The sequence below is a fragment of the Leptospira kirschneri serovar Cynopteri str. 3522 CT genome (genome assembly GCF_000243695.2).
Lineage (GTDB): Bacteria > Spirochaetota > Leptospiria > Leptospirales > Leptospiraceae > Leptospira > Leptospira kirschneri.
The window spans coordinates 1-57671 of record NZ_AHMN02000013.1 but is presented as its reverse complement, the minus strand read 5'-3'; the positions used below and the strand labels follow the sequence as shown (position 1 = coordinate 57671).

Genomic DNA, 57671 nt, shown 5'->3' with positions numbered 1-57671 from the left:
AAGATTCGGTTCAATATCTTTTTTATAAAGATCCGCTTGTATCGTGTCCGGTGCTAGAATTTGTATGATGTCCGCTTTCTGTGATGCTTCTGCAACGCTATACACTTCAAAACCAGCGTTCTTTGCGTCTTGAACGGATTTAGATCCTTCTTTTAAACCAATAATTACTTTCAGTCCGGAATCTTTCATATTTTGAGCCTGGGCATGTCCCTGGCTTCCATAACCGATTACTGCGATGGTTTTACCTTTTAGAGAGTTTAAATCACAATCGGCGTCGTAATAGATATTTGCCATTTTCTCTTTCCTCGAATGTTCCTTTTTACTAAACATTTGAAAAAGGATAGAATGACAACTGAAATAACCCTGGAAAAGTTCGCCAGGCACTTTGAATTTTGAACTCTGCAATTTTAATGATCTAACTCATAAGACAAACATAGACAATTTTTCATGGAAAACGATTACCGTTTTTAAATCTTTTATAAAATTTCTATTATTACTCGGTTTTATATAATCGCGCCCAAAAGTCTGTCAGGCGTCAATAAAAGTAGACAGCGTAGTTTCACAAAAATGTGGGAACTCATACAGAAATGATCAGAACAAAAGAATGTTAAAATTAACGTGAGTTCGACATAAGAAAATCGGGGCGAATCCGGCTTGCCGCAGGCAGCCGGACCGGGCTCTTTAGCTCTGGTCAATAAATTGCAACTAAAGACGATTATTGTATCATGTTTCCTGTATGCAATTTATTATAGAATGCGATTCATAAAAAGCGTTCTGCTGAGTTACTTTCGCATCGATCCCTTTCACGTTAAAATTATAAATCATACAATACGTGGAACTCCACGAAGTTATCCTACTGAGAGCTACATTAATCGGTTACTTTGTATTTGCGCACAAATCGCTACTTGGAAGTAAAATTTCGATAACCTATGATTCAATTCTCAGTTAATGTGAGAAATCAGTATTCACTTGCATTGATCCAGTTCGAAGATCTGGGAATTTCTAAATTTGATGGCAATCACCAAACAATGATTTTATGTTGAAAATCATTCTAGGTCTAAGGCGTAAAAATAAGATTCTGGTTCACAGTGTAGTTTTCGGATGACTCGATTGTTTAGCAGATCTAAGTGTAGGATATAACTGTAAGACCAGTGAAACGTGGGAACTCCCGCCCGAACCGTATTCAAAATAGAATCACCGACCCCGAGGGCTTCCAACTTCAAAAGATAATTAAAAAGATAACACCTAGACACACCATGAGCTTGAGCCAACGTTCCCAAAAGAGTCCAACTTGCAGAAGGAACACGAACGCTTATTCGTTTCATTTTTGATTTACCCGGACTGGATTGATACAAAGTTCTGTCCGCTTTTTTGCCAAGACGTTCCGAAGAAGAAATATATTTCCCATAAATTTTTAAAAGTGCAGGAATTTTTTTAGTAAGCAGCTTTACATCTTTTTCGGAAAAAAGAAGCCAAGTATTTTCCGGAATCAAAAGAGTAACCGTTTCGGAAGGATTTTTTTGAAGTGTAGAACTAATTTCATGATCAGAGTTTAGTAATAAAGCGCCCATACCTACTACGGTTCTCGCAAAGAGTGGAACGGATCAAATTTGAATCAAAAAATCATTCATCTTAAAAAAATTTTTGAGAGTAAGACTGAATTTTTCCAAAGGAGCTTTTATAAAATAACGTGAGTTAGGTGTTTGTTTCCGCAAGAATAAGTGTATCTGATTGTGTTTCCAATTCTCTGACGACCACACTTAAATTTTCACTTTTCGTAACTAAAGATTCCATAGAATTTTGGAGTAAAGAAATCGCTTCTACGATTCCTTGTAAACCTGTCTTTTGTTCGGAAGAAGCAAGTTCGATCTCCGAAGACAAAGAACGCAAATGATCTAAAGTAGAAAAGAATTCGGAATTGATTTTCCTCTGTTCATAGAATAAATTCGAGAATTCATCAAATCGAACAAACAAATCTTGAATTAAAGTATCCTGCTCTTTTACATGCCCTGCAGTAGTTTCAGCAGACTCTCGACCCATTTGCACATGATTGGAAGAGTCTCGAATGATTTTTGAAATTAAATCTGCATTTCCAGCACTACTTTCCGCCAATTTAGAAACTTCTTGTGCAACAACCGCAAAACCCCTACCAGCCTCTCCGGCTCTAGCAGCTTCAATAGACGCATTCAAAGAAAGTAAATTGGTTCTATCTGCGACCTCGGACATGATTCGATTCACTTCTCCCACACTTCTAAAAGAATCACCCAAAGAAGAAAGAGAACCAGACAACTCTTCTACAAACTTAGTGACCATCGTCCCAGACTTACGAACCTTATCCATACTTTGGTCTAAGGTTTGGTTGAAGTTAGAAATTTTTTCTATAATCGATTTCAAATTATTGCTATGAAGGATTAAACTTTCAATATTTTTAAACTGATTTTTTACGTTATACGAAGAATTTTCAGTTTGAGATTGGAATTGTTCCACTGTGGAGCTAATCTCTTCAAAAGAAGAAGCTTGTGTAGAAACTAAAACAGAAAAATCATCCATAAAATTCTTTAAATTCTTGGAAGAATCCTTTAGATATTGCGCGGATTCCTTCATTTTAGAACTTCTTTGAGCAATTAGTTTATGAGATTTTTCTAATGCTTCCTGTCTATACTTAGAATTTTCTCTCAATCGCATAAACAGTTTTACAAGGATTCTAACGATTAGAGCACAGGCAAATACGAATAAAATTTTTGTAATTTGTTCTGAAACAGAAGCATAACCCAACGAATTGGCAAGTTTCTTTTGTTCCGTCAAAATCAAACCGTATCGTGTCGCGGTAAAAATCGCCAAAGCCTGTGCTCCTCCCGACAAAAATCCGATCCAAAGTACGAAGTTAGGAGTCAACAAAAGCCCGGAGGAAACTATATATAAATAACTGATCCCGTATAAGATAGGACTTTTCACCACACCAGTGGTAAAATCGGGATGGTCCATAGTAGCACCCACCATAACTAACAACTGAACGAAAACATCCATCATAAGAAACGCTTTGCTGAGAGTATGAGATATACTACCTGTTTTTCGAATTTTATAAAAACTATAGATAAAATTAAAAAACATAGCGGTCGTACCGCTCAAATATAAAATATTTTGAATTGAGTTGGTCCGTTTCCAATTAATTAAAATTGAAATATAAAAAAGCAAAATCAATCCAAATCGAATCCAGTTAATATAGGCGGGACCCGAAGCGATGATTTCTTCATCAGTTTTCTTTTGTTCTTTTTTTAAGGGCATAGACTAATAGTGTTACGTACTTTGAAAAATCAATGGTTTTTCTAAAAACCTGGATTATGAAGTACATTAAATATTCATTTTATCAAAATTTCTGAAACAACTATCAATTATCTCAGAAACATACTTTAGATTATTAACAATTCATACACAAAATTAAAAATCATCTTTAAGATAATCTCTACACAAAACGCAAACATCTCTTAAAACAGAACCAATTTCCAAACCGTTTAATAAAAAAATTAAAAACGACAATCAAATTTATTTTTTGTAGTAAACAACAAAGATCTCTTTCTGTACAAACAGTATATTTTTTGAATCTTCATTCCATATCTTTACAATCATAACCTTTATCAGTGTATGAATTTTTCAGTATTTTTTATTTTTTCTAAAAACTTTCGAAAGTGTATTTCGAAAAAATGAATATGATATTCAATTGCAAAAAATTCCGACGGTTGAATATAAACTTTGATCGTTTTAGAGAACCTCTATAAAGAGAGTTTTTAATAAAGGATGGTGGGAAAATAACGATTTTATACGGAAATAGATTTTACAAACGTTGCAGAATCTGGTTTTGAATCGCCAAAAATTCCACGCTTTATTTTTTCATAAAAACGAACTTTTATGAAAAAATTTCTGAGTATCGAATTTATATCAATACTTATAGATTTTAAAAATATTCAAAAATAAAAAGTGTTTCTTGAGATTTTTTACCAACTCTATATGATAAAGTACCGTAAATTTGAATCAAATCTTAGTTTAGAGGTTAAATTTACTACTCGGATGTATAAATAGAATACTTGAGTTAGATTGTTTCAAAAATTTGAATGTTTTGATCCTGCTCTAAAATGCCGTAAATCTCGAATTTGTGACATTTCTTAAGTACCACTGTTTTCCCGCAAATACAGCCGTTAATACTTGGTACTATTTTTCATGCGTTCGAGTAGTAGATATTTTATTATAAAATTCTGAATTAGAATCCTACTTGAGAAGTTTTAAGATTGATATTAAAATCTTAAATTCAAACTTAAAATTACGCCATGAGGAAAACAAAATGTCCAAACATAAAATCAGTTTGTCTTGGAAAAAAGGACCCGAAGATTTTAAATACGATTCCTACGATAGAACTCATTCAATTAGGTACGAAGGAGGTCAAAAATTACATGGTTCATCCACACCGGAAACTTACGGAAAAGCAGAACATACAAACCCGGAAGAATTATTAGCTTCTTCTGTATGTAGTTGTCATTTTTTGACCTTCCTTGCAATCGCTTCAAAAAGTAGGTTCATTGTTTCCGATTACGAAGATAATACAATTGCAACTTTAGAAAAAAACGAAGAAGGAAAAATGGTAGTCACTAAAATAGAACTTCACCCTAAAGTAACTTTCGAAGGTGATAAAATTCCGGACTTAGATACGTTAATTGGTCTTCGCGAAAAAGCTCATAAAAATTGTTTTATCGCAAATTCAATCAAATCTGAAGTAACAATCAATCCTAGTTAAAAATATATTTATATTTTTATAATATTTTGTTTTGAAAATGTTTTTCAATTCTAGTTTTTTAATTTGGTTTTGTATTCCAAAACAAAGAAGATGAAATTTTCAATCTTCTCTATAACATTTCTAAAATTTAAGAAATTCTTATTTATCTCAATCTAAATTTTTTACCATTTAAAACTATATAATAAAATACATCCGCATTTTGCGTTTAAATAGGGCTGTAGAATAAAAATTAACTGCACTCAGTTTTATAGAGAGTAGTATTAGAGTTTTTGAAAAATTCTATGGTGGTGATTAACAAAACTACGCCCATCAACCGTTTTCATAAAACAAAAATAGATGGAGAATTCATTTTTCAACAACTCTAATCATCTTCATAAGGTTGCAAAATTTAATCTTTCTCAAAATAAATTTTATTTGTGTCAAAATTCATAACATATTATTATACAGGAATAGAAACTCACAGGTGTTTATAAATATTATAATTTACGCAAATATTACCCAAGGAACAATCCATAATAATCTTATCTTAATTCCACAAGTATTAAGTAATCATAAATGGTCATATATTTTACTCGAAACTTTTTCATTGACTATATTATAATTTCAAAACATTTATCATATATCTTAACTACTTATCATTTATAGAATTAGGGGAGAAATGTCTTTATTACCTACCGTATGCGTCATAGGTGCAGGTCCCAGTGGAATCGCTGTATGTAAAGCGCTTAAAGATAAAGGAATTCCGTTTGAATGTTACGAAGCGGGAAGTGAGGTCGGTGGAAACTGGAAATTCAAGAATGATAATAAAATGAGTAGCATCTATAAGTCTTTGCATACCAACACTCATAAAGACAAAATGCAATATAAAGACTATCCGATGCCGAATTCTTACGCCGCTTATCCCGATCACCAAAAAATCTCAGAATACTTCATAAATTACGTTAATCATTTCGGATTTCGAGATCATATTTTTTTTAAAACTCCAGTAACTCACGTAAAACATGAAGAAGACGGAACATGGTCAATATTAACTGAAGATGGAAAACAAAAATATTATGATGTACTCATAGTATCCAATGGGCATCACTGGTCTCAAAGATGGCCCAAGCCGGATTTTCCGGGAAAATTTACGGGAGATATCATTCATTCTCATTCATATATAGATCCAAATAAGCCAATAGAATTAACTGGAAAACGTGTTGTGATTCTCGGAATGGGAAACAGCGCTATGGATATTGCAGTCGAACTCTGCCGGCCAGGAGTTTCATCCAAAGTTTTTCTAGCCGCAAGAAGAGGAGCTTATATTATTCCCAACTATCTCTTTGGAAAACCCCTAGATAAAATTGCTACGCTCTTTCCTGTTCATACTCCATTTTGGTTAAAAAGTTTTATCATAAAATTTGCATTAAAACTAGGAGTAGGAAATGTTGAAGATTTCGGTTCTTCAAAAGCCAGATCATAAGCCAGGAGCTGCTCACTTTACAATTTCGCAGGATATTCTCGTTCGATTAGGCAGGGGGGATATAATTCCAAAACCAAACATAGAGTCGTATAACGGCAATAAGGTGAAATTTGTAGACGGCAGTGAAGAAGAAATAGACGTAGTCATCTATTGCACCGGTTATGACGTAAAATTTCCGTTTTTTGACGAAAACTTCCTTTCAGCAAAAGACAATCATCTGCCTCTATTTCATAGAATGGTGAAACCAGAATTTAAAAATCTTTTTTTTGTAGGGTTATTTCAACCTCTTGGACCAATTGCTCCTTTATCTGAGTTTCAAGGAAAATGGATTTCTGAATATCTGGTCGGAAACTATGAATTTCCATCTGAAGAAAAAATGAATCAATCAATTGAAAAATATGAATCCAAAATGAAAAGACGTTATGTAACATCTGCAAGACATACGATGCAAGTGGATTTTGAAGTTTTCTTGTATGATATGAAATCCGAATTGAAAAAAGGGATCAAAAGAGCGGCTAAAAATGGAAATAAACTTCCAGTTCCCGCCCTTGCTCGAAACAAATCCATTTTGTCTGATGACATCTCTGCAAAACGATTTAAAAACAAAACTGAGTTACTTTCAAAAATTTAAATTCGTTTTCTATGGAAAATATTCTAAAGAAAACCCAAGGCACTTTTAATGTACGTCCTTAGGTTTTTACGAATTTTACGATCTAACGAGCAAAAAGGAGATTCACTTATGAAATTTCGAATTTCAAAATACGAAACGATCTTTTATTTTCTCTTTTTATTTTTCAGTCATATACTCAACGCAGAATCGGCAAAAATCGTTTCGGGACCAATTTTAGGATATTCCACTTTAAAAGAAGCACTAGTTTGGGTTCAAACAGATCGAAAGTCTATCGTTAAATTAGAATATTCTGAAATTGGAAATTCCAAAAATAAACTTTTTTCCGAAGAAATTCAAACAAAACCAGAGAAAGGTTTTATCGCAAAGTTGATTGCAAACCAAGTTGAACCAGGTAAGAAATATAATTATAATATACTTATAGATGGAAAAAAGATTCCGGCAGAACATCCACAGGTATTTCAAACTCAACCTTTCTTCGCCTATGCCTCCAACGAAAACCCGCCTTCTTTCTCCTTTGCTCTTGGAAGTTGTTCTTATATAAACGAACCGGAATTTGAAGTTTCAGGAAAAACTTATGGAGGGGAATATTTTATCTTTAATTCGATTCTTTCTAAAAAACCCAATTTCATGCTTTGGTTAGGGGACAATATTTATTTGAGAGAACCGGATTGGGATTCAAGAACTGGATTTTTTCATCGTTATAGACATCAAAGGAGAATTCCAGAACTTGCCCCTCTTTTTGCATCGGTTCATCACTACGCAATTTGGGACGACCACGATTTTGGTCCAAACGATGCAGACGCTTCTTTTTGGATGAGAGAAACTTCTGAAGAAATGTTCAAACTCCACTGGGGAAATCCAAATTATGCAGAAGAAGGTATTTACGGCTCGTTTACATGGGGTGACGTTCAATTCTTCCTTCTAGATAACAGAACATTTAGAACAGCTAACAATAATAAGGTGATAAATCCGAGACAAATTTTAGGTGAAAAACAATTTCAGTGGCTCGCCAATTCGCTGGCTTATTCAAAAGCTACTTTTAAATTTATCGTTATGGGAGGGCAGTTTTTAAATCCGAATCCGATCTTTGAAAACTACGCCACCTATATAGAAGAAAAAAATAAAATTCTTTCTGCGATTCGAGATTTAAAAATTAAAAACATAATTTTTCTAACGGGTGACCGCCATTTTACAGAACTAAACTTTTTAAAAGAAAAAGATATATCGATTTACGAACTCACAGTTTCTCCCCTAACGTCCAAACCTCATTCTCCTGGTTTGGAAAAAAATCCTTTACGTGTGGAAGGAACTCTCGTTGATAAAAGAAATTTCGGAACCATTTCCATAAGTGGAAAACGAAATGAAAGAAAACTAGTCCTACAAATTTTCGATGTTTATGGAAAAGAACTTTGGAAAAAAGAAATCCTTTCAAATTTTTGATTTAGTATGAAACGATCCATGAGCTTTATTATTACATTTTTATTATCTTTTATTTTTTTAATTTTGTTTCTAATTTGGTGGAATCAAGAAAGATTGATTTTCTTTCCGGAAAAACTTTCTGAAAATTTTATATTCCGTTTTCCGAATGAGTTTCAAGAAATCAAACTCACTACTTCCGATGGGGAAACGAGTTACGGACTTTTTTTTCCGTCTAAGAATAACCTTTCTAAAAAAACGATACTATTTTTTCATGGAAACGCGGGAAGTTTGAGAACATGGGGAAGAATTTACGAAGATTTTCTTCCAATTGGATGGAACCTTTTAATTACGGATTATAGAGGGTATGGAAAAAATTCCGGAAGTATTTCCGAAGAATCGATGAATTCGGATGCGGAATTATGGCTAAGTTATTTACTCGGTGAACTCAAAATTCCCAGAAATGAAATTGTGATTTATGGCCGGTCGATAGGAACAGGAGTAGCGATCGATTTAGTTTCTAAAAATCCAGATTTAAATTTATTTTTAGAAACTCCGTTTACGGATTTATTTACACTGGTACGAAATTATTATCCTTTTATACAAACTTGGATGTTAAAATTTCAATTTCAGAACCTGGCTAAACTAAAAAAAATTCGTTCCAAGATCAGGATTTTTCACGGAACACAAGATCAAATCATTCCCTATTCCAACTCGGAAATCATATTCAGAAAATTGAAAGAACAAAACCAAGACGTAATTCTTTTTACAATTTCAAACGGTTCTCACAACGACCTTACTATTTATCCGGAATACCATCGCGCTTTAAAAAATAGCCTGAATGAATTATAATCTATATAAATGTTAATTAATATTTCTTTTAAAATTTATATCAAAACCTAAAGATTAACAAAGATTTTATGATAAAACACTTTTTTTCTAGTTTGTAAACGTCCAGATATGAGGGTTTGTATGAAACTTCCAGTATTTATTAGAAATTTCTAAAGGATTACTATTTAGCGTGAGCTTGGCATACAAAACCTAAATTCTGAAAAAAGTTGAAATCTGAACTTTACAGATCGATTCCTTAAATGTAGGAACTACACCAATTTATAAAATAGAAGTTTATAATAATTGAATATGTCGTATTCAGGTGTGGGAACTACTACAAAACTTATATTTATCTACAGAATAATGTGGGAACTACTGCAAACCAAAATTTTACAAACAAATCTTAAAATTGTAGGAACTCATACTTTTATAAAAAGTATTTCTCAGCCGAACTCATGCTAAAATGGGATTTAAATTTTGATGATGGTCGTAAAACAGCGGTTTTGTGCAAAAATCGATTGGACGAAGAACTCTTTTTGTATTTCATAGTAGTTCCCACAACTTTCAAAGTTTAACTGATAAACCCACGATTTGCAGTAGTTCCCACGGATTAAGTCGCATTACGAATTTTTAAATATTTATTTTTTGTGATTCGAGTCGGGGAGTTCCCACAGATTTATATTTTAACGTGAGTTCGTAAAGAAATCCATGATTCATTTTTCTGAAAAAAATTGGAATCTGAACCTGCAGATTTTTTCTAAACCGTAGGAACTACTACTTTTAGAAAATTCTTTCTTATTTTCTTACCCCCTGCTCACGTTAATTAAGTCTTTTGAAGCCACTTTTAATTTTTCCGAGGTTCAATATTCAAATTTGAATCTACTTTCATAAAAAACATTTTCCGAAAACTTTTATAAAATCTAAAAAGAATTGTCATTTTTCGACTATTAGTAAATTAGGAATTCATTGTATAGAATTCACGATGAATTAACTCGTTTTTTAAATTTTAAACTTGAATTAAAAATATTCCGGAAAAAGTACTCTCAGTTTTTTTACCGTTTCCGGGTTTCTTTTTTCAGGAGCCGTAATGATAGAATAACGTGTACTATTTTTCAGACTAAGATCATCTCCGTTTCCAAGAACATGAATCAATTCAGAAAGAAGTTTTTTAGCCGTCTCTGCATTCTTAGTCAAATTTGCAATCACCATTTCAACGGTAACTGATTCTTCTCCTTCTCTCCAACAATCATAATCAGTGGACATACAAATCATCTGATATACAATTTCGGCTTCACGAGCAAGTTTTGCTTCCGGAAGAACCGTCATATTGATGATGTCAGCGCCCCAAGAACGATAAAGATGGGACTCCGCCTTAGTAGAAAACAAAGGGCCTTCCATACAAACTAAGGTTTTATCCAAATGAATTTCCAAACCGATTTTTTTAGCAGTTTGTGCGATTCTTTCACTTAAATTGCGCGAGAAAGGTTCGGCAAAAGGAGCGTGTGCCACGACTCCGTTTCCGAAATAAGTAGAATTTCTAAAACGAGTACGATCAATAATTTGAGAAGGTAAAACAAAATCGAGAGGTTTGATTTCTTCTCTCAAACTTCCAACCGAACTAAATGCAACAATTTCCTCAACGCCAAGTTGTTTAAGAGCACATATATTCGCATGATTCGGGACTTCAGGTGGAGAAAGAAAATGTCCGATTCCGTGTCTAGGTAAGAACGCGATCAATTTTCCTTTGTAGTTACCGATCTTAATTTTATCGGAAGGTTTGCCCCAAGGAGTGTCAGGAAAAATTTCTTCGATCAGCTCCATTCCTTCTAAACTATAAAGTCCAGTTCCACCAATGATAGCCGCTCTAACGTTATACGACATGATTCCACTTCCTAAAGAAAAAGTTTTCAAATTTCATTCAGGGACAGTTTTAAAAAACGAACTCAAAATGTAAATCGGAACTGTTTTTACAAAAACGATTCAAATAATTTCGAATCCGAAAAAAGATTTGGGCGTTCCTGCTTTCGAATTGATTGTAAAACAAAAACTTATTGTAAAATAAAGCAGGCCGGGCTCTCAGCTTCAGTCAACAAATTGAAAACCAAGATAAAACAAAATTTTGCCGTTGAAACAATTTGTTGACTCCGCATCGATCCCTAACGCTGCGATCCATAGAGAGCAGCGTTGCTGAGTTACCCACGCGTGATCCATAGAGAGCAGCGTTGCTGAGTTACCCACGCGTGATCCATAGAGAGCAGCGTTGTTTTAGTTGTTAAAAAGTATATTATACTATTTTAAAATATAAACTTGGTTTCATAAGGTGAATCACTAAATAAAAGTTACTAAATTTAAGCCCAATTCCAAAAATTCGTTTCACTCGTCTTATTTCTGAGTATAGTTCAAAATCTTAAAAGAAACCTCAATCATAACTTCGTGGTTGATTCTTATCTTGTGAAAATACAAAAACTCTTAAAAAGAGTACCCTTCCAGGATCAATTGCTTTTTGAAATAGATTTTATATTCTAATTTTGAAACAAATTCATGGTGTTATCTGCCCATTTTGGCAGAAAATATTGAATCCGTAAAAAAGGATTAAACTACACTCAAAGCTTTTAAATCTCTAGATTGGGTTTTAATCTGTAAAACCCCGTCTTGAATTTTTCCGGATTCCTGAGTAATTTCATTAACTTCCTTTTCAAGTTCGAACATAGCTTTCATCATTTCTTTTTGAGCAGTCATCTGTTCTTCTGTAGAATGAAATAAATCGTCCGATAACTTTTTAACTCTTTCTAAATTTTTAACAAAATCGTTAACGATCATAGTTCCGCGTTCATACAAACGACTCATCTCTTCTATTTTTGAAACGGTAAGATTAACTTTAATACTTTGATTCTCCGTCAAATGTCCCGTACCTTGAGACGCGGCATTCGCTTCTTCAATAAATTCTAGAGATTCCTGAACCACTTTCGCAATCATCTTTGCATTTGTAGCCGTAAATTCCGCGAGTTTACTAACCTCTTGAGCAACCACAGCAAACCCACGACCTGCAGAGCCAGCACGAGCCGCCTCTATAGAAGCGTTCAAAGAAAGAAGATTGGTTTTATCTGCAATTTCTCCTAGAATACGATTGATCTCATCCACACGTTGAAATGAATTTGAAATGTTTTTTAAGAACTCGCCAGTTTTTTCCACGGATTCCTTTACGATCTTCATTTCAGTTTTACTCTCTTTCGCGTTAACATCCAGACCTTTAGAATGATTTGATATTTCACCGATTACTTCCAAAAGAGTTTGGGCTTTTTGATTGAGTTCGATTAAATTCTCGTTTTGAATTCGAATCGAATCTGCATTTTTTTCGGATGATTTAGATAAAGAAGTTATCACTGCGTTGACCTCTTCCAAAGAAGCTGCCTGCGATTCCATCTTTTCACTGGTTAAACTAGTAAACTCCGAAAAATTCGTTACCGAAAGTTCCAAGGTCTCCGCCGAAGAATGAATTATCTTTCTGTTATTTTCCAACTTGTTTAGAAAATTCTTATTCTCTTGAAAATAAGTAGAGGCTTCCTGATACAATTCGTCGAATAAATTCATCAATCGATAAAGAATTAAACTTACACCTGCCATAAAGAAGATTTTCGTGATCTCTGCGCTAAGTTTAACATAACCGGGTTTCATATTAATCGCGTTGTCTTCCGAAAATCGAAGACCGTGAAAGGTTGCATTAGTCAATGCAATCGAATAACCAAAATAACAAAACATACCTGTAATTAGTACAAATTTCGGCCTGCCTAAAAGACCCGAGTAAGCAATAATAAAATAATATACTGAATAAAGAATCGCATTTTTAAGAACGGGAGAAATCAGTTCCGCGGAAACCATACTATCCAAAAAAATCGTCACACTCAATATAAGAGAATCAAATATAATAAATAGATTATGAACCCATTGTTTAATTTCATATTTTTTATAGAGAATAAAACCGAAAAGTGTATAAACAAACATAAAAAATGCAGCGGAAGAATGAATGATTTTAATCTGAGTTTGAAGAGTTTTGAAACTCGCGGCTAAAGAAATCAACACCATAACCATAATTGTCATTCTAGAATAATATGTAAGCGCTTCTCCCTTCTTGCGAATGGATTCTATAGATTGTTTGGACATAAGCCAAACGTTTTTATAATTTAATTTCAGTAAATGAAAAGTGAAAACCTATTTGGAAATACAGTATCCGTATTATAAAACGACAGATTGTAATTTTAGAATGAAGTATTTTAACCAAGATCTTCGTTTAAAATCCGGGATTTGAACTTGAAAACGATAAACGGAAAAAACTTTTAAGCGATTGTTGAATTCAGACGTTAAGAAAACATGAATTCGGTTAACGCAAAACAGAAACTCTAATGTTAAAAAACTATAAATCACACGATGTAAGGTTGAACTGAAAGTTAAATTTTGACTTTACTCGCCTCCCAACCGATCATAGCCATCTTTCTTTCGGAGCCCCATCGATATTCTCCAATTCCACCTGTACTTTTAATCACTCTATGACAAGGAATCAAATATCCGATTGGGTTTTTACCGATAGCAGTTCCAACTGCTCTAGAAGCACTTTCTTGTCCGATCCAATTTGCAATATCCGAATAAGAAGACAATTGTCCTTCCGGAATTTTGAGAAGAGCTTCCCAAACTTTGATTTGAAATTCGGTTCCTTTCAGATGGAGTTTGATTTTTTCATTTCCATTTAACGTCTTATCGAAAAAACGAATAACTCGATTTTGATTTTCGTCCGTTTGCTCAATTATATCCGCTCTATCCCATTGTTCTTTCAACTCGGAAACGATTTGTTTTTCCGGAATATCATAAAAGAATAAATTACAAATTCCTTTTTCTGTAGAAGCAATCAAATAACTACCAAAGACACTTTTTTGAAAACTGTATCGAATTCTAAGATTTTCACCTCCGTTTTTAAATTCTCCCGGAGTCATTCCTTCAATCTTTACAAACAAATCGTGTAATCTACTCGTTCCGGACAATCCGGTTTCAAAAGCAGCGTCAAACAAAGTGTTTTGAGGTTTAGAAAGAATCGATTTAGCATTTTGTAAAGTAACATACTGTAGAAACTGTTTCGGACTCACTCCTGCCCATTCCGTAAACAGCCTTTGAAAGTGAAACGGACTTAAGTTCACAGACTTTGCAACTTCGTCCAACTCGGGTTGAGACGTCGCATTTTTTTGTATGAATTGAATCGCTTCCGCAATTTTTTGATAGTGGTTCATATTTAAATCTTATTCTAAGTTCGGATTTTTAGAAACCCGATCCTTGCTATTTTTATAATATTTTGTAAGTTCTAAATCCCTTTTTCTGCAATAAAAGTAAGTCATTTTAACAATTCTCATCAAACTGTATTTTGCCTAAATTTAACTTGAATTCGACGTAAAAAAATCTGGACGAATTTACGCCCATCAGTTTGAAAATCAAATTTTCACATAAAATCACCGTTATACGGCATCAGAATAAATCTTGAAACAAACTAGGAGTGAATCAACTTTACAAGTTGATCGATTCCTTCTTCAAACAATGCTGGGCCGGGCTGAAGAATAATAGAAGGATCTAACTCGTAAACTTTATGATTTAGAATTGCACTTACGTTTTGCCAATCTGGATGTTTTTGCACCCATTCAAAGTTCATAGGTTTTCCGCACCAAGAACCGACATAAACTTCTAGATTTGCCTTTGCAACGTCTATTGCAGAAATGATTCTATCTTTTGCCAAAGATCTCGTTTTGAGATATTCAAAACAATCTTTTCCACCGGCAAGTGTGATGAGTTCCGAAACCCAAGAGATTCCGGTTATGATCGGTTCATCCCATTCTTGAAAAAAGACAGATGGTTGATTTTTTGAAGAATACGCTCTTTCAATTTCGTCTAACTTTCTTTTCCAACTTTCGATCAATTTTTGAGTTTCATTTCCTTTTCCTACAATGGATCCTAAAAGAGACAAAGTATCGAAAATTTCTAAAATCGTTCTTTGATTTGTGACAAGTACATTCAATCCTTCTGCAATCAGATTTTTTGCAAGATCCGATTGTATATCCGAAAATCCAATTACTAGATCCGGTTTTAGTTCCTTAATTTTTTTCACATTTCCGTTGATAAACGCAGAAACCTTAGGTTTCTCTTTTTTAGCTCTGAGTGGTCTAACTGTATAAGCGGAGATTCCTACAATTCGTTCCTCAACTCCAAGTAAATAAAATAACTCGGTTGTTTCTTCAGTAAGACAGATGATTCTTTTCGGCCCGATCAAATTTTTACCACCTTTTCTAAAATAAGTTTGGAAAAATCGGTTTTGTTTGGAATAGATTGTAATATAATATTTATATTATTTAAGTAAATTGAATATATAAAAAGTATAACTCAGTAAAAATTCAGCTTCCATTAAATAGGAAATTGCCGAGTAGAAAAAGTTGTTTAGATCTTTCTAACTGAACATTCCATTTTCTGCGGTTTGGCTTGATTTATTCAAAACCGAATCTACATTAACTGTGAAATTTCTTTTTGTCTTCGATCAACTTTTGAACCACAGATGGATCTGCAAGAGTAGAAGTATCTCCTAGACCTTCAAATTCTCCAGAAGCGATTTTTCTTAAAATCCTTCTCATAATTTTTCCGGAACGTGTTTTTGGAAGACCTGGAGCCCAATGGATCACGTCGGGTCTTGCAATTTTACCGATCATCTTTTCTACTGTTGAGATGAGTTCTTTTTTCAAAATATCGTTAGTCGTAACACCTTCTTTAACCGTAACGTAAGCGTAAATTCCCTGACCTTTGATGTCGTGTGGAAAACCAACTACGGCCGCTTCAGCAACAGATTTATTTTCAACAAGTGCACTTTCCACTTCTGCGCTTCCGATCCTATGGCCGGAAACGTTAATCACATCGTCCACTCTTCCAGTGATCCAAAAATATCCGTCTTTATCTCTACGCGCCCCGTCTCCCGTAAAATAATATCCTTCAAACTGAGAAAAGTAAGTTTCAAAAAATCGTTTTGGATCTCCGTAAACCCCACGCATCATTGAAGGCCAAGGACCTTTAATACATAAATTTCCAGAAACTTCTCCCTTATCGGTAATCTCCTTACCTTCGTTATCCACTAAGACAGGTTGTACTCCAAAAAATGGTAACGTCGCAGAGCCCGGCTTTTGAGGAATAGCCCCCGGAAGAGCGGTTATCATAATCGATCCTGTTTCTGTCTGCCACCAAGTATCTACGATCGGACATTCTCCTTTTCCTATATTTTTAAAATACCATTCCCAGGCTTCAGGGTTGATCGGTTCTCCAACGGAACCTAAAAGACGAAGAGAACTCAAATCTCTTTTTTGAATATGATTTAATCCTTCTCTCATCAAAGCTCGAATTGCCGTCGGCGCGGTATAAAATATATTTACCCCATACTTATCAATGACGTCCCAAAATCTACCAGCGTCCGGATAAGAAGGAACTCCTTCAAACATTACGGAAGAAGCTCCATTGGATAACGGACCGTAAACTAAATAAGAATGACCGGTTACCCAACCTATATCAGCGGTACACCAATACGTATCTTCTGGTTTAATATCAAATACATAATGAAATGTTAAATTAGCTCCTAAAAGATAACCACCAGTAGTATGTAGGACTCCTTTCGGTTTTCCGGTCGAACCGGAAGTATAAAGAATAAAAAGAGGATCTTCCGCATCCATCTCTTCCGGTTTGCAATAAGAAGGAAGTTCCGGATCGTTCATCAAAAAGTGATACCAGTAGTCTTGACCGTCTTTCCAAGTAAGACCAGATTCGTTTCCGGTACGACGAACTACGATTACGGTTTTTACTTTTTCTTTGGATTTTTCGAGAGCAAGATCCACATTTTTTTTCAGCTCGATTGGTTTCCCACCTCTAAAATCTCCGTCTGCGGTGACAACTAACTTTGGCTTACAATCGTCAATTCTACTTTGAAGTGCTTCCGGTGAAAATCCTCCGAACACCACTGAATGAATTGCACCAATCCGAGTACATGCAAGAATTGTAATGGCTAATTCTGGAATCATGGGAAGATAAACCAGAACCCGATCCCCTTTTTTTACTCCAAATTTTTTAAGAACGTTCGCAAAACGATTTACTTCTCTGTAAACATCGTAGTAGGTAAGCACTCTGGATTCTGTGGGATTGTCCCCTTCCCAGATTAAAGCGGCTTTGTTTTTTAACGAAGTGCTGATATGACGATCTAAACAGTTATAAGAAACATTAAGTTTGCCACCTTTAAACCATTCTACTTTTGCGTTTTTAAAATCGTGGCTCAAAACCTTAGTCCATTTTTTAAACCAAGTCAGACGGTTGGCTTCTCTTGCCCAGAACTTGTTCGGGTTTTCTATGGATTCCTTATAAAGAGATTTATAGTCCTTAAGATTGATGTTCGCATTCTTTTTAAATTCTGCGGACGGCGAAACGACTCGTTCTTTTGCCATAACTTCCTCCGAATTCGGCAAAGAATGTTTCTTTTTTTCTCTCTGTCTACCAAATTGTGAAAGAAGTTTTTTAGAAAATTTACGATTAAGAATTATCCTTTAAGTGGATCCAGTACGAATCAGATCCAAAAATTCAGAACGAGTGACCATGTTTTCTTTAAAAGCGCCTAACATACACGAGGTGAAAAGTTCAGAATTTTGTTTTTCCACTCCTCTCATCATCATACAAAGATGTTTTGCCTTAATTACTACGGCAACACCTTGAGGATCTAGAACTTCTTGAATGGCATAGGCGATCTGTTCTGTGAGACGTTCTTGAACTTGTAACCTTCTGGCAAAAACATCCACAATTCTAGGAATTTTACTGATTCCTATGATCTTTTTATTTGGGAGATAAGCCACGTGCGCCTTTCCATAAAAAGGAAGAAGATGATGTTCACAAAGAGAATACATTTCTATATCTCTCACAAGAACCATTCCTTCTGTAGGTTCTTCAAAAATGGCTCCATTGACAATTTTTGTAATGTCTGCACGGTAACCGGATGTCAGAAATTCGTACGCTTTTTTTACTCGTTTTGGAGTATTAAGAAGACCTTCTCTAGTTGGATCTTCTCCAATCGATTTTAAAATATTGATTATATCCTCTTCCAATTTAAACTCTCTTGTTCAATTTTCCTTTAAAAATCAGTAAGTTTTCCTAAAAACTTTGTAGAAACTCAATACTTCAATGAATCGATAGAATCCAAAGTCTAAAATTGTTTACAAGCTCTTAAGTATCTCTATCAAGAATAAGACTGAGGCGTGATAAAATCCGTCCGAATTTTATAATAAGTGGCTCCGATCTGTTTTGAAGTCTCCGCTACAATGTTTTCGCATTGTCACGCTCGTTCATCTTTAAAAACAAAATATATTCATCATTTATTTGATTTTTCTTCGATAATTTTCAGATAGCCTTTTTCAAGAATTCCCATTTTGAAAAGTATCTTCCGAATCTTCCATCGTATTTTCATTTTCTTGCAGATTTCCAGCAAAGAGAAGTAATGTCCGATCATGGGAATACAAAAGCAGGAAGAAAAAACAAACCGCGATTTTGCGATCGGATTAGACGCTCGTATGATTTCTCACTCCGGCATCGGGATGAGAATTAGAGGGCTTTTGAAATATCTAGGCCCCATTTCTAAAAAAGAAAAAATTCAAATCTATCTTTTTGGTGATTTAAAAACGATTCAAAACGAAGGAATTTCATGTCATGAATTTTCTGGTTTTGAACAAAATCAAAATCCAATCACAACCAAACATAAATCTATTCGAAACATAAAAGATTTCTCATATCCTGTAATTTCGTACCATACTCAGATCTATTCCTTTTCCGAGTTTTTAGGTCATCCTTGGATGAATCAAATGGACATCTTAGACATTCCTCATTTCAACGCGCCTCTTACTCATCTACATAAATCAATCGTAACGATTCATGATATTATTCCGTTTCGAATGAAAGAGTTTCATTCAAGTTTCGTAAAACGATTTTATATGCAGGTTGTGTTTCGTTTGATTCGATCTTTTTCCAAGAAGATCGTGTCCGTTTCTAAATACACTGCGATGGATTTAGAATCTGTATTCGGTTTTTCTAAAGATAAGATAAAACTGATCTACAACGGTATAGACCATACTATTTTTTATCCGGCAACCTCCATGGAAAAAAAGAATTTTTTAAAAAAATACAATCTCAAAGAAGGATATTTATTGAGTGTCGGGATCGGCAAAGGTCACAAAAATTTAAACTTAGTTTTAGACGTTTTAAAATCTCTTTGGGATTCCAAGGTCTTAAAAACTAAATGGGTGTTAGGTGGTACATCTGGAAAAATCCCAGACTATTTACAATCATACATAGTCGGTTATGAGGATCAAATAGTTCCCATGAAAAGACTAACACTGGAAGAACTTCGTTGTCTTTATTCTTGTGCGGGTCTTTTTATCTTTCCTTCAAAATACGAAGGTTTTGGATTTCCTCCTCTCGAAGCGCAAGCCTGCGGTTGTCCCGTGATCTCTTCTAATTCGACCGTGATGCCTGAAATTTTACAAAACAGCGTATTTTACTTTTCTCCTGAAAATCCATCTGAATTGGAAAATCTTCTAAAAAATTTCTTAAAAAACCATAACTCTGTAAAAAAACTGATTCCCCAAGGTAAAAAAAACTCGGGAAAATTTTCGTGGAAAAAAGCTGCTTCTGAAACTTTAGAAGTTTATAAAAATCTTTTATAAAGAATTTCTGTATGAGTTTTCATATTTAAAAATTTTGACAGACTTTAAGCGATTCAAAACCAAACTCACGTTAGTTCAAAACGGATCGAATCCCTTTTTCAAAATCCGTTTTGAACCGGAATCCCAGTTCTTTCTGAATTCGATTTGAATCTATAATCGAAGACTCCTGGATGTATTCTAAATTGATCTTCTTTTTAGTCAATTTAGATAACAATATGTTTAATATATTCAATAAAAATAATGTTATGCCCTTCAGCTTCAACCTAAGAAAGAACTTGCTCGGAATTAATTTTGAAAAAAGAATTTCTATGTCTTCGCAACTCAAAGGTATAGGATAAGCTATGTTGAATATTTTTCCAGAAACTAAATTCCATTTTTTTAATATAACTAAAATAGAATCCACAACATCCAGAGAATAAACGACAGATTTTTTAAAATTAGGATTTCCGGAATAAAGCAAGATTCCGTATTGAAACAATTTTAGAAGTTTATTTATAAAACTTCTATTAGTAGGACCGTAAACCGAAGCGATTCTTAAAATTACAAAAGGATTTTTAGACTTCTTCACAAGAGATTCACATTCTATTTTTGAAATCGCATAAAAAGTATTTCCGTTTAACGCAGAAGTTTCGGTAACGGGTCGATCCAAAAAACCATAAACCGAAGAAGAGCTAGAAAACAAAATTTTAGTCGTACGATTTTTAGAAGCAAATTGAAGTATCTTTCGGGTTGAAAGTTCGTTTCCTTTTTTATATTCTTCCAAGGTGGAAGCCTGGCCGCTCACCTTTCCCGCAAGATGAATGATAAATTCCGGTTTTTCTCGGATCGAAAAATCAGAATCGTCCTCAAGATCCACTTCGTAAAAAATAAAATTAGAATGAAACCGAATCGTATTTGGAAAAGAAGAAAGTTTTCTTCCGATACAAATCACTCTATAACTTTTAAGTAATTCAGGAACGAGCACCAAACCCAAGGAACCACTACCACCGGTCACCAAAATTGTTTTTTTAAAATTCATTTTCTCGTTCATGAGACCATCATCATGCTTTCACAAGTATAAAGAAGAATTTTTTAAGAGTCGTCTCGATTTTTACTCTCGACAGAGTAAAAACAAAAACGATAGTTGTGCTTCAAAATCCAAACTTAGAGAAAACAATGATGAAAAATATTTTTTCAACGATTTTAATTTTAACTTGTATCTTAGCAGTTTTCTTTTGCAGTTCCGAAGAAAAAAAACAACCTCCTAGACAGGAATATCAACCCAATTCAGACATCAGAACTTTTGAAGTAGGAATGATTAAAGAAGGAGATAAACGAATCAAAGCGGAAGCGGTTTTGGGAACACCTTCGGTAGAACTCAACACACAAGATGGAGCGGTTTTAGAATGGTATTTAGTTTCCACCGATTATCAAAAAAATTCTTACAAAACGTTAGCCGAAAGACCAGCAACCATCACCGAAGACACTAAGTTCATTAAACTGACGATCGATAAAAAAGGCGTGATTAAAAAAATGGAATATAAACTCTAACCTAAGAGTTTATATTCAGAGTCTGTTCCAAAACGTAAAATAATCCGGAAAAGACCTTAGTTTTCCGAACATTAATAAAAGAGAAACGCTTAGTCTCATAAAAGTGTGAAATTTATATAGAAACCTTAATATTAAAGAATTGTAAATCATTCGATGTGACTGTTTCTATGGGAACTAACACTTTTGATTGGGAATTCAAAGATTGATTATAAGGTTTTGGAACAGACTTTTAGAATGCATTAACGATTCAAAAAGTTTCGCAAATGAATGTTCCTGTCAATTTCTATGAAATTAAGCACCGTAAAGCCCTGTTTCAGCGCAAAATATTGGTACTCAATTATAGTTCTAAGTTAGAACGAATTTATCTGAGAGTTTTTGAGGCAATTTTTTTAATTCGCAACGTCATCTTCTAATAAATCCAATCCAGTAAATCCTATTAAAAAATCTAAAAGTTCCATAGGATTAAAACCGATTCTGAGTCCCGCATAAACACCTAAATAAACTTCGATTTGATAAAGAAAACTTTTAGGATAACCGTCTTTTCTTTTATTAAAATTTTGTAATGCATTTTGTACGGCGGGATCGTTTTTATCTAAATTTTGTTTTTCTATAAATCTTTTGTAAAATTCTTCCTTCTTTTTTCTTCTTCTTTCCGCAACTGGAATATTGTAAAAAGAAAGATAACGTAACTTCTGACTTTTGATATTATACCTTTCGTTTAAAAATTCAGGAACCTGATCACCAGGGGTTTTAGAGTCCTCCAAATTTTTTAATTCTTCCGTAGTTTCGGAAGAAATTGTTTCTGGCGGTTCAGTTTCAGAAGTTTGTGTCTCCACTTCTAAAGGAAAAAAAGTATCTCCTCCTAAAATTCCAAAGATCAACTGTTGAGATCGATACGAACCAAAATAACCTCCTCGAAGTCCATAACCTTTTCCTAAATCTCTTTTGCCAGGAGCAGATTCTCCACCTTGAAAAACAAAACCCGCAGCGAGAGGACCAATTCTAACTCCCGCTCCATAACCGGGAGTTTCCACTCCTATAGTAAATACGTCTTTCAAATCGTTTTTTCTATTTTGAAAATACGTGGCACAATTGGTAAAACTGATCAGAAAGTAATTTAAGATTAAGAAAAAAAACAAAAATCCGTTATATTTTTTTGTGGAATTCAATAAAGTCACAGACCTACTCTCTTGTGATTTATCGGTTAGGCAACCCGGAAAAACAAAATGAAAGATTCGTTTTCTGATTGTTTCTCAAATTCTTAAGGTCTCAATAGAAAATAGAATGGAAGAATTAAAGTCATCCGTAGTTGTCCCTGAAAATATCGCCGTTCTGGGAGGCGGTCCGATGGGGATTTATCTTTCTACGTATCTTTCTCCCAAGGCAAAAGAAATTTATCTTTGGTATGACGATCGTAAAAAAGCCGCAAAAATAGAAAAAGAAAGAATCGCTTCCGTACTTGAAGATTCAATTTCAGTTCCCGAAAACGTTCGTATTCAAAGTGAATTCGATTTTTTAAAGAACGGTTCTTGGGTACTAATCATAGCGGTGCCTTCCAGGCTGATGGAAGGAATCTTGGACGAATTATCCAAAGTTTTAGATAAGAATTCTTCACATTTTATCTTTACGTTTACAAAAGGACTTTTATCCGCATCTACAAGAAAAAAAACGAACTGCATTACATATTCTGAATATTTACAAAAGTTATGCGTTGCTGGAAAGTTTAAAAATATAGAATATACCGCAGTTAATGGACCAAACTTATTGGGAGAACTCAAACGAGGACATCATAGTTTTTATTGTTTGGCTTCTTCCGGAACTCAATCCATAGAAATTTTTGAAACTTTATTTTGTGGTTCTCGGAATCATACAAAAACATACAAAGATCTAATTGGTTTGGAAGTGTCCGGAGCGATGAAAAATCCGATTGCGATCGCTTGTGGAATCGCCTCTGGAATTCCTGAATGTGGAAGTAACTTCGAAGGAGAATTGATCAGTTTGGGTTATTCCGAAATTATCACTCTTTTGAAAGCGCTCGAAATTTCAACTCAACCGGTTCAAGAATACGGACTTGCGGATCTGATCGCTTCGTGTACTTCTCGTTATAGTCGAAATAAAGCATACGGCCATCGATTCGTACATAAATTGATTTCGGGAGAAGACCGTCCCAATTTGATAGAAAGGATCGAATTATTTTTTAATCCCGCTGAATTTATTCAAAAAGAAGTAAGCCAGAGCGAAAGTCACGTAGAAGGAGCCTTTGCACTTGCTTCAATCATTTCTTTAGCAGAAGAAAAGAAAGTGGAAATCCCACTCTATGATACACTTTTTCAAATACTCACTCGAAGAGTTTCTCCAACCGAACTCATTCGTTTTGTATCTAAGTCCACATCGGACGAAGTTCGTCATATTTCTAAAATCGCCACAAAACGTTCCGGTTTGGGGATGGCTTCGGGAAAAAAATTTCAAGAAGCTTTGAGTAAAAATGTACTGAGACGTATCAACGGACAACCTGGAATGACGGATCGTGTTCTCAAACAATCTTCTCTTCTCATAAAATCTTTAGAAAAAAGATACCAAGAAGCAAAAGAATCCAACGACGTCACCGACTTATTACAAATTCCTAAAGAAATACAACTTTGGGACGAAGTGGAAAAAAAATTTCAGGAAACCGGGAACAAAGATCTAACGAAAATATTAGATTTTTATGTTACTGAAATCGCGGACGATTATAAACCTTTTTTAAGGGATGCGTTAATTCATCTGATCGCCCCAACTCGTTACGTTTTAAGCGGTTTTAAATCCGGAGCGGGATTACCCAAAATAGGAGGTTGTGTCAAAGAAGTAAAGGCACTCGCTTCTAGATATGATATACTCTATACTCCTACACATAGATCTCATTTAGATTCTATCGAAGTAGCTTTTGGATTAAAATGGTTGGGATTGCCAGTTCCTAGATACGCCGCGGATAAAAAAGTGATGGCCACTCCAGGACTTGCTAGCGTGTTAAAATCCTTAGGCGCATACATGGTAGATAGAAAACGAAATCGGAATATTTTATATTTAGAATGTTTGACTCAATATTCAACAATGATGTTAGAGGCAGGAATTCCCACATTGGTATATCCGGAAGGAACTCGTTCTAGAACCGGAGGAATTTTACCGATAAAAACCGGGATCTTATCCACGTCCGTAGAAGCATACAAACACACCGGTTCCGAAGTGATCGTGGTTCCGATCGTGTTGTCTTATGAAAACGTTCCCGAAGACGAAGAATTTTGCGGCAAAGATAAAAAACCTGGTTTTAAGGATTTTTTCTATAAAAGAAAAGAAGTGTATATGGATCTTTGTGAACCGATACCGGTTTCAAGATATATACACGAAGAAGATCCCACAGGATCGATAGGATTTGAGATCACTCAAGGTTGGAAAAAATATAGACGAATTTTACCGAATCAACTTGTAGCGCGTATGATCGTAGAAAGCGGAGGAGAAGTAAACACAAACGAACTTAAAAACTTAATCAAAGAAACTTTACTAACTAAAAAAGGAAACTATCTCATTCAGGATTCAAATGAAATCTTAAAACGAGGACTTAAAATATTAAAGCAGAAAAAGATAATATCTTTAGAGAATGAAAACGTAAAAATATCGGACAAAGATTTAATTCAGTACTATGCGAATATGTGTTCGGACGAATCCTCTTACTCATAAGAACACCATAAAACACTAAAACTATTAGTTTACACTTTTATAACGTGAATTCAGAAAAAGAAATTGGGGCAATCCAGATTCGCCCGAACGGACTCTCGGCCATAGTCAATAAATTGCATGAAAGAAACGTAATGCAATGTTTAGTCTTTAGTTACAATTCAGAACGCGATCTAAAATGCGATCCTTTTCGCGTTATGCCGAACTCATATTTGTTAATCAATTCGATAGGGATGAGTAAAACTGAAGACATTAGAATTGTTGAAAGATGAATTCTCCATTTGTTTCCGTTGTATTGAAATGAACAATTGAAGTAGTTTTTCTAATCTCCACTATAGAATTTTTCAAAAACTCTATTCATAATTGAACTTAGAGACGTTTTCCTTTTTACGGATTTTTAATTTCAAAAATAAATTTTCTCTTTCCGTCTCGGAATAACTGGACCAGTTGCAGATTTCTTCTAAAGTTCTAAAACATCCTTTACAAAAGCCAGATTCAAAATCCATAGAACAAATCTTATTACAAGGAGAACGGACCAATTTGTTTATTTAGCCTTAACTTTAGAATTAGGAGAGACTCTTTTTCTAATTGGTTTTTTCTTCTTAATATTTTCCATCGCTCCTTTAGAATGATCCACGATCGTTTTCATTTCTTTAAAAAGTGACATACCGCTGATTCTACCTGGAACGATTACGTGCGCAGCCCCGCTTTTTACAAGAATTTCAGCTTCTTGAACGTCATCCGTGGTGAGAATGATGGAAGGTTGGGTTCGATGACAAATAACTTTAAGAGATTCTAATAATCTACGGCTGGTGGTTCCTTTAAGAATCATATCAGAAATTGTACAGATCACATATTTTGCTTCTTCGATTCCGAGATGATGTAAGGTTTCCGGATTCGCCAAATCACCATAAGCCCAACGAATCCCTTTCGCTTCTAAAGATTGGCGGAAAACCGGATTAAAATCCACGATTAAAATTCGATTGAGCCATTCCGGTTTTTCACGCTCGATTCCCTCTAAAAGACCTTGCGCAATTCTAAAATAACCTAAAATTACGATGTCTCTTTTAGATTGACCCGTAATATGAGATTCGGTCTGGTCTTCTTCATCTTCTTTTTCTTTTAGACCGACCATATTCAATATTTTTAAAATGAATCTTGAAATCGGATCGTTAAATAAAATGATATAAGTCGAAACTACGGATGCAAGAATCATAGAAGTCAAAACGGTGGATTCTAACTCTTTACTAATATGGCCGTAACCCATTCCCAAAGATAAAATCACTAGAGAAAATTCGCTGATCTGAGCTAAGTTTAAGCCAGCGACGATTCCGGCCCTTAAACCTTTTCCGGAAAGATAAACCGGTGTCGCAACCGTGATCACTCTGCTAAAGATGACGAATACAACAGCGATCAAAGAAACACTGAGGATTTGAATGGAAGGAATCGGAATTTTCATTCCGAGAGCGACAAAAAAAAGAGTAATGAAAAAATCCCTAATTCCTGAAAGTTTTGCAATGACATCCGCACCATACGGAAAAGCTGCGATGCTGACTCCGGCGATCAAAGCCCCCATTTCTTTGGAAAGCCCCGCTTTTTCTGCAAAACCACAAAGTAAAAAACACCAAGCGATGGAAGTGATTAAAATCAATTCAGGTTTAGAAGCAGCGGCGTGAAACAATTTAGATAAAAAGAATCTACTAATCAAAAAAGAAACACATATCAAAACTAAACCGATTCCTAATGAACCTGCAATTTTTAAAATCTGGGGATTTTGTAAATTGGGTTGGACTCCCATAAAAATGATCGCCCATATATCTTGAAGAACTAAAACCCCAATTGTAAGACGACCAGCGATTGTACTCACTTCGAATTTATCGTGCAGAAGTTTGACTACGATCATGGTGGAGCTAATAGCGAGTGCAACGGCGAAGTATAAAAGATCAAACCTACCTGTCGAACCGGCAAGAATCCATTGAAAAAAGAAAAGTCCAAATAATACACAAAATTCGAACTGAACAATTCCTAAAACGAACATGGACTTTCCCATACGCGCCAGTTCTTTTAAATCGATTTCAAGACCAATGATGAATAGAAGAAGAATCAATCCGATTTCAGAAATCAGTTCGATACTTTCTTCGTTGATTACAAGACTCAAACCTAAATTTGGTCCGAGTAAAAGTCCGCCCGCCACATAACCCAGAATTAATGGTTGTTTTGTAATTCTGGCGATATGCGAAAAGAACGTAGCAAAGATGATACTTAACGCAATATCATTTAGAAGGGAGAGTGAATGATGCTCCATTTATGATCGTCCTAAAACGATTACAACTTTTGGTTTTTAACAAGAAAAAACCTGAGTTTGTGGCGGACCGTAATCGTTTTGCATACTAAAGTATGAAAGATTATTAAAGTAAAAAACATTTTTTTTATTGATCCTCTAAAAACTTAGATCGTAAAGATTTAGAATATGAAAACGTGTCAAAATTTTGAAATAGTAATCTAAGGAAAAAAGTAGAAATCAATATTTTCAGATTTCCGTTTAATATAAAGATCAGAAATCTATTTTGGATTATGACAAATTATAGTCCTTACTACACTTTATGATAAAAAGTTAAACTGTAAGCTGAGATTCACCAGGTTCTAGAATGTGTATATCCGGTAAATTTCTATATCTTCCATTAAAATCCAAGCCGTAACCCACCACAAATTCGTCTGGAATTCTCCAACCTATATATTTTACAGGAAATTCTAAGATGTCTTTTCTTTCTTTTAAAAGGAGAGCTACGATTTCCAAACTTGCGGGATTACGAGTAAAAATGTGTCTTACTAGATATTGAAGAGTGAGTCCAGTATCTAAAATGTCTTCTACTATAATTACATGACGATCCGAAAGATCGATGTCTATATCTTTTAACAGTTCGATTTTTCCAGTAGACACGGTTCCGGAGTAAGATCTTGCTTGAATGAAATCAATTTCTATCGAAAAAGGAATCTCTCTGGTTAAATCCGTAAAAAAATAGGCACCTCCTTTTAATACGCAAATAAAAATAGGATTTAGTTTTTTATAATCTTCTGATATTTCTAAGGCGAGAGATTTTACTTTTTGAGAAATATCTTCTCTACTAAAACGAGGATGTAAAATATCCGAGCCAATTTTGTTCATTTATGGTATCCAGAATCTAATTATTTTTCCGGGAAGTTTTCCAACTTCTTCCCAAGACTCGGCTTTCACTTGTATACTAAGAAAACCGGATGTTGGAAATTTAAGGAACATAGACTCTGAAAATGAAGAATCTTCGTTTCCTCGAATGAGTTTATTTGCAATCTCTTCTATGCTCGGGTTATGACCCAATAAAGCCACATCTTCAAATTTTAGATTCAAATTTCTGATGGCTGTTAGAATGTCTTCACTGTCCGATTCGTATAGATCTTCTGTAGTCGTCGTTTCGAGAGATAAATTTCGGTTTTTCGTTATGATCTTAAAAGTATCAATGGTCCTCTTGGAATCCGAAACTAAAAATAAATCTGTTTTAAATTCGATCTTTTCCAAATACTTTCGAAGAGACCGAGCATTTTTTTACCTCTTTCGGAGAGGGGTCTTTCGTGGTCGGATTTAAATTCCGTTTCCCAGTCCGATTTGGAATGTCTGATGAGGTGAATTCGTTTCAATGAACTTTGTCTCTCGTTTTCCGGTTCTCCGGTCAACTTTAAATTCATTGACAAGATGTAAAAGAAGACGTTAATAATGGGCTATGAAAAATGTTTTTGCGTTAGCAGGAACTGCTCTGCTTTTTTTAATCCCAGGTCTGTTAAGCGGACAACTGGCGGGTCCACCTGACGGAGAAAAGGCGAAAAAGGACATTCAAACCTACTGGCTAAAGAAAAATATCGGAGATAAAATTCAATCGATAGAAAGTAATGGGGAACCAGTTCTGATAGAAAATTCAAAATCTAATTCGGATATTTTATATAAATTCCCTTTTTTAGTCACGGTAAAACGTAAAGATGGTAGTATAACGCGTACAGAAGTAGGAGTAAACTACGTTTTCATTCGTACAAAAGGTTGGTCGTTTTCAGAATTGGGTTTCGGTAAAAATATAGTACTTTCTGATCCTGGAAAGGAATCTCCCGATAAAGAAGTTGTTCTTAAATTGATCGAAGAAAGTTTACTGCAAGATCGGTGGAAAGGGAAAACGATCGAAAATCTAAAAATAAGCGAATCTACCTCAGGAATCGATTTGGAAACACATTGGTATCTTTATTTAGGGGAATACGTAGTAGTAGACTTTAATGCCCGTTATACGTGTTCGAATTTGGCAGTAAGGTTGTTTAAAGAAGATTCTTCTTCGACGGATTGGAAATTGGATTGGAAGGAAAAAGGAATCTGCAGACAAATTTATGGAAATTCCAATGAAACCTCACCTTGAAAAATTCCATAGTGAAAATTCGTAAAATTGCTTCAATTGTCCATTCAATCCAAACAGATCAAGAATTAATTTTTCAACAACTCTTTTGAGCTTGTCTCAAAATACTTAAACAAAAATTCTTTAGGAATTTCTAATAAAATCCTCACAGATTATTTCATTTGAACGTTGGTTAAATTTTACTGATCTTAGAACCAAACAAAAATTCTCCAGAGTCAGATACAAATTCCATATTTAAATTACGAGCGACAACTCGTTTGTTTTCAAGTCATCGATCGTTTTTTAAGTTAAGTCGGTTTTAGTTGGATGAATCTGTTTTTTTTAAATTTTTATTTTGAATTCGATTTAAATTTTCCTTTTTCAATCTTTCCGAAAATCGGATTGAATTTATTTTTCCGGCGCGTAGCCCTTTCAAAGTATTTCGAATAGAAACACCGATTTGATCGTTTGCAGAATATCGATTTAAAAAATTTTCAGTACGAATTCTATCAGAGAAATAGAATGTTTTTCCATAAGAAAAAGCGGCGGAACTTCGGATTGAAGGATGTACATTCTCGTTAGCGATGGTCGATTCTAAATAATTCATAGCCGAGTTTCCTCCAAAATCGGCGATCAATTCGTTAATCTGAGATAAGGCATACACTCTCAAATCCGGATCTTTGGAGATTGCAATCAGATATTCCTGGGGATTAGAGTTGATCGCGTAAATTTCTCGAACTAAAGTTTCTTTTTCAATGTGACCCGTTTGTGTGACCACCGCTTTGATCTTTTGATATTGGTTCTGATCCAAAGTTTGAGCTTGAATTACTGAAAAAATTCCAAACAAAAATACGGCGATTACTCCGTAATAACTGATTCTTAAATTTATCATAAATTTCTTAAATTCCATTTACTTAATATACAAGAGGATGCGAACGAAGCACCCAACCCTGTTCTCCCGTCAATTGAGTTTGATCGATTTTAGGATTTCCCGCCCAAAACATTAGATTCAATCCTCCGCTGTTGTAAAATCCTTCTCCTAAACATTCCGTTAAACCTACAATATTGTTTCCGTTTTGATCCTTACATTCCGGAGTTTCCGGTAGAGGGTCCAAGGAATAACGTCCTTTAATTACGTCTTTTTCTACTAGATGGTAAAGACCTAAATAGTGACCACCTTCATGAGCGATTGTTTTTGCGAGAAAAATCTGATCCGATGCGCAGATCAAATCTTGTCCTTGCGCCCCACATCCGGAAGCTGTTCTATGATTTTCTATGAATACGATCATACCGGATCTAGGTGTACCTGTAACCGGAATTCCGGGGATACCGGAGGAAATTCCTAAAATTCCAACCGGTGCGTCACTCGAAATCGTATAATCTCTCGTGATGTATATATTCAAAGAATTTGAATCTTGTGCGCTATTTGGATTTGTTTTATAAAGATTTCCTAATGAATTGGCAACGTCTCCATAGTCGTCTGTAATATTTTGAATTGTTAAATAAGGAGCACCTGCCGCCGCAACGGAAGCCGTCACGGTCACGTCGATTTTTACTGTATTTTGAGCATAAATATCTTTTAATGTTTGAATCATCGTGGCCATACCTGCAACCGTAGGAGTGGCCACCGCCCCTGGAATAAAGATTAAGTTGATATTCAGTTTTTTTCTGGATTGCCAAACTTTGTTCAAACCAGAAGAGGAACTTCCCAATAGGCCGTTTTGTTCGGCGCGAAATTTATATTCTTCGCAAGTTTGAGGTGTGTTGTTCGTAACTTTTTTAGTTATAACTGGTGTACTTAAATTAGCCGGAACAGCAAAGGTTGTTCCCAATAAATTACTGTTAAAGTTATTATAATTGGCGCTAGGTGCATAGTATCCAGGTGTTGCGCCTATAGGAAAAGCAGTCGTGACAGATCTGTATCCGGGTGATTCGCTCTTTTGATTGTCTTGAATTAAATCTCCAGATTTATTTATCCATAAAGGATACATAAAACGATTTGAGTTGGATGCAAATTGATGATTTTGTTCGGCATAAACAATTCCTAATGGATTGTTTCTACCAATTCCGGGAAATTCCACCGTTCCTACTAGATACGCAGTTCCACCATCCGCGTATGCTCCGTTTTCTGTCAAAAGAACTTGACTGAGATTGGAAGTAGATATGCTAAAATTTGGCGTGCTTCCACTCGTTCGGACGTTTTCTTCGGGAGCACAGTAATAATTTACTTCATTGAGCAAATACAATCCTAAAAGAAGTTCTAAGTTTTTAGAATTGTCATCTTTTCCTTTATTAAAAAGACAACCCCATATAAAAAAACAAAAAATTAAAATCAAAGCCGAAGATTTTTTTAACATAACCTTGAATTCCTAACCCATATTTAATAAAATTTTAATATTCTAAAGTAACTTATTTCACTTATCGCTTATTCGTAAAATCAATATTTTTGAAAAACAATCTTAAACTACTTTGGATCCAATCTAATTTCTTTTTCTTTTCCTACTAAATCCGCTACGGTTTTTAGATCTTGTTTTTCTAAGAACCGATCCAAAAACTCTAAAATTCTCATAGGTAAAAAAGGGCCCTGATAGATATAACCGGTATAAATTTGGATTAAATCAGCTCCTGCAAGAATTTTTTCCAAAGCGGTTTTTTCAGAATCGATTCCGCCCACTCCTATGATGGGAATCCTTCGCTTTAAAATTCGATAGGCAACCCGAACGAATTCTGTGGAACGGTTTTTTAAAGGAGTTCCGGAAAGTCCTCCTTCTTTTTCTACGTTAGGATATTCTTTTAAATAGGATTTATCAATAGTCGTATTGGTTAAAATGACTCCGTCGATTTTTAGACTCAAAGAAGTTTCCAGTAAGGCTTCGAGTTCTTTTATTTGCATATCGGGGGCAAATTTTACGAATAAAGGAGTTTTAAAATTTTTGCCCAAACCTTTTCTGATTCCTTGAATCAAAGATACAAAGTTTTCCTGTTTTTGAAAATTCCTCAATCCTGGAGTATTGGGAGAACTGATGTTTATAACCGCATAATCTGCGTAAGGTGAAAGTTTTTTGAGAGTGTAAACGTAATCCTCCACCGCTTTTTCTTCGGGAACGATTTTCGTTTTTCCTGCGTTGATACCTCGGATTTTTGTTTTTTTTTGGGAGGAAATGATTTTCTCTGCGGAGTCTGCTCCTGGATTGTTAAACCCCATTCGATTGACCAAGGCTTGATCTTGTGGATAACGAAATACTCTAGGTTTTGGATTTCCGGATTGTTTTTGTCCTGTGATGGTTCCTACCTCGATATGACCGAAACCCATTCTCGAAAGAAAAGGGTAAAGTTCTCCCGTTTTATCGAAACCCGCTCCCATTCCCAAGGGATTTTCAAACTCGATTCCGGCAATTTTTGTTTTTAAACGATCGCTTTGATAAGACGTCATCGATTCCATTAATGTTAAAAACCCAGGAAATTTTTGACCGATTCCGAGAAAATTTTTTGCAAGTTCATGTGCCGTTTCGGGATCTAAGGAAAGAAAAAATGGCTTTAGAAAAATTGAATATACACTTTGTCTCAAATGAGGGAAAAACATCTCTAAAACTATTTTATTCCTATTGATCAAGACCAGCGAAAAATTTTATTTCCTATAAAAAGAAAGACAATTCCGTATAAAAACAAAGAAACCAAAGTAGGAATTACCGAATTTAACTCCGCGCCTTCGATAAAAACAGTCCTTAAGGAATCTGCCATCAGGGTCAGAGGAAGATTTCGAATGATTGGAAGTAGTATTTCCGGAAAATTTTGATAGGAGAAAAAAATTCCCGAAAGTATCATCATCGGAAACGTCATTGCGTTAATCAGTCCATTCCCAACTTGAGAACTGGCTGCTCTTGATCCGATAAAAATTCCGATACAAACGAACGCAAAATTTCCAGAAAGATAAACCGCAAGTGCAGCTTCAATGGAACCTTCCATCGAGTTTTCAAACGTATATTGAGTAAAACCAAGTAAGATTGTCGATTCTAGCGCGGTTACGATCAATCTGGTAAAAAAGAACGATAGAAGAAAATGCAACCGATTCATCGGTGTTGCGGACATTCTTCGTAAAAGTTTTTTCATCCTCATTTCAATCAGATTCCAACCAACTCCCCAAAGACAGGAATTCATCACTCCCATTGCGAGCATTCCGGGAATTAAATAATCTATATATCTAGTTCCCTTCGAATCCAAACGATCCACTCTCGATTCAAAATCAGTTTTATGGGAATACATTTTTGCCAAGATCAAAAGATAATCTCTTTGGCCGTTTGGATTGTCTGAATCAAAAGAGAAATGAATTTTTCGATCTTTTGTTCTTTCTACGATTACGTTGAGTTTTCCTCGTTTGAGATTTCGAATCGCTTCTTCTTTGGAAAGAATCAAAAAATTAAGAGATGGAAACGAAAAGGATTTAGAATTTACTTTTTCTTCCTGATTGATCACGTTTTCCAATGGATCAGAATTCAAAATTTTTTTGAGTTCATCGAGTTGATAAGAATTTTCTAATATTGCAATTTTTACTTCTTCCGAACCTCGGTTTTTAAACGCTATCCCTAGAATTCCCGCCATTGCAATCGGAAATACGAAGGCCCAAAAAAGAATTGCTGGTTCTCTATAAAATTCTTTGAGCTGAATGTTTACGAGTTGGAATATCTGTTTCATTCTTCCAGTCCTCTTCCTGTCATACTTAGAAAAATGTCGTCTAACGTTTTTCTATGACATTCTAAAGTGTTTAATTTTTTTCCGGATATAGAAATTGTCTGCATCAATTCGGGCAAATATTCTGTAATTGAAGAAACGTGAATCCTCGCTTCCAGTTTTGAAGAATCCCAAAAAAATTTACAAGGTGGAATCCAACTTTCGGGATTAGAACCGTCCTTCATAGAAAGTCGGATGATCTCATCCCCTTCCGTTTTTCCTAGGAGTTCCATTAAAGATCCCTGATCTAGAATTTTTCCATGATCCATAATGATGATTCTTTCGCAAAGTGTTTCCGCTTCTTCCATATAATGGGTAGTGAGAATCATCGTAGTTTTATTTTGTCTAAGACCGTCTAAAATTTTCCAAATATCTCTTCTTGCTCCCGGATCCAGTCCGGTTGTAGGTTCATCTAAAAAAAGAATTTCAGGATTATTTAATATAGAAATCCCAAGAGCCAATCTTTGCCTTTGGCCACCGGAAAGATTACCTACGTATGTTTTTTGTTTTTCTTCCAGATTGATCAATCCTAGAATCTCGCTTAATCTTTCTTTTTTACTTTTATAAAAAGTTCCGAAAAGATTCAGAGTTTCTTGAACCGTAATCCGATCCATAAACCTGGTTTCCTGAAGAGCTAAACCCACTTTGGATCGGAGAAAGGTTTCGTTTTTTTTCCAAGTGGTTCCAAGAATCGATATGGATCCGGAGTCCGGTTTTTGTATTCCTTCCAACATTTCAATTAAAGTCGTTTTTCCGGCTCCGTTTGGTCCGAGCAATGCAACAAATTCTCCTTTGCGGATTTGGAGACTTAGATTATTGACTGCGATTGTATTTTTAAAACGTTTAGTTACGTTTTGAACTTCTATCAAATTTTCTTCCGATTCGGATGACTTTATATTTAGATTCAACGTGAGTCCTTCTATATTTTATTTTAGTTATATTATGGTATTTTTATATATGAAATCATTTCCAAAACTTCAAAAAAATCTAATTACAGTTACCCTGCAAATTCTTAGTAAAATGCAATAATTTCACGAAAACCGCACGACTGGATATTTGTGAACTTATAGTAGTCTTTAATATCAAATTTTCATAATCTTTGAATTTTAAGACAATTATAAATAGAGTTTTTGAAAAATTAATTCTTCATCTGTTTTTGTTTCATAGGAACGGTCGATTGAAAAAGTTTTGTTAATCGTCATTATGGAATTTTTCAACAATTCTAATTAACTTTTACCGTAATAACGTAGGATTTGTCGAAGAGAAGATAAGTAGGAAGGACCAAAAAGATTGATATGAACTAAAACCGGATACATTTGCCAAAACGGAATTCTATCCTTAAAATGTTCCGGGTTTTCGATTCCACAATAAGAAAGTATTCTTTGCATTTCTTCTAAATTTAAAGAACTACCAAATAAATTAAGCATAGCTAGATCTTGTTCCGGATGTGAAAAAGAAATGGAAGGGTCGATCAAATAAGAATGTCCATTTTTACCGGTAAGTATGTTGCCCGACCAAAGGTCTCCGTGTATCAATCTAGGGTTACTTTGATTGAGAGACCATTCTTCCGTAAATTTTTGAAAAACTTCTTTTACGTTTTCTGCATCCTTGGTCGTAATCAATTTACGAGAAAGAGCCAAGTTCAATTGAGTTGATAAACGACTTTCCCAAAAGAACTTTTCAAAACTAGAATACCATTGATTTTTTTGGGAGAGAGTTCCAATAAAATTATTCCGTTTCCATCCCCAAGAATTAGAATCTTTGCGATAGAGTAATTTTAAACTACGAATTAAATCTTCTCTTGCAGTCGAGACCGATCCGGATTCAATATAGTCCATCACTAAAAGCCAAAGACTTCCGGTTTGTACAATTCCATAACATTCAGGAACACGTACTCCAATTCTAAAAAGTTGTTCTAAAGATTCTTTTTCGGTTTCTGCCATTTCTTTGTTAGAAATGACTTTTACTCCAAAGGAATGATGAGGAAGTTTAGCAAGATAAATTTCATTGAGGCTAGAAGAATGAAAGGTTACCTTGGGTTTGTGACCGGAATTTAAAATTCCGAGTTTGTCCAAACCTTCGCAGATTGCCTCTTCTAAATCCGCATGGATAACCACTATTTCGCTTCCTCCCGGTTGATTCCGGTTCTTTTCGTTTAAATAAAAAATCGGTCTGAAAGGTTCCCAGATTGATTGAAAATTTATAAATCGATTTTTATAATCCGTAAGACGTGAACATCTTAAAAATTCTTACCGCATTGTCGTTGTTTGTTGGAAACCCTCTCTGGGGAATCGATTTACCTTTTCATTGGAATTACGTTTTAATTACATCCATTAAGAAACAATCAACCTCTTATTGGTCTAATGTTTTTTCAAAATCGCATACGATCTGTTACACAGGGGCCGTCATTTTATCAAATGGTTATTTTAAGTTTTCATTACTTCCTAAGAGTTTTATCAAATTAAGTAAAAATTATAAAATCAGACTAATTCCTTTGATTACCACCGTTTCTAAAAATGATTCTAGCTTTTTAGGTTCGGATATTACGATGAAAATCGCGATTGAAAACATAATCGATTTTTTAAAACAAAACCCCGAAATCGCGGGATTACATTTTGATATAGAATTTCTTCCTAAGTCTGAGATTGGGAATTATAAAAAATTTTTAAGAAAGTTAAAACAAGAACTTCCTAAAGAAAAAGTTCTTACTGTTGCTATATTTCCTCAATTAGAATTTCCTAATCAAAACTTGATCGTTCATTCTGATCTTTTTGAAGAGAAATCCATTGATGAATTTGTTTTGATGAGTTATGATTTTCATTCTCCGAAGACCAATCCTGGACCTGTTACTTCTATTCCACTGACAAAAAAGAACTTAGAGTTTTTATTAAAACGAATTTCTAATTCAAAACTTTGGCTTGGGCTTCCTCTTTACGGATATTTTTGGAATCGAAATGGTAAAGTTCAAATTTTGACACAAAAGAATCTGGAAAAATTTAGGGAAAATTCGGAAATCATCTTAAATGAAGACGGTTTTTCCTTTGTCAAAAACAGTAAAGGGGAAGGTTATATTTTGGATTCAAATACTTTGGAAAAGTATGATGTTCTTATTAATACGTTTCAACTCAAAGGAGCCGCTTTTTGGAGAATAGGATTTTAGTTTGAAATAAAATTGGCTTTATTGTTTTAGATTTTATTTCAATCCAATTTTGAAATAAATGAGTTTGTCGGAACAATTGGTTTCGTTTTCAAAGTTTTATCGTGAAATCTGAAATTGTGGTAGTTCCTACAAATTACGTCGTATTTCGAGTTTAAAGTCTTCTTTTTATTTCAACTTTTGTGCGAGTTCCCACAGTTTCAAAAGAATATCAGAATAACTTTGATTAGAACAATTGGTTTCGTTTACAGAGTTTTATCGTAAAATCTGAAATTGTGGTAGTTCCTACAAATTACGTCGTATTTCGAGTTTAAAGTCTTCTTTTTATTTCAACTTTTGTGTGAGTTCCCACAGTTTCAAAAGAATATCAGAATAACTTTGATTAGAACAATTGGTTTCGTTTTCAAAGTTTTATCGTAAAATCTAAAATTGTGGTAGTTCCTACAAATTACGTCTCTTTAAAAGTGATCCGTTGAACGTGCCTCAAAAAATTCTAAGATAAACTTCCCGCAACTCGTTCGGAAACAATTTGATTTATTCTCTTTTTATAAAAGTTAGCTCAGAAATGGTTTAGAGAAAGTTTATAAATTTCAAAGATAACGATCAAATTTCAGTTTCATGTCTTTATGATAGGACATCATAAATATTAAACGAATATACCCGCTTACATTTTGGATAATTGCTTATAAAGTGTTTAGTGGTAATTATAATCAAATTAAAAATATATTTTATAAAGGATTCTTTGTAAGATTGGATGTTGAAAAATTTTTACAATTGGATCTATGTTTTGGAAATTTTTTACAAAACTACTCATTGATAGATTATAATAAAACGGAAAAGTTTATTATGAAATTTGAAATCGATGTAAAATAAATTTTACAATTATCTTTTAATCGTTATGATTGGACGCTAAATTCCGGTTCGATTAGAAAACGTTCTCCATTTACAATCAAAGTTTTTTCAACTTACCAGAAAAAAGAGGTAATCGTGCAAGAAGTTCATCAGTACCTAGATCGATATTTAGAAGAAAATATTCTTCAATCCGAAACCATTCATAGGATGAAACATGTTATCCACGAATTCAGCATTCGTGCCCCCAAGGTTCTTGTTACCAAATGTATCGATGGTAGAGTACATGGAAGTAAATTGAAAGGTTATCCGGTCACTACGATTCGTTTTGGCAGGACCGACGGAAATATCGTTTCGACAAACCTAAACAATTTCTGGTTTTGGAACCGAATCGATCGATTGATCAACGACGCGACTTGTAATACTCCTAATACTCCCGCTTTGTTTATTGCATATATGCATAGATCTGATTTACCCGGCTTAGGTTGTGCCGCTCACAATCACGACGAATTAGCTGCAAGAAAAGCAATTCAAGAACAGACACAAGTGGTTCGTAAAATTTTTAAAAAAGACAGACTTTACGTTATGGAAGGAATCACTAACACCGATTCAATGGCGGAAACTTTGATTTTTGAAAACGGAACCGTTTTGGACACGACCGAATTTATTCAAGATTTCGATTTTAAACGTTGTTCCGATATTTTTCATCGTTCCTTTTTAAAATATCCCCTTAAAGATTCTTCCACGGCGAGATATGTAGGATTTAAAACACCGGAAGAATTACTTTCGGAACCGGAACTTCTTTTTTTTAACGATTTTCAAACTTCTCTTTGTATGAAAACATATTTGATTCGAGAAGTAACTGGAATTATCGTTTCAGACGATTTCGCTTCACAAAAATTGATTCAACCGGACTTGTTTAACGCTTTGACTCAAAAACTTTTTTCTGTCAAAGATCTTCCTCCACTTTTGATTCCCGCATTATTGTATCAATCGGTTTGGAATATTACCTATTCTCTTTATCATAAACGAAAGTTATCTGACTTAAACGAAGTCGAAAGGTGGAAAATTTTAGATCACGCAGAAGAGTTGATTTGTTATGGAGATGGTTTCGAACTACTCCAAAGAAACAAGGCCATTCTTGTCAAAACGGGAAGAGGAAACGATATAGACGCTCTAAATGTAGCTCGAAAAGTTTTAGAAAAAAATCGAACCAAACAATCCGATCAAAGTCCTATTTTAATACATCTTAATATTGAAATTTCCGGGGAACTTTCCGCTTGGGAAGATATTAATGAAAACATTTCTTCTAAAATGAATACATTACTTAGGAACTTGGAACAGGTTTTTCAGAATGTAGAAACGGTAGTTTTGACTACGTATTCGTATCGGGATCAAAAACGTTTTTATCCGATTCATACCAAAAGGGATAATCGAATTACTTATCCAGTAGATATTTTAAGTGGAATCAATTCGGAAATCTTGTTTTCAAGTATGAGTTTGAAATCGAGAGAGGCTCTTTATTCAACGGAAAGAATGGGCAAATTTATTTAAATATTCAAAAAATGGATTGTACTTATATGATTATACATTAGAGTTGTTGAAAAATTCCATAGTGAAGATTCGTAAAATTGCTTCAATTGTCCATTCAATCCAATACAAACAGATCAAGAATTAATTTTTCAACAACTCTATTCACTATATAATTAGATACTCAATATTTTGCTCTGGAATAGGAGCCAGTAGTAAGAAATTTTAAAGTAGTTAGAATTTATGAAAAATAAGAAACCAAATTTGATTCTAATATCTTCAAACCAGAAAATTATCATCGTAGACGATAACCAGAAATATGCGCAACAACTAAGTTCTTTATTGCTTTCACAAAAAGAAACAATACAAATAACATATGCTGAAAATATTCGTAGTGGATATAAAAAAATTTTAAAAGAAAACTTTGAGGTTTTTTTCTGTGATATTACAATAGGAAAAAGATTGGTTGGTTTTTATTTGGTTCATAGATTAAGAAAACGAAACGATAGAATTAAAATTATATTGATGTCTACTATCTTTGATCATCCTATTTTTTTTATCTTATTTTACCGTATTATAAAATTCAGCTTTGGTTTAAATGGCATTTGTAGAAAATCAGACGTTATAAATAGAAAGCTGGTAATTTATTAAACGAACTACTTCATCGGGTAATAAATTTGAATTTTTTATTTCAATATATTTAATATTTTTTTCTTTTAGTTTTTTTGTAAGAATATTTTTATTTAATGAAAAAAGTATATAAGTAACAAATAAAAGTATAAACTTTTCAAATTTAGTCTTCCGATACGAAGACCTATTTTTCATTCTTATCCATAGATCGAAAAAAGAAAAATCAAATAAAATAAACACTAAACTTTCACTTTTTATAGTTTCTATAATTGTGTTAAATAAATCAGGAAGGATTAAATGTGATCCTTCGTAGACACAAAGATTGGTTTCATTTTTTATAATTTTATCTAATACGGATTGATGGATTGTTATAAATTTCTTTTTTCCGATAAATTTAGTACCGAGTTTGTTTTTATATTCTTGATCAAAATTAAAAATTCTCGATTTTGCACTATGATATTTGTAAGAAGTTGTAGTTTTTCCCGAATTCGTCGGGCCGACCATGATTAATTTAGAATATTTTAATTTCACAATGTTTCTAATTTGAATTTTTGAAGTTTATTTTTCTTTTGAAAAAACATACTTTTTAGAAATATTCCAAAAACAGAAAAGTATGAATAATTTCTTAATATGTTTTCGCATTTAGAAGATTCTAATAGCAGAGTTACTTTCAATTTTTCTAAATAATCGCGCACTTCCGGGTCGGAAAAACAAAACTCTTCGTATGTTTTAAACGAATAAATTTCCAAGGGGATATTAATATAACCGATCTTATGGTCTTTTTTATAATCGATTAAATTATCCACTTGGATATAAAATTTAGCTAATGTTTCTAATTGTATTTTGTCATTTAAGATTTTTTTGTCTTTAAAGATGGAAGCGCAGATTTTTAATGATATGATTCCAAGTTTTATATTCCTATTTTCAAGGAAAACTCGATTCAATAGTTTAAACTTTCTCTTAAAATCATTTTTTTGAATTTCTAAAAACGATTCATATAGAGGTTTATAGCTCTCGCTATGTTTTGATAGGAATATTAGTCTTCCTAAATATTCAAATTCGCTATTTGGTTCTCGGTTAAAAAATATTAATTCTTTTTGATTTTGTAAAAATTTTTCTACTTCTTCTATATCCGATAAATTATTATCCACGTTATTATCAATCCATTCTAAATAACTGTAGATTGTGTAATAAAGAGCGATTCTTTTTATTTTAAAAAAAGAAATAAGTATAATAATAAAGTAAGGAATTTTGTTTTTTGTATTTGAACTTATAAATCTTAAGATTTTGTAGATATTTTTTCGTTTGTACATCGACTGGAAATTCTTAAACTAATACGGGTTAGGCGTAAGAAATCCGCTGAATCCAATTTAATTTTCTGCAAGAAATAAAATCAATGAAAATCTCCTATTATAAAACTGGCGCAATTTCACAGAAATTTCCATTAAATTATTTGAAAGAAGGTTTTCCCTGGCTTTTTACGCCAAATTGTTGTTAGACTATTTATCATTCTTTAAATTTTGGACATATTTTGAAAGTTCTGCTCTAAAAGAAAACTCCCAAGTTCCCATTAGATAACGAAACGCTGAAACGATTACATCGGGACGAGGAGGATCTCCTCCAATAAATAAATCTGGTTGTTTTGGAAGTTTACCTAGTTTAAAAAGTCCCCCAGAAATTGCTTCTGATCCACAGGCTACTAAAGCTTTTGGAGAAGGCATCGTTTCCCAAGCCGTATCCAATGGGCCTTCCATATTCGGTCCTACCGGTCCTGAATACACCAGCGCGTCGGCGTGTTTTGGAGAAGCTACTACTCGAATCTTACTTGCCTCACTGTCAAAAAGAGCGTTGAAACTTGCATTTATTTCCGCTTCGGTCGTATTGTTTCCGCTAGCCGCTACTTCTCTAAATTGAAAGCCGGTTTTTTTAGTAACCTTTCTGAATTGTTTTACTTCTTCCGTTTCCATTTCCGGTTTTTCATCCAGCATTCCATTTGTATATACTACTTGTAACGCTTCACGATCGGTTGAATATACATGAACAAAACCGGAATCTATAATCTTTCCGTTGGAACATACTTCGGAACATCTTCCACATTGAAGACAAGCGCCATAATCAAAACTCATCTTATCCTTAGATATAATCTTAAGGGAATGAGTCGGACAGACCTGTTCGCAAGATTTGCAAGTTAAACAGGATTCGTTCGAAGATAAAACCGGAACTGGAATTCCTCTCGCGTTTGGATTTAGAGGAGATACTTTTTTATAGTTCATCGTCTTTGCTGGGCGAAAAATATTCAATATTTCGAATACAATTTTCATAAATCGACTCCTACATAACTCAGATTGAAGGATTTGTTGTTTAGTGGAAAGTCTCCTATATATTCCCCTCTTACCGCTAATTCCAGCGCATGCCAATTGGGAACGGAAACTTCTCGGATATAAGCGTTTTCGATCATGCCACTTGAATCCAAATCCAAGGATACAAGTACAGGCCCTCTCCAACCTTCTACTGCGGAATAATACGTTCCCTTTTTGACTGGGTTTGATTTTCCAAACTTAAGATCAAGCGCCGCTTCCAGTTTAGGAATCGCTTCCACGAGCCACTTGCTGCTATTTTTTAATTCTTCATAACGTAAATAAAATCTGGCCCACGCGTCTCCTCTCATTTGATCTCTGTTCAATTCGAGTGAAAGCGGAGAACTAAACGCATAAGATTTTTCTAAATTACGTAAATCTCTATTTAGGCCGGTACATTTCTCCACCATACCTATAAATCCAAGATGTCTAACTTGTTTTTGTCGAATGACTCCACAGGATTGAAGTCTTTCACGGTTTGTAGACCTTCCAGCGGCACGTTCAAAATGTCCTACAACTTCTTCTGTCACAGAACGAATTCTTTCTGCTAGTTCTTTTAATTTATCTCGATTGAGTCCTTTTCTAAAAAAGATTTTTCCCGGAGACAAAGCCCCTCGTCCGAAACGATTTCCGGTTAACGCCTCCATCACCCCGAGAGGAATTCCTCTTTGTAAAGAACATACACCTTGTAAAGGATAATAACCGATGTCCCCCGCAATGGCCCCCATGTCTCCTATATGAGTCGCGACTCTTTCCAGTTCTAAAAGTACTAATCTAGCAAAATCCAACTCTTGAGGAACGGCGATGTTTTGAGCCTCTTCAAAAATTCTGGAAAATGCTATCGCGTAAGAAATCGTGCTGTCCCCTGAAATCGCTTCCGCGTATGACATAGAATCCTTGGGGCCTTTTCCTTTGATTAAATCGATCAAACCTCTTTTTTGAAATCCGAGTCTGATATCCAAATTTCGAATTTCTTCACCTTTTACAATAAACCTAAAATGCCCCGGTTCAATTACACCCGCGTGTATAGGTCCGACCGCGTGAGAATAATGACTGGCAGGAATCGGTACCTTTAATCCCTTATATACTAAATCTTTAATACCTTTTTTAGTTACGAATTTTTCCAGATCCATTTTGCGATCAGCGGTAACATATCTTTCAAAATCATAAGAAGAATAATCCTCTTCTCCCTGATCTACTCCTAAGGAATGTCTAAGAATCCAAATCGGATTTGCTGTATCTTCAAAAGCTTCCTTTTCGGAATATTCTACAATTTCATGTTCTATTCCTTCGTTTGAAAGCCAGAAACGGTTGTAACCTTTTTTTCCTTTTCTAGGATAGAAACCAGTTACGCTGCGCATTCAAAATTCTCCTTGCAGTAGGTGATAAAAACCCCATATACCTAGACCCAACACCATTATAAAAAGTAAAAGAGAGTTAGTCATACGAATCTGTAAAGTACTCGCAAACTCTTTTGCAAAAGGTCTGTCTTCTAAGTTAAAAAGTGGAACCGTTTTGTAGAGTAACACACCGAAGAAGATCAATCCTAAAAACGGAACCGTGATCACAAACCATTGGCCTTGAGCCCAACCTACTTTCAAAAGTAAAAGATCATTTACGAAAATCGGAGAACCTGGAAGTACAAACGCGACAAATAAAGACGCGGTATAAAGCGAAAGTGCTTTTTTGTTAATTTTTTCGGAAAGGAAAATCTTACTCAATTCTCTTTTACCTGCATCCATTCTTACGATTCCCATCGTTAAGAATAATACCGATTTCAAAACTATGTTTCCGGCCATTACGAAATTAAAAACTGGATCCGGTAAATCCATCCAAAGAAAAATTCCGATCGCACCGCTATGAAACAAAGCGACTTTCGCGGTCATCATTCTGAGGTCGTTTCTTTGATAGAGTGCAACGATACTTTGTAACATCGTTATAACTCCTAAAATCAACAATCCGTCTGAGGCGCTGAAAGTTGTCGGATACAATTGATGATCCATGTGGATGAACGGGCGTAACGCATAACTTACCGCAACCGGAACAAATGCTGCAATCAACGCGGAGATTTGACTCGGGCTTTCTCCATAAGTATCCACGACCCAGACGTGATTTGGAAAAAGACCTAGTTTTGCGGAATAACCAAAGATAGCCAACCAAAGCCCGATCTCAAGCCATAGGTTTTCTGGATGTTCGGATAATTTGCCCGCAAGAACTTCTACGGGATGATCGATTCCGTGTAACGTTGCCGTTAAAATGATGATCCCTAAAAATGCGATTCCGAGACCGAATGAGTTGATCAAGAGAAATTTCCATGCGATCGGAAACAACTTCGAAGTTCTACTGGAAGATACTAATAAGGCTCCCGTAAAAGTAGTCGCTTCGATTAAAACCCATTGAAGAGCAAATCCTTCTAAGTTCCAAGCCGCAAACGTAAGTCCAGTACAAAGGATCATTAGAAAAGACCACATTGCTATTTTTTTTTGGCCCTTAGTAGGTGCTAAAACATACGCTAGTAAAATTAGAAATAGAACGACTACTCCGATTCCGTTTAGTATAAAAAGATTCATACGGACACCTCGTCTTTTTCGTTTTCGGAGGAAACTTCCATACTGATTCTAAGAGTTGCTGCTGCTCCGATGATAAATACCGCATCCAAGAAAGAACCGAATTCGATTCCTAAAGGCAATTCCGTTCTTAAAATTTGAGTCAAAAGAAAAGTTCCGTTTTCAAAAACAGCAAACGAAGCGATCACCCCAACCCAATGACGACGAACTACGAATCCCACCATACCTACATACAATATAAGAAACGTATATAAAAAGGACATTTGATTTACTTGGCCGAATCGAAATTTAGTAAAACCTAATATAAGAAAACCAACAATTGCTCCTATCAAAAGAAGGGCGAAGGTGGGAATATAATCCACTTTTGGAAAAGTAGATTCTACTGAGTTTGTTCTCCTGGCGGTCAAAAAAAGAATCCAAGGAGTTAGGATCACTTTGAAGAGTAAAATCATTCCCGCTAGAAATAAACTGTGAGTGCCGTATCCACCATCTTCGAAAAGAGGGACTAAAAGAAATACACTTTGAAACGCAAGAAGAAGGACTAGTCTTTTCAAACGATTTTCAAGAAGAATCACAACTCCGATTAAAAGTAAAATTAGATAACTGAATTCTGTTCCCATATAACTGATCAACCTAATTTAAGAAGAATGCCCAAAAAGAGCATGAAGATGAAGTTTAAACCGAGTAACTCTGGAACCCAGAGCCACTTTCTTCGAGTACTATTCGCTTCTATATAACCCACACAAATTGAAACGAAAATGGCTCCTAAAACCGCGACTATGTCGAGCCAAAAAGTAGGTACGGAACGACTTAAAAAAAATTCTCCGTGATAAACTCCCATCTTAGCTACAAATAGAAATAACGCGCACGTTTTAAATTGTTGCGCTAATTCAAAAAGGGCCCTTCTGCTTCCGGATGCTTCGAGCAACATAGCCTCATGAACCATAGTAAGTTCCAAATGAGTTCTAGGATCGTCAAACGGCGGTTTGGCGAGTTCCGCTAAAATTATCAAAGAAGTTCCTAAGAGGAATAAACCTCCGAACGCGAGGCTTGCAAAGTTTGCATTAAATACCAGATGTGATTCAAATACCACGAGAACCAAAATCATAATTGGTTCACAGAACACGTAGAGTATAACTTCTCTCGCTGCGCCCATTCCCGCGAAAGACGTACCGTTTTCTACGGAATAAGCGAGTAACGCAAATCTCATGATCCCAATTAAAAACGGAATCAAAAGAAAAGATCCCCATTCGAAACTAGTCAAACTCCAAACCGCAATTCCAGATAAACAGGCTATAAGAGGAGAAGCTTCCGTAAAAAATCCTGAAAACGGTCCGTCTACAGGTTTTTTACGGATCATTCTCCAAGTATCATAAAGAATTTGAAAAACGGGGGAGCCCACTCTTCCTTGAGAATAAGACCTTATTTTTTGAACCAGTCCTCCGCATAAAAACGGAAGAACGATAAATGATAAAACCCGAATTATCGGGTCAAGGTATTTAAGAATAATTTCCATAAGTCTCCCTCGGTCAACTTCAGGCCAATAATTACGAATAGAAGAATCACCACCGTCACAGAAGAAAAAGCAAGATTAATCGAGATCGATTCTTCGTTTGTCTCGTTCGGTTTGGTTTTGAATACATTTAAGAATTTTATAATTCCCTGAAGTATTCCTTCATCCAAACGAGAATTCCCTTCTACGTTGGTGAAGTATCTTCCCAAAGAAGGAAAGAGAGGATCTGAAATTCCGTCGGAAGGAATTGCAACGTCAGCACCTCCGTAATTTCCGCCGCAGTCCCAAAGTTTTCTTTTGGAAATTTTGGTTCTCAAACCCATGATTCCAACCAGTACAATCATTCCGAGCCCGATAAAGTTCACGATCGCAAGACCTTTATACCACTCTTCGTCTAACCATTCTTTGGTGGGTGAATGATAAAGAGCGTAAGCCGAAATTCCAAACGAAACGATTAAGATCAAAATACCGCTTGAAAAAATAGAATAAAATACTGAACGAGAAGGTTTATGTTCCGGCCAATTTGTTCTTGGTCTGGATAAAACCATTCCTAAGAAAATTCTCAAATGTCCCGCCGCACCTAAGACCAAACCGGAGGAAACCAGAATCAAAAGTGGTAAAATAAGAATTGCACTTTGTCCTGGAATTTCCAAAACACCTGCGACTAACTTTACAAAGGTGGCTTCGGAAAGAAACCCAGTTGTTCCTGGAATTGCAAGAAAACTAATTGTTCCCAAACTCAGCAAAGAAGTTGGAAGTCCTGAAATTCTACCTACTCCTGTATTCTGATCTACATTCGAAAAACCTGATATTTTAGTGAGGTATCCAATCGAAAGGAATTGAAACGTTTTGCTGATACTATGATGGATCAAAGACAAGATGAACAGAAACGAAAAAGATCTGCTCAACACTTTTAAACTTTCTATTTCGCTGTCTTTCCACAAAGCGGAAAGAAGGATGCAGAGAAATAGAAAATTCATATTCTCCACAGTACTATAAGCGATCGCTTTTTTTGCATCTCTTGAAAATAAGGAAGAAAGACCCGCCCAGAGAACTCCAAAACCCGCGAGAGGAATTAAGATTTTAATATAGATCGTATTTCCAAACCAAGGTGCTACTAGTTGATGAAAAAGAATCAAAGGAAGATTTACCAGAATTCCGGAATAAGCGGCTGATGCGTGAGCAGGAGAACCGGAGTGTGCCTCCGGAAGCCAAAAATGAAAACCAAAAAAAGCTGCTTTGACCAAAAGGCCGGCTACCAAAAACATATTTCCAAATTCGCTTTTAGGTGAATAGATCCAATACGTAAAACAAAATGCTCCTACTCCACCCGCGACGACTAACGCGATAAAACTTTTTATGGAGTTTGGAGTCCATTTGCCTCCTTGATAAAGAAGAAAAGCACTAACAGTTGATAATTCCCAAAATAGAATCAGCCATAATGTCTTTCCGACTAAATAACAAAGACCCGTACTAAGAAAGAATACGGAATATCCTAAAAGTACGGTAGTTCTTTTGCGATGTTCATATCCATAAACATAAATGGAAGAAATGAACCCCAAAACGGCTTGAAGAGTAAGACCGATGAATAAAACCGAATCTTGTTCTAAAAAATTTTTACCGAGCACCTTTGCCGCTAAAAAAGGTGCAACAAGCGACATTAAGACTATCAGATAAGATAAAACGGTCATCGGCCTTAAGCCTCCTCTTTAAAGTGCGGCGTTCAATTGAAAGAAAAATACGCTCGCATTGTTTGCTGAGGTATGTTGTTTCATAAACGCGGCGGAATTTAATTCAAATTCGTTCGTTGTTGTGTTGTATATCAAAGGACTGTTTCTATAGTTTCGAATTGAATTACCGGCAATTAAGAAACCTGCACCCGTCCAAATAGATACATTATCATTGATTTGAAACATCCAAGTTAGATCCAATTCGTTATAAATATTTCTACCTGTTGAATAAGGTTGTGTAAAAGAATTTCCAGTATAATTTTCGGTCGAACCAGCAGCAGAAGTTCCACCAGATACGTTAGTCGACGTTGCTACGGGAGAAGAGAGCGCAGAACCTGCGATAGAATTTGCACCGCCGTTGATCGCGTACCAAGCGTCGTTTTTCTGAACCTTATCGTTGATAATATAAGCGATTTGGAACATACCCCATTTTTCGTTTTTGTAAGTAATGTTCGCGTTCCAAGAACTTAGATTTTTAGTATCAATGTTTTCGGAAAGACCCGCTACGTTGTTCCAATAGGGAATTACTCCAAAACGAGGATTGACGAGAGTTTGGAAAGTAGAAACACTTCCGTCGGCTCTATTGTTGTCTCCGGAAGCGTAAGTATATTGAGCACCTATTCTTAACTTTTCTGCAAAGGTATAACCGGTTTGAACTACATGGAATTGTCCCGAATATTTGACTCTTTCCGTTCTAGTATTAGCAAGAGGAATACCGTCTTCGGTTGTAGTTGGGAGATCGTAACCAAAAAACTTTTGATGAATTCTTTGGCCGTTATAACCGTTTTGCCAAGCGCTTTCGATCGTCCAATCCCAGCCCTTTCCTTGAGGAAGGTTGTTCTTATTGGTTCTGTTTGTAAGTCTAAAACCGGTTGTATAAAGCATGTCGTTTTGCTTTTTACGGTTTTGGGCTAGAACGTCATCTGCGGTAGAAGAAGGAGTAGTTTGAGGAATCCATTTTTTAACCACATCTATATTATAAACATCTAAAACAACTTCATTCAAAATTTTGAAAGTATTATAAGTACCAAAAAGAGTTGTGTCCGATTGAGACGCAGATGGATTTGTGTTTGTTACAGTCGAATTTAATTTAGGATCGTTCGCTGAGACAACCCCGTTTACGCCACTTTGCGTCCAAAAGGGCCTTGCTACAAAAAAATGGGAACTAAAACTCTCATAGTCGAACATCACTCTAGCGCCGTCATAAGAAAGACCGTTAATGGTCCAGTTTGCGCCGCCTAACATTCTTTGATCTCCATAAGCCCAAATCTGTCTACCAACCTGTACTTTCGCATCTAAAGGAAGTTTTTTGATCATCACAAAAGCTTCTCGAATACTCGTATTATTGGAAGCGACTGAATTGTTCGGCCTGCCAGGAACGTTCGGGTCGGAGCTAAGAGTAGGAGTGTTACTAAAAAAACCGGAACGAATGTCTCCTACGTTTGCTGGAGAAGCGCCACCCCAAACTCTGGTATCTTGGACTGTGATTTTAAAAGTTACATACGGACTTGGATCGATAAGAAAATAAAATGCAGAAGTCTGCATGATACGATCGGTATAAGCATGATTGGATTTATCGAAATTGAGATTGTTTCTGGATTCGTATCTAGGTCTTAGATAAAATCCTAACTTAATCCAATCGTTGACCCAAAGTTTATTGGAATATTTGTTCACGGTTTTAGAAAGATCCGGATCAATAAACATATGTCGATTATATTCAGCGTTTACTCCTTCTTTTTTCATGGGAGAAACGTAATCCGCGTCTTCGGATTTTGTATCGGTCACCTGCTTTGTACTGGCGGGGGATTCAACGGAAGATTTATTCTCCGTCGTCTGGGTGGTTTGAGACAATAACGCTCCATTCCCAAAGGAAAGGAGAAAGAAAAAAATGAAACCTATTTTTACAGAATGTTTTTTTTGGCTCGAAGTCATTTAATTAACCCTTCGTTTTTTATTTAAGAAATTCTATTTAATCAAAATAAAAGAATCATTCAGAAAAGTTCTGTTATTCGTTTAAATAGGAATCGAATTATAATTCATTCAATAAGTGTTTAATTTAAAAAATGAATATAATCATTTATGAATTCTTTTTAAGTTTTTAAAAAGAATTCACATAAAACTTGATAGATAAGAATTACACCAAATCTTATAGGATTTTATTATTTGATAAACTCAATTTTTTATTTCCTACAGATCCGGAGAATTCTAAATCCAATTTTCTCGACAACCTTTCAGGGAACTCGAATCTGATCATAAAATTAGAGTTTTGAAATGAGTTATAAAAACAATTGTCGAGAAAATAAAACTTTTTTCCTTAAGTTGAAGTCACGAGATAGTAATAGAGCGGAATTCCCGCAACAATGTTAATCGGAAAAACAATCGAAAGCGCAACGGTAAGATAGACACTCGGATTTGCTTCCGGAATCATATCTTTCATAGCGGCAGGTACGGCTATATAGGACGCAGAAGCACATAGAACTACAAACATCAAAGCGTCTCCGGCTGGCATTTCGATCACTTTAGTAAGAACCAAACCTATTGTTGCGTTTACAATCATCAAAACAATAGCCGCAACAATTAGGAATAATCCAACGTTAGCGAGTTCTTTAAATCTACGAGCGGCTGAAATACCCATATCTAAAAGAAAGAATGTAAGAATTCCCTTAAATAGATCATCCGCAAAAACTTTCTCCGCTTTCCAACCAGAATCTCCGGTGACATAACCTACGATTAGAGCTCCGACTAAAAGATAAATCGAAGAACCAAAAAGAGCTTCGTGTAACAGAGCCTTCCAGTTGATAGCCCCACCTCCGTTCATTTTATTTTTATTTAAACGGTCTAAAACCACGGCGATTACGATCGCAGGAGATTCCATTAGGGCCATCCCAGCGACGATAAACCCGCCATATTCCACTTTCAGATTGTGTAGAAAAGCGCCTGCCGTTACAAATGTGACGGCGCTAATAGAACCAAAGGAACCCGCTAAGGCGGCGGCGTTGTGCTTATCGAGTTTAATTTTCAAAACAAAATAGGCATAGATAGGAACTATAACCGCCATAACCGAACATGCAAGCAGAGTAAAAAGATGTTCTTGACTGAATGCGGTTTTGGATAATTCGTGTCCTCCCTTAAAGCCGATGGCAAAAAGAAGATACATTGAAAAGAATTTAGACAGGGATTCGGGAATCACCAAATCCGATTTAAAAAAAACGACTCCCATCCCAAGGAAGAAAAACAATACCGGCGGGTTTAGCACATTTTCTAAAATTGCGTGCGTGTCCATAATCAGCTAACTCCATGATTTAAGAATATCAAACCTCGATTAGAACTCACGAACCGAGATAAGAAAATCTGTAATTTTACAAGGGAAGGAAAAGAAATTGAAACCTACTCTCTACAATCCCTACTGAAGGAATAGACTTTCCAAGATTATAAAATTGGACAATCACTTTTTCAAAAATCGAGTTATTTGGAATTTCTAAACTATTTTTGTAATTTGTGAACCAAACATAAAAACATTGAAAAAATCTTTTTTAAGAATTAAAAAAGTAATAGTATGTCGATCATTGGTTAATATCCAATCATTGTAGGGTGACGTGAATTTTGAAACTTAAAGGTAGGATTCAGGACCGCTCACTTCACTGTTACAGTTCTAAGTAAGAATCATAGAAATTGAAATTTTTTACAGAGAAAATAAAAACTAAATTTGCTTTGGAAATATTTTTTAAAACAATGATATTGTTAAAATGAAGGTTAGTGAATCGGAATGTATAAAACCCTAACTTCTAATTTTAGAATTTTTGTGCTGATTTTTGGCGTTTTTATTTCTTTTTTTCCGGTTTTTGCTCATCCTGAATCGGTATTACTTACCCAGGAAACTTCTTCAAAAAACATAAGTTCCCTTATAGAATATAGATATAGGGGGCAACAATTTGCAGGTTGTTCTCCGGATCATATAGATGGTTTGGAAGATTTAGAATGGCATCAAATTCTGACCGAAGTTTTACGCGTAAAAAGAACACCTTTTGGGAATTGGCTTAGATTTAGCGTTAAAAATTCCGAATCCACGATCCAAAGTAGAATTCTTTTACTCGGATGGTTGAACGTTCCAGATACTCAGCTTTGTTTTTTTGATAAAAGCGGAAAGTTCGTTTCTGCGAAATCTGGTTATTCAAATCGTATAGAAGATGAAAAGATTCTCACGAATTTACCTCATTTCAGAATAGATTTAGAACCTAACGAAAATAGAATTTTCTATCTTTTTGTTTTATCGAACGAAGATATCAATTATCGAATTCAAATCATGGGCTTAGAGGAATTTGAACTTCGTAAAAGACTTAGATCGATCATTTCTTATTCAATCATAGGAATTGTAATGATTGCGATTTTTTATTCTCTTTTTTGTTATTATCGATTTAGGAATTTTACTTTCGTTTCTTTTTTATTGTATATCATTTCTGTTCTTGTTACTTTTTATTTTCTTCACGGACGTACTTTTGCAGAAATTGCGGGAAATACAAATAATCTATTTCGACACAGTTATTTTTTGTTCCTTGGGATTTCTTACGTACTTTTATTTTTATATTTATTCTCGGTAGATAAAACCAACCAAAAAAAAGTTTATCGTTCTGTGTTTTTTTGGATCGCTGGAGCTTTAGGAGTTTTATATTTTTTAATTCCCCTCTTACATTCTTGGTATGATCATAGAATTTTACTTTTAGTCGTTACGGTAGGCCTTTCTTCTTTTTATTTTATACGGGTACACTATCAATTTTTCGGCCCTAACTCTTCGATTGGATTTCTTTATACCACGTCTTGGGCCGTGTTTTTAGTATTAGATATTTATAAAACTATTTTTCATTTTGATTTTTATCCGTTTAATTATTTTTCCGTGTTTGGGGTTGTATTATTTTTACCTTTTCATTCTATCTTAGTAAGTTTTTCTTTGAATGAATTTTTGAATCGGAAAAAGTCTCAGAAACTTGAAGATAAAGATTCCATACAAACTAGAAAGTCCACGACTAGTTCTTTAAATGTGATAGAAATTGTCCAAAACGTTAAGAACCTTTTAGAAAAGAAAAAAGTATTTCTTCAAAAATCTTTAAAGGAAGAAAATGTAGCTAAAGAACTTGGTTTAAGTCTCCATCAACTTTCTGAAATCATCAACGTGGAATTTGGCAACAATTTTCCTTCTTTAATCAATCAACATAGAGTTGAAGAGGCTAAAAAACTTCTTCTCGATCATCCGGATAAAACTACTGCTGAAATCGGAAGTAGCGCGGGATTTAGTTCTAAATCTGCGTTTTATATGGAATTTAAAAAGTTTACCGGAACAAATCCGAACGCATATCGTAGAAAAGAACTTAAAAACGAATCTACATTTCGTAAAAATTTTTAATTCTAACTTTTAGAATATTCAAAAATATTAATATTTTAAACAAATCGTAATATCTAACGTGGCAAGGCATAAGAAACCGGCAAATCCGGCTGCCACAGCAGCCGAACCGGGCTCTTTAGCTCTGGTTAATAAATTGTATACGGAAAATATAATATAACAATCGTCTTTAGATTCAATTTAGAACACGATCGAAAACGCGATTCGTAGAGAGCGTTGCTTGAGTTACTTCGAGCACCCATAGAGTGAGATAGCTTTAGTTTTCTCGCATCGATCCCTTTCGCGTTATACTGAACTCATATTACTTAGGGGACTTGAATTGATTTCGGTCTTAAAATAAAATATTTTTCAAAGTGAAAAATATGTTTTTTAATTCATGACTGTGATCTCTCTTGAAAAATTATTTTTAGACAGGGCATTGTATGAATTTAAAATGTTATATGGAGAAGTACGATGCAAAAAAAAATTTCGATCTTTTTTTTTATCTATATACTCGTCTTGAATTTGTTTTTCTCTTGCAACCTAATTGCGTATTTGTTCCTCCCAAAAGAAATTGTTCCTTCAAAAATGATCATAATCTTTCATACCGGCGAAATTGAAATCGTTAGATATGGAAAAATCTTACCTTCTTCCACAGGCCTAATTTTACAGGAATGCGATCTGATTCGAACTTTTTCCGGATCGGTTGATATTCAATCCGGAAATGGAAATCTGATTCGAATAAAACCTTATACAGAAATCATATTAAAAAATCTTCCAAACAAACAGCACAAAGAAACAAATCTTTATTTTCAATCTGGAGAATTGTTGATTAAAACGGACAAACTTAAAACGGATGAGTCTTTTTATATATCTACTTCCACGACGGTTGCGGATGTTCGAGGAAGTATTTTTTCATTAAAACTCACGGAAGGTAGTCAATCTCCTGAAGTAAAAGTTTACGAAGGTGCAGTCGGGATGAATTTCAAAATTCCGAATAAAATCTTGGAAAAAATCAAAACGATGAACGAGAAAGTATATGATGAATTTATAATATTTTTGGAAAAAAACGAGGTTGTTTTAGACAAAAGGGAAGTTTCTCTTATAAGGCCGAGTCAGGATCGAATGATCCAACTCATTTTGACAAAAGTGGAAAACAAAGAAGATATTTCTAAAGAACTTGCTACGATTCAGAAAATCGAAAATTTCAGTCTTCAAAAAACCACTTTTGTAGAAACTCCTCAAGAAATTGCAGAAATAGAAACTCTTGTCCGCGTAGACCGAATTATAGTCGACCAAGCCTTAGCCGAACAAGATTCTAACGAAGTCCAACCTTTTATTTCTTCGATTTCTTCGGAAATTCAGAGGGATCAAAATTCCAAATTAGATCAAGCCTTGAACAAAATTCAAACAAAGATAGAAGAAAACGTTTTGAAATACGAATCTGAAATTTATGAATATTATAATGTTTTTGAAACTGTAGTCAAAGAAGACGGTTCAAAACTTTCAGGCGCGATCGTTACTCAAGTCGGTGATACATTGATTTTACATACTCTTAAGGGAGCAATCCGCTTAAATAAAAACGAAATTGATTATGTCGATTATCAAAGTTCTATAATAAAGAACAAATAAATTGTATATTTGATTTTTAGAATATATAAATTACTGCAAAAGTTTCTTCCAAAACGTAAGAACAACTATAATTCCGAGTTCGACAATAGAATTTTGTTGTTAATTTTAATTTTCTCTTTGATCTTTCTATTCACTCTTCCAATCTGTCCCAGACTATGAAAAAGAAAATCCTTCTTTTAGGTTCCGGTGAACTCGGTAAAGAATTTGTAATCGCGGCTCAGAGATTGGGGCAATACGTTATCGCAGTCGATTCTTATAACGATGCTCCCGCTATGCAAGTCGCTCACGAAAAAGAAATCATCAATATGTTGGACGGAAATCTTTTAGATCAAGTCGTAGCAAAACATAAACCGGATTTGATTGTTCCAGAAATCGAAGCGATTCAAACAGAACGTTTTTACGAATATGAAAAACAAGGTTATCAAGTTGTTCCCTCGGCAAAAGCTGCCAATTTTACTATGAATCGTAAATCGATCCGAGATCTCGCTGCTAAAGATCTAAAACTTCTAACGGCTAAATATGTATACGCTTCTTCTATAGAAGAACTAATTAAAGCAACGGAAATATTAGGTTTTCCTTGTGTTGCAAAACCGCTCATGTCTTCTTCTGGAAAAGGGCAATCAGTTATCCAGTCTCAAGAAGAAATTTCCAAAGCTTGGGAAGCGTCTCAAACAAAAGGCCGTGCCGGTGCCGCAGAAATTATCGTGGAAGAATTTATTCCTTTCGAGTCGGAAATTACTCTTTTAACGGTTACTCAGAAAAACGGTAAAACCTTATTTTGTCCACCGATCGGTCATCGACAAGAAAGAGGAGATTATCAGGAAAGCTGGCAACCGGCCGCAATTTCGGAAATTCAACTAAAAGAAGCGCAGAGAATGGCCGACGCAGTGACAAAAGAACTGACTGGTTTTGGTATTTGGGGAGTGGAATTTTTTTTAACCGAGGATAAGGTTTATTTTTCGGAACTTTCTCCGAGGCCACATGATACCGGGATGGTTACGTTAGCCGGAACACAGAACTTCAACGAGTTCGAACTTCATCTTAGAGCGATTTTGGGAATTCCTATTTCAGAAATTACTCTGGAAAGAAAAGGCGCAAGCGCTGTAATTCTTGCGAGTGCTGAAAATAAAATACCCGAAATTAGTGGGTTGGATATTGCATCTGGAATGTCTGAATCGGATTTTAGAATTTTCGGAAAACCTATTACAAGACCATATCGCAGAATGGGCGTTACACTTTCTTATTCTACAAAAGGAGAGGAAATTTCTTCTCTTCGGAAACGTGCGGTTCTTTTGGCTTCTAAAATCAAAGTCAATTGAATGAATCTCTATAAAATCCAAAGTAACAATCTTCAATTTGGTTTTTGCGTAAAACTTCTGTTTGGTGACCATACCACAAACTGCAATTCTATGCAAAAATTTGATTCTTTTTGGATTTTATAGTAATAATAACAAATGCGGTAGTTCCTAGAGATTATGTCTATTTTACGTGAGTTTTATCATGGTATGAGTTCCCACATTTTCAGAATTGTCTGTAAAATCCAGGTTTCTAGGAACTACTACAAATTCTTTCTTTTCTTGATTGTTTTGAATAGTGTATAGAGGCGATTTTAGACTTGTAGTACTACTTTTTGTAGTAGTTCCTAGAAATTTTGTTCGTATGATATAAATTAAGTGTTCTTTGTTTGGTTCGTTTTTCGTTACTCATCCCTATCCAATTGAGTATCTAAATGTTTGTTCCAAAATACAGTTTCAAGTAAGTTCTGTAAAATCCAATACAAAAGTGATTGAGGCTCAGCTGAACGCTCTCTATCATAACCTTACCCACAAGTTGAATAGGATTTTAGAATCATAAGGCTCAAAAACGCACATTTTTCAAGTGTTCCGACAAGAATGAGTCTTTTTACTTGCAAAAAGCATGTTTTTCTGATAGAGAAAAGTCTTCCGAATTTCTCCACCTCCGCCCCCACCCAAAAATAAGGGCGGGAACTCAGTTTTACAGAGGATTTGTCGTAATTCCCACAGATTTAATATTGAAATCTAAATACTTGTGGGTAAGGTTATGGCTC

At 34.9% G+C, this 57671-nt stretch carries 44 protein-coding genes and 3 pseudogenes (1 of these 47 running past the window's edge); 14 read left to right on the top strand and 33 right to left on the bottom strand.

Going from position 1 to position 57671, the window contains the following annotated elements; genetic code table 11:
- From ilvC to LEP1GSC049_RS211365, 4 genes are all read right to left on the bottom strand, one after another.
- A protein-coding gene (gene ilvC, locus LEP1GSC049_RS211355) for a ketol-acid reductoisomerase (RefSeq protein ID WP_002176822.1) crosses the window boundary here: on the bottom strand, positions 1-294 show its 5' end (the start). The gene continues 708 nt to the left of window position 1, outside the view; 294 of the gene's 1002 nt are visible here — the first part of the coding sequence; the start codon lies at positions 292-294; its stop codon lies off the left edge, out of view.
- Positions 295-503: 209 nt separating this feature from the next.
- Positions 504-716, bottom strand: a complete 213-nt coding sequence (locus LEP1GSC049_RS2000000229155; RefSeq protein ID WP_080624634.1) for a hypothetical protein — start codon at positions 714-716, stop codon at positions 504-506.
- A gap of 330 nt (positions 717-1046) precedes the next feature.
- Complete coding sequence (locus tag LEP1GSC049_RS211360) at positions 1047-1571, bottom strand: DUF1564 domain-containing protein (protein WP_016561081.1); 525 nt, start codon at positions 1569-1571, stop codon at positions 1047-1049.
- A gap of 124 nt (positions 1572-1695) precedes the next feature.
- Positions 1696-3285 carry a methyl-accepting chemotaxis protein gene (locus LEP1GSC049_RS211365; protein WP_016561019.1) on the bottom strand — a complete coding sequence of 530 codons (1590 nt, stop codon included), beginning with the start codon at positions 3283-3285 and terminating at the stop codon, positions 1696-1698.
- A 1051-nt stretch (positions 3286-4336) separates the two neighbouring features.
- Between LEP1GSC049_RS211365 and LEP1GSC049_RS211370 the strand changes: the two genes are divergently transcribed.
- From LEP1GSC049_RS211370 to LEP1GSC049_RS211380, 4 genes and pseudogenes are all read left to right on the top strand, one after another.
- Positions 4337-4786, top strand: coding sequence for an OsmC family protein (locus tag LEP1GSC049_RS211370; RefSeq protein WP_016561042.1), 450 nt, complete (start codon positions 4337-4339; stop codon positions 4784-4786).
- A 658-nt stretch (positions 4787-5444) separates the two neighbouring features.
- Positions 5445-6879, top strand: a pseudogene (locus tag LEP1GSC049_RS02000000224795) (flavin-containing monooxygenase).
- A gap of 108 nt (positions 6880-6987) precedes the next feature.
- Entirely contained in the window at positions 6988-8319 is a 1332-nt protein-coding gene (locus tag LEP1GSC049_RS211375; protein ID WP_004763552.1) for an alkaline phosphatase D family protein, read from the top strand.
- Between the two features lie 6 nt (positions 8320-8325).
- Positions 8326-9147 carry an alpha/beta hydrolase gene (locus LEP1GSC049_RS211380; RefSeq protein WP_004768086.1) on the top strand — a complete coding sequence of 274 codons (822 nt, stop codon included), beginning with the start codon at positions 8326-8328 and terminating at the stop codon, positions 9145-9147.
- A gap of 996 nt (positions 9148-10143) precedes the next feature.
- Here the strand turns inward: LEP1GSC049_RS211380 and mtnP are convergent.
- The 6 genes from mtnP to folE form a co-directional block, all read right to left on the bottom strand.
- On the bottom strand, positions 10144-11007 hold the full coding sequence (gene mtnP, locus LEP1GSC049_RS211385) for an S-methyl-5'-thioadenosine phosphorylase (protein ID WP_004756789.1): 864 nt from the start codon (positions 11005-11007) through the stop codon (positions 10144-10146).
- Between the two features lie 711 nt (positions 11008-11718).
- The gene (locus LEP1GSC049_RS211390) at positions 11719-13287 is read right to left on the bottom strand and encodes a methyl-accepting chemotaxis protein (protein ID WP_004756800.1); all 1569 of its coding nucleotides are present in this window, start codon (positions 13285-13287) and stop codon (positions 11719-11721) included.
- 284 nt (positions 13288-13571) lie between these two features.
- Positions 13572-14402, bottom strand: coding sequence for a bifunctional helix-turn-helix domain-containing protein/methylated-DNA--[protein]-cysteine S-methyltransferase (locus tag LEP1GSC049_RS211395; RefSeq protein WP_004754611.1), 831 nt, complete (start codon positions 14400-14402; stop codon positions 13572-13574).
- A gap of 254 nt (positions 14403-14656) precedes the next feature.
- Entirely contained in the window at positions 14657-15430 is a 774-nt protein-coding gene (locus tag LEP1GSC049_RS211400; RefSeq protein ID WP_016561026.1) for a cobalamin-binding protein, read from the bottom strand.
- A gap of 232 nt (positions 15431-15662) precedes the next feature.
- On the bottom strand, positions 15663-17627 hold the full coding sequence (acs, locus tag LEP1GSC049_RS211405; RefSeq protein WP_016561054.1) for an acetate--CoA ligase: 1965 nt from the start codon (positions 17625-17627) through the stop codon (positions 15663-15665).
- 99 nt (positions 17628-17726) lie between these two features.
- Entirely contained in the window at positions 17727-18278 is a 552-nt protein-coding gene (gene folE, locus LEP1GSC049_RS211410; RefSeq protein ID WP_004753534.1) for a GTP cyclohydrolase I FolE, read from the bottom strand.
- Positions 18279-18677: 399 nt separating this feature from the next.
- On the opposite strand from folE, the gene LEP1GSC049_RS211415 reads away from it, so the two are divergent.
- On the top strand, positions 18678-19889 hold the full coding sequence (locus tag LEP1GSC049_RS211415; RefSeq protein ID WP_004755388.1) for a glycosyltransferase family 4 protein: 1212 nt from the start codon (positions 18678-18680) through the stop codon (positions 19887-19889).
- Positions 19890-19959: 70 nt separating this feature from the next.
- Here the strand turns inward: LEP1GSC049_RS211415 and LEP1GSC049_RS211420 are convergent, their stop codons facing one another.
- Positions 19960-20919: an NAD-dependent epimerase/dehydratase family protein gene (locus LEP1GSC049_RS211420; protein ID WP_004755140.1), complete on the bottom strand. Its 960-nt coding sequence runs from the start codon at positions 20917-20919 to the stop codon at positions 19960-19962.
- Between the two features lie 95 nt (positions 20920-21014).
- On the opposite strand from LEP1GSC049_RS211420, the gene LEP1GSC049_RS211425 reads away from it, so the two are divergent.
- On the top strand, positions 21015-21419 hold the full coding sequence (locus LEP1GSC049_RS211425; protein WP_004769811.1) for an LIC13410 family lipoprotein: 405 nt from the start codon (positions 21015-21017) through the stop codon (positions 21417-21419).
- A gap of 389 nt (positions 21420-21808) precedes the next feature.
- Here LEP1GSC049_RS211425 and LEP1GSC049_RS211430 read toward each other — a convergent pair whose 3' ends face one another.
- Positions 21809-22597, bottom strand: coding sequence for an LIC13411 family adhesin (locus LEP1GSC049_RS211430; protein ID WP_016561064.1), 789 nt, complete (start codon positions 22595-22597; stop codon positions 21809-21811).
- 106 nt (positions 22598-22703) lie between these two features.
- Between LEP1GSC049_RS211430 and LEP1GSC049_RS211435 the strand changes: the two genes are divergently transcribed.
- Positions 22704-25133, top strand: a complete 2430-nt coding sequence (locus LEP1GSC049_RS211435) for a 1-acyl-sn-glycerol-3-phosphate acyltransferase (protein ID WP_004753733.1) — start codon at positions 22704-22706, stop codon at positions 25131-25133.
- 350 nt (positions 25134-25483) lie between these two features.
- Here the strand turns inward: LEP1GSC049_RS211435 and LEP1GSC049_RS211440 are convergent, their stop codons facing one another.
- The 4 genes and pseudogenes from LEP1GSC049_RS211440 to LEP1GSC049_RS03895 all read right to left on the bottom strand — a co-directional run bounded on the left by LEP1GSC049_RS211440 (position 25484) and on the right by LEP1GSC049_RS03895 (position 28838).
- Entirely contained in the window at positions 25484-25669 is a 186-nt protein-coding gene (locus LEP1GSC049_RS211440; RefSeq protein ID WP_004772119.1) for a DUF1289 domain-containing protein, read from the bottom strand.
- A gap of 5 nt (positions 25670-25674) precedes the next feature.
- Positions 25675-27435: a cation:proton antiporter gene (locus tag LEP1GSC049_RS211445; RefSeq protein ID WP_016561051.1), complete on the bottom strand. Its 1761-nt coding sequence runs from the start codon at positions 27433-27435 to the stop codon at positions 25675-25677.
- Positions 27436-27744: 309 nt separating this feature from the next.
- Positions 27745-28296 (bottom strand): hypoxanthine phosphoribosyltransferase, encoded by a 552-nt coding sequence (hpt, locus tag LEP1GSC049_RS211450; RefSeq protein ID WP_004754851.1) that lies wholly within the window; start codon positions 28294-28296, stop codon positions 27745-27747.
- Positions 28297-28838 (bottom strand): annotated as a pseudogene (locus tag LEP1GSC049_RS03895) (SixA phosphatase family protein).
- Positions 28839-28885: 47 nt separating this feature from the next.
- Here LEP1GSC049_RS03895 and LEP1GSC049_RS211455 point away from each other — a divergent pair.
- Complete coding sequence (locus LEP1GSC049_RS211455) at positions 28886-29560, top strand: hypothetical protein (protein ID WP_004755003.1); 675 nt, start codon at positions 28886-28888, stop codon at positions 29558-29560.
- A gap of 295 nt (positions 29561-29855) precedes the next feature.
- On the opposite strand, the gene LEP1GSC049_RS211460 is transcribed toward LEP1GSC049_RS211455, so the two are convergent.
- The 6 genes from LEP1GSC049_RS211460 to LEP1GSC049_RS211485 form a co-directional block, all read right to left on the bottom strand.
- On the bottom strand, positions 29856-30428 hold the full coding sequence (locus LEP1GSC049_RS211460; RefSeq protein WP_004756607.1) for a hypothetical protein: 573 nt from the start codon (positions 30426-30428) through the stop codon (positions 29856-29858).
- A gap of 22 nt (positions 30429-30450) precedes the next feature.
- Entirely contained in the window at positions 30451-31893 is a 1443-nt protein-coding gene (locus LEP1GSC049_RS211465) for a M43 family metalopeptidase leptolysin (RefSeq protein WP_004755160.1), read from the bottom strand.
- A gap of 107 nt (positions 31894-32000) precedes the next feature.
- Positions 32001-33119, bottom strand: a complete 1119-nt coding sequence (locus LEP1GSC049_RS211470) for a quinone-dependent dihydroorotate dehydrogenase (protein WP_004754995.1) — start codon at positions 33117-33119, stop codon at positions 32001-32003.
- A gap of 26 nt (positions 33120-33145) precedes the next feature.
- On the bottom strand, positions 33146-34228 hold the full coding sequence (locus tag LEP1GSC049_RS211475; protein WP_004754306.1) for an ABC transporter permease: 1083 nt from the start codon (positions 34226-34228) through the stop codon (positions 33146-33148).
- A complete protein-coding gene (locus tag LEP1GSC049_RS211480; RefSeq protein WP_004754759.1) occupies positions 34225-35172 on the bottom strand; it encodes an ABC transporter ATP-binding protein in 948 nt (315 codons plus the stop codon). The genes LEP1GSC049_RS211475 and LEP1GSC049_RS211480 overlap by 4 nt, the downstream gene beginning before the upstream one ends.
- 318 nt (positions 35173-35490) lie before the next feature.
- Entirely contained in the window at positions 35491-36381 is an 891-nt protein-coding gene (locus LEP1GSC049_RS211485) for a fructosamine kinase family protein (RefSeq protein WP_004754034.1), read from the bottom strand.
- 113 nt (positions 36382-36494) lie between these two features.
- Between LEP1GSC049_RS211485 and LEP1GSC049_RS211490 the strand changes: the two genes are divergently transcribed.
- The 3 genes from LEP1GSC049_RS211490 (at position 36495) to LEP1GSC049_RS211500 (ending at position 40451) form a co-directional block, all read left to right on the top strand.
- Entirely contained in the window at positions 36495-37424 is a 930-nt protein-coding gene (locus tag LEP1GSC049_RS211490) for a glycosyl hydrolase family 18 protein (protein WP_016748305.1), read from the top strand.
- Positions 37425-38408: 984 nt separating this feature from the next.
- On the top strand, positions 38409-39824 hold the full coding sequence (locus LEP1GSC049_RS211495; protein ID WP_004755457.1) for a hypothetical protein: 1416 nt from the start codon (positions 38409-38411) through the stop codon (positions 39822-39824).
- A 219-nt stretch (positions 39825-40043) separates the two neighbouring features.
- The gene (locus tag LEP1GSC049_RS211500) at positions 40044-40451 is read left to right on the top strand and encodes a response regulator (RefSeq protein ID WP_004777316.1); all 408 of its coding nucleotides are present in this window, start codon (positions 40044-40046) and stop codon (positions 40449-40451) included.
- Here the strand turns inward: LEP1GSC049_RS211500 and LEP1GSC049_RS211505 are convergent.
- The 10 genes from LEP1GSC049_RS211505 to LEP1GSC049_RS211550 form a co-directional block, all read right to left on the bottom strand.
- The gene (locus LEP1GSC049_RS211505; RefSeq protein ID WP_004754751.1) at positions 40416-40961 is read right to left on the bottom strand and encodes a hypothetical protein; all 546 of its coding nucleotides are present in this window, start codon (positions 40959-40961) and stop codon (positions 40416-40418) included. The genes LEP1GSC049_RS211500 and LEP1GSC049_RS211505 overlap by 36 nt on opposite strands.
- Positions 40958-41743 (bottom strand): hypothetical protein, encoded by a 786-nt coding sequence (locus LEP1GSC049_RS211510; protein ID WP_004756605.1) that lies wholly within the window; start codon positions 41741-41743, stop codon positions 40958-40960. Before LEP1GSC049_RS211510 ends, LEP1GSC049_RS211505 begins: the two co-directional genes overlap by 4 nt.
- Positions 41744-41929: 186 nt before the next feature.
- Positions 41930-42751, bottom strand: coding sequence for an NADH-quinone oxidoreductase subunit B family protein (locus tag LEP1GSC049_RS211515; protein ID WP_004754073.1), 822 nt, complete (start codon positions 42749-42751; stop codon positions 41930-41932).
- Complete coding sequence (locus tag LEP1GSC049_RS211520; protein ID WP_016561034.1) at positions 42748-44148, bottom strand: hydrogenase large subunit; 1401 nt, start codon at positions 44146-44148, stop codon at positions 42748-42750. Before LEP1GSC049_RS211520 ends, LEP1GSC049_RS211515 begins: the two co-directional genes overlap by 4 nt.
- The gene (locus LEP1GSC049_RS211525) at positions 44149-45357 is read right to left on the bottom strand and encodes a proton-conducting transporter transmembrane domain-containing protein (protein WP_004753674.1); all 1209 of its coding nucleotides are present in this window, start codon (positions 45355-45357) and stop codon (positions 44149-44151) included.
- Positions 45354-45974: a membrane protein gene (locus LEP1GSC049_RS211530; RefSeq protein WP_016561087.1), complete on the bottom strand. Its 621-nt coding sequence runs from the start codon at positions 45972-45974 to the stop codon at positions 45354-45356. The genes LEP1GSC049_RS211525 and LEP1GSC049_RS211530 overlap by 4 nt, the downstream gene beginning before the upstream one ends.
- An 8-nt stretch (positions 45975-45982) precedes the next feature.
- Positions 45983-46870, bottom strand: a complete 888-nt coding sequence (locus LEP1GSC049_RS211535; protein ID WP_004753923.1) for an NADH-quinone oxidoreductase subunit H — start codon at positions 46868-46870, stop codon at positions 45983-45985.
- Positions 46837-48558 carry a proton-conducting transporter transmembrane domain-containing protein gene (locus LEP1GSC049_RS211540; RefSeq protein WP_004756614.1) on the bottom strand — a complete coding sequence of 574 codons (1722 nt, stop codon included), beginning with the start codon at positions 48556-48558 and terminating at the stop codon, positions 46837-46839. Before LEP1GSC049_RS211540 ends, LEP1GSC049_RS211535 begins: the two co-directional genes overlap by 34 nt.
- Positions 48559-48576: 18 nt before the next feature.
- On the bottom strand, positions 48577-50529 hold the full coding sequence (locus LEP1GSC049_RS211545) for an alginate export family protein (RefSeq protein ID WP_016561069.1): 1953 nt from the start codon (positions 50527-50529) through the stop codon (positions 48577-48579).
- A gap of 382 nt (positions 50530-50911) precedes the next feature.
- Complete coding sequence (locus tag LEP1GSC049_RS211550; RefSeq protein WP_004755381.1) at positions 50912-51880, bottom strand: sodium-dependent bicarbonate transport family permease; 969 nt, start codon at positions 51878-51880, stop codon at positions 50912-50914.
- Positions 51881-52363: 483 nt separating this feature from the next.
- Here LEP1GSC049_RS211550 and LEP1GSC049_RS211555 point away from each other — a divergent pair, with 483 nt between their 5' ends.
- From LEP1GSC049_RS211555 to purT, 3 genes are all read left to right on the top strand, one after another.
- Complete coding sequence (locus LEP1GSC049_RS211555; RefSeq protein ID WP_004754054.1) at positions 52364-53995, top strand: helix-turn-helix domain-containing protein; 1632 nt, start codon at positions 52364-52366, stop codon at positions 53993-53995.
- Positions 53996-54445: 450 nt separating this feature from the next.
- The gene (locus tag LEP1GSC049_RS211560) at positions 54446-55603 is read left to right on the top strand and encodes a FecR domain-containing protein (RefSeq protein WP_004756588.1); all 1158 of its coding nucleotides are present in this window, start codon (positions 54446-54448) and stop codon (positions 55601-55603) included.
- A 155-nt stretch (positions 55604-55758) separates the two neighbouring features.
- Positions 55759-56922, top strand: a complete 1164-nt coding sequence (gene purT, locus LEP1GSC049_RS211565; RefSeq protein WP_004754817.1) for a formate-dependent phosphoribosylglycinamide formyltransferase — start codon at positions 55759-55761, stop codon at positions 56920-56922.
- A 676-nt stretch (positions 56923-57598) separates the two neighbouring features.
- On the opposite strand, the pseudogene LEP1GSC049_RS2000000229380 reads toward purT, so the two are convergent.
- Positions 57599-57671, bottom strand: a pseudogene (locus tag LEP1GSC049_RS2000000229380) (Imm7 family immunity protein); the annotation flags it as partial.

Bases quoted from the DNA above. Each gene is read 5' to 3' on its own strand.
- LEP1GSC049_RS211360 (WP_016561081.1), bottom strand. From the start codon at position 1,571: ATGGGCGCTTTATTACTAAACTCTGATCATGAAATTAGTTCTACACTT.
- LEP1GSC049_RS211365 (WP_016561019.1), bottom strand. From the start codon at position 3,285: ATGCCCTTAAAAAAAGAACAAAAGAAAACTGATGAAGAAATCATCGCT.
- LEP1GSC049_RS211370 (WP_016561042.1), top strand. From the start codon at position 4,337: ATGTCCAAACATAAAATCAGTTTGTCTTGGAAAAAAGGACCCGAAGAT.
- LEP1GSC049_RS211375 (WP_004763552.1), top strand. From the start codon at position 6,988: ATGAAATTTCGAATTTCAAAATACGAAACGATCTTTTATTTTCTCTTT.
- LEP1GSC049_RS211380 (WP_004768086.1), top strand. From the start codon at position 8,326: ATGAAACGATCCATGAGCTTTATTATTACATTTTTATTATCTTTTATT.
- mtnP (WP_004756789.1), bottom strand. From the start codon at position 11,007: ATGTCGTATAACGTTAGAGCGGCTATCATTGGTGGAACTGGACTTTAT.
- LEP1GSC049_RS211390 (WP_004756800.1), bottom strand. From the start codon at position 13,287: ATGTCCAAACAATCTATAGAATCCATTCGCAAGAAGGGAGAAGCGCTT.
- LEP1GSC049_RS211395 (WP_004754611.1), bottom strand. From the start codon at position 14,402: ATGAACCACTATCAAAAAATTGCGGAAGCGATTCAATTCATACAAAAA.
- acs (WP_016561054.1), bottom strand. From the start codon at position 17,627: ATGGCAAAAGAACGAGTCGTTTCGCCGTCCGCAGAATTTAAAAAGAAT.
- LEP1GSC049_RS211415 (WP_004755388.1), top strand. From the start codon at position 18,678: ATGGGAATACAAAAGCAGGAAGAAAAAACAAACCGCGATTTTGCGATC.
- LEP1GSC049_RS211420 (WP_004755140.1), bottom strand. From the start codon at position 20,919: ATGAACGAGAAAATGAATTTTAAAAAAACAATTTTGGTGACCGGTGGT.
- LEP1GSC049_RS211435 (WP_004753733.1), top strand. From the start codon at position 22,704: ATGGAAGAATTAAAGTCATCCGTAGTTGTCCCTGAAAATATCGCCGTT.
- LEP1GSC049_RS211445 (WP_016561051.1), bottom strand. From the start codon at position 27,435: ATGGAGCATCATTCACTCTCCCTTCTAAATGATATTGCGTTAAGTATC.
- hpt (WP_004754851.1), bottom strand. From the start codon at position 28,296: ATGAACAAAATTGGCTCGGATATTTTACATCCTCGTTTTAGTAGAGAA.
- LEP1GSC049_RS211455 (WP_004755003.1), top strand. From the start codon at position 28,886: ATGAAAAATGTTTTTGCGTTAGCAGGAACTGCTCTGCTTTTTTTAATC.
- LEP1GSC049_RS211460 (WP_004756607.1), bottom strand. From the start codon at position 30,428: ATGATAAATTTAAGAATCAGTTATTACGGAGTAATCGCCGTATTTTTG.
- LEP1GSC049_RS211465 (WP_004755160.1), bottom strand. From the start codon at position 31,893: ATGTTAAAAAAATCTTCGGCTTTGATTTTAATTTTTTGTTTTTTTATA.
- LEP1GSC049_RS211470 (WP_004754995.1), bottom strand. From the start codon at position 33,119: ATGTTTTTCCCTCATTTGAGACAAAGTGTATATTCAATTTTTCTAAAG.
- LEP1GSC049_RS211475 (WP_004754306.1), bottom strand. From the start codon at position 34,228: ATGAAACAGATATTCCAACTCGTAAACATTCAGCTCAAAGAATTTTAT.
- LEP1GSC049_RS211500 (WP_004777316.1), top strand. From the start codon at position 40,044: ATGAAAAATAAGAAACCAAATTTGATTCTAATATCTTCAAACCAGAAA.
- LEP1GSC049_RS211510 (WP_004756605.1), bottom strand. From the start codon at position 41,743: ATGTACAAACGAAAAAATATCTACAAAATCTTAAGATTTATAAGTTCA.
- LEP1GSC049_RS211515 (WP_004754073.1), bottom strand. From the start codon at position 42,751: ATGAAAATTGTATTCGAAATATTGAATATTTTTCGCCCAGCAAAGACG.
- LEP1GSC049_RS211520 (WP_016561034.1), bottom strand. From the start codon at position 44,148: ATGCGCAGCGTAACTGGTTTCTATCCTAGAAAAGGAAAAAAAGGTTAC.
- LEP1GSC049_RS211525 (WP_004753674.1), bottom strand. From the start codon at position 45,357: ATGAATCTTTTTATACTAAACGGAATCGGAGTAGTCGTTCTATTTCTA.
- LEP1GSC049_RS211530 (WP_016561087.1), bottom strand. From the start codon at position 45,974: ATGGGAACAGAATTCAGTTATCTAATTTTACTTTTAATCGGAGTTGTG.
- LEP1GSC049_RS211535 (WP_004753923.1), bottom strand. From the start codon at position 46,870: ATGGAAATTATTCTTAAATACCTTGACCCGATAATTCGGGTTTTATCA.
- LEP1GSC049_RS211540 (WP_004756614.1), bottom strand. From the start codon at position 48,558: ATGACCGTTTTATCTTATCTGATAGTCTTAATGTCGCTTGTTGCACCT.
- LEP1GSC049_RS211545 (WP_016561069.1), bottom strand. From the start codon at position 50,529: ATGACTTCGAGCCAAAAAAAACATTCTGTAAAAATAGGTTTCATTTTT.
- LEP1GSC049_RS211550 (WP_004755381.1), bottom strand. From the start codon at position 51,880: ATGGACACGCACGCAATTTTAGAAAATGTGCTAAACCCGCCGGTATTG.
- LEP1GSC049_RS211555 (WP_004754054.1), top strand. From the start codon at position 52,364: ATGTATAAAACCCTAACTTCTAATTTTAGAATTTTTGTGCTGATTTTT.
- LEP1GSC049_RS211560 (WP_004756588.1), top strand. From the start codon at position 54,446: ATGCAAAAAAAAATTTCGATCTTTTTTTTTATCTATATACTCGTCTTG.
- purT (WP_004754817.1), top strand. From the start codon at position 55,759: ATGAAAAAGAAAATCCTTCTTTTAGGTTCCGGTGAACTCGGTAAAGAA.